The organism is Lederbergia lenta NBRC 16444 (genome assembly GCF_001591545.1).
Lineage (GTDB): Bacteria > Bacillota > Bacilli > Bacillales > Bacillaceae_C > Lederbergia > Lederbergia lenta.
Genome location: NZ_BCVC01000003.1, coordinates 346028 through 403698 on the forward strand (window position 1 = coordinate 346028; position 57671 = coordinate 403698).

Sequence of the window (57671 nt, forward strand, 5' to 3'; positions counted from 1 at the left end):
GATCTTCCCTAACATAAGCGGAGCCATTTGATAGGCTTCCTTTAATGGCTTAGTAGAAGTAAACCAAGCATTTGCCTTTATGAAAAGTGCACCGCTTGTAGCACGAGGGTTACATTCAATGAAATAAAATTTCCCCGTTTCCGCACACTCAATTAGATCGAATGCAATCTGCCCGGTCCACCCTAGAAGCTTGATCACTTGATTAACATAGTCTTGCAATACCTTATTACTCGTTTGTTTATAATAAATCGTTGTACCTTGCCCATAATGTATATCCGATGGATAAAGCACTGTCGTCAAACCATCTTTTAACGCGACACTATATGTACACCATTCTCGTCCTTCGATAAATTCTTGAACAACAATTGGAAACGTATCGTTTTGTAACACATCTTCTTTTTCCACTATTCGTACAGAATTAGAAAAACGCGTATATGGCTGTTTTAAAATGAAACATTGCTTCTTACTTTGTTCAATAAATGTTAAGATATCTGCTTTATTTTTTGCAAGCATGCTTTTCGGCGCATAAAAACCTTTTTCTAAGGCCCAATCGCAAAACTTAGCTTTGTGATGTACAAGTTGCATTTTAGAGAATTCCTCGACAAAGATATTTGCATTAAATTTATCTTTGTATCGGGAAATGAAAAACACTTCTTCACACAGTGGAATAACCAATTCAATATTCTCACATTCAATAATTTTCTGTAATTCCTCTATATACCGTTCTGGCATTTGATTCGGCGCAGACGTCTGATAAAATCGCTTTACTTCTTTACACCATTTTGCAATGACAAGCGGAGTAGAGTCTGTCAAAATCACCTTATGTCCTGCCTTAGTCAATGTACGTGAAATGTTAACCGCGATCGGCGCCCTCGCTCCAGTTAATAAAATACACTTAGTATTCAAATATAAGCCCTCCAATAGATAGGCCTGCGGAAGTCCCGATTAACATCACTTTATCACCACGCTTTATTCTATTTTCGCGGATCGCATAATAAAGTGCTGCTGGTATAGAAGCAGCAATCATATTGCCATGATTGCGAATGATGTTCATAAATTGGTCCACTGAAAACCCAAGTTTTTTGCGAACAATCTCCATCGATGAGCCGCTTGCCTGATGTGGAATTACCATCTGCAAATCTTGTTTAGCAATTCCAGCGTTGTTAAGTAGTTTAGTTAAAAAACCATCCATTTTTTTTAACGTCATTTTAAATACTGCGCGCCCATCCATATGGAACAAAAAATCTTCCAATGGATGCTCATTATAAGCTCGTGGCGGGATTAATGTCCCACCACCTTTGATTTCAGTAAAAGATGAACCATCACTGTATGTCTCCATATGCGAACCAAGCACACCTACTTGCTCTCCCTCTATTGCTGCCATTATAACTGCACTCGCCCCGTCTCCAAATAGCACAGCGCTTTCGATTACCTTTTCATTGATACCTGCCGATGCGATTTCAGTAGATACAATAGCGATCCGCTTATATTTTCCTGTTAAAATTGCCATGTTCGCCACATCAAATGCCGTTACAAAACTAAGACAAGTTGAATTAATATCAAAGCATGGAATGCCTGTGTCACTTCCATTCATCTGCTTTTGAATGAGACTTGCAGTTGAAGGAATCGCTTGTTGTGGCACACCACTTGCATTAATAATACAATCAAGATCCTGCAATTGAAGCTCAGCATCCTCTAGGGCCTCTTTCAATGCCTCTGCACCCATATACGAACTTGTTTCATTTGTAACAATATGTCTAGAGTCAATTCCCGAAGCACGAGTAATTCGGGCTGGATCAACATTCAGACGTTTCGCAATCTCTTCGGTTGTCACTATTCGAGAAGGCAAATAAAGACCGACACCTTTGATTGACGTTTTCTTCATTCTTCACAGCCCTTTCTTAGTTGAGTAAATAATTTTTTAACAAAGTTTTTATGAATTATTATATTTATTGTATCTTCTCTTACGTATCCGTAATCTTCCGTTTAATATTTTAATCACGCCAATTATACCAATAGAAATTGCCATTAAACAGTAACCAATAGACTAGGAGACCCCGATTTTTCCTAAACCGCCAGTTTCATAGGAATTTTCAGGAAAGATTAATTTGTGATTTCGGTGGTATGTATCACTATAAGAGATTGTTGAAAAAGAGATAGCAGGAGGAGAATGAGATGGAGTTTCTTGATACAGCACTAAAACTTGTACTGGGTTTATTGGCTCTTCTTGTTGTAACTAGACTTCTAGGAAAAAAGGAAATGGCTCAGATCACCCCATTTGATTTTGTATACGCGCTCGTTCTTGGCGGATTATTAGAAGAAAGCCTATACGATAAAAAAATAACTATTTGGAGTTTTCTATTCGCCGTCTTGATTTGGGCTATTCTTATCTACATCATTGAAGTAATAGCTGTTAAAAATGATAGAATTAAAAAAATCTTAAAAGGAGAGCCGTCTGTTATTGTAAAAAATGGACAGCTTGATACAAACGCAATGAAGAAAAATCATCTAGAAATGGAACAATTGCGTACAATGCTTAGACAGCAAGGTGTGTTTTCTTTACGTGAAGTTCGTGATTTATATTTAGAGCCGAGTGGAAATATAAGTATACAAAAATATTCAAGTTCAGAGCCACCGACCGCTGCCATGCTTCATATGGAAGTAAAAGATGAAGCTCCTTCCGTTTTATTAATCGATGAAGGCAAAATTAAAAAAGAAATCCTGCAATTTGCAGGAAAGACAACCAATTGGCTTCAAGATGAACTGAAGAAAGAAGGCTATGCTGCTATTGAAAATATTTTTTTCGCTGAATGGTCGGCAACAGATGGCTTCTACATAAAAACATATGATGATCCCAAAGAATGTATTCGAAATTAGACATTAGTAAATAACCTCACCTGCAAAAGATCATGTGAGTACTGTTGATTTCCGCTTCAGGATGGCGAGACTCCGAGGGCATGCAGTGATCCCTCGGAGTCGCCACCTTACGATTCAATCAACATAGTTGTGTTTTTCTTAAAGTTATTTTGTTTCTTTCATGTAAATGCAATTAGAACCTTCTAGGGAATCTGCTACAAGTTAACATTCATGCTTAATAAAGTCGACTTTTTATCATTGCCCTCTTCGAATTACGCTTGGATCAAAGGAAAATGTTATTCGTTTTGTTATTAAATATTTCCACCTTTGGATTATATATCTTTATTTATAATCGTTTTCTATACTTTTAGAGAAAAAGCTATTCATTTATGCTCTGAGCAGCCTGAAATTAGCTTATCTACAGAATTAGACTTTTTCAGTGCTCCTGAAAAATCTAGGTGGGGCTTGCCAATATACTAGCTGTAGTTTTAATTTATTTTTTCAATTGTTGAAGTAACCACGAATGGCTCTTTATCTTCCTCTTTCATCAAAAACTCCCTTTTTATTTCTCCATAGCCTTTAGCAAAGTATTTAGTATTAGTAGACCCATCTATATTTTCCTTTTTAATAACTATCACACTCTTAAATACTTGCAATGGAGTTTCCACTGTCATCGCATTATCAATTACAGTCCAACCATCAAATGTTATATCTTTATCTAGAGGTAGCTGTAAATAGGTGTATAGATCTTCTAATTCATTAAGCTCTTGATCTGTGGGATCAAATTTTACATTTGATTCGCCTTCCTCCCGTACGACAACAATTTTATCATTATCAATCCGAAATGTTCTTAACATAATCGTTCCACCATTATCTTCATATACATTTACAAAACGATCATTCAACCATTCTGTCTTTGCTGTATATGGGGCAAATTCATTTCCTTCACCGGCAAACTCCGCTTCCGTACCGTCTTTCATGAAAAAATCAGCAAGTGCTATTTCATCATTCACTGCTTCATCTTCCTGCTCCTTATCGGGACTGTTCCTATTTTCATCGGTTACTTCTTGGTTAGGTTCCTTCTTCTCTACTTCATTATTTGGTTCAGATTGCGTTTCCTGTTGACAAGCTGCTAACAGGAAAATAAACATCATCATAAATAAAATCTGTGATTTTTTCATACTAACACTCCTCTCTCATATAAATACTTGTTCATATAAAATACCCTTTGTAATGGATTTTAACCGCATGGTTCTTCCCATAATGTGGCTCATCTCTAATTACAAGTCTTTCCACCAAAAAAAAGGGCTGTCCATAAAGTCAGTAGTCGACTTTTGGATGCCCCTCCTAGCTCCAGATCATGTTAACAAAACATCGTGCATGTTTCGCATTTTCTTAACCCTACTATTAATTTCCCCTACCACCACGGTGTCCGTCAAAGAAAATAATATTCTCTTCTTTAAAAGGAAATAACTTTAGCTCTCTAGCCTTCTCACCATGATTCATCATGATTTCATGAAAGATCTCTTTAACTGTTTTTCCATCTGTTTCAACACCTAATTTTTCTGCAGCACGGTAGACCATCTTTTCATGAACCTCTTTTGCCAATTCTTGAAGATCTTTTCCTTCTATTGTAATTCCTAATTCTTGCGCATGATTTTTAATTTGCCTTTCTCGAACTTCACGGGCAAGTTCTTTCAAGTCTTTCCCATCAGTAGAAATGCCTAATTCCTGTGCAGCATTTTTAATCTTTGCTTTTTTTACCTCTTGCATTATCGTTTTATCATCTTTTCCCTTTGTATCTATTTTCCATTCTTTAGCGATATGTTCCACCCATTTATGATGAACTTCTTTCTCCAATGTACTAATATCTTTACCTTCTATTTTAATTCCCAATGCTTGAGCCTGCTTTTTAATAATTGCTTCCCGCACTTCTTTTCGAAGTGTAACTGCATCTTTTCCGTCAGTCGCAATCCCAAGTTCCTCAGCTTGCTTTTTAAGCATTTCAGAATCATGCTTATATTCTCCCCCGGGGTGACCATTTACATTAAAAAATGCTGCATGAGTCGAAGTTAGTCCGATCATTCCAAGCGCGAGTGCAACTATCACAAAGGTCGATAAAAGTTTGCCTTTCATACAGATCTACCTCCTAAAGTAAGTAAATTTCACTTACTAGCATGCCCTGTATATAAAAATAAACTATAAAGACCGAAAATTACTACTTACGCTTTTTCTAATGAATTTTTCACTTTATATTCCTTTGTTTTCTCCTCTAACCATGTAGGATATTCTGTTTGCATTTTTTCTTCAAATAAAGTTTCTTTTATTTCATCTTTATGATCAGCATACACCGCTTCTTTTGCCTCTTTTTTATTTGTTACCTTAATAATATGATAACCATGTTCTGTTTTCACAGGGTCACTAATATCGCCCTTTTTCATTGAAAAGGCAACTTTTTCAAATTCCTCAACCATCTTACCTTTTGCAAAGTATCCCAAACTCCCACCATTTTCTGCATTTGCAGCATCTGTTGAGTATTCCGCCGCTAATTCAGCAAAGTCTTCTCCAACAGCAAGTTTTTGAGCTACTTTCTTTGCCGTATCTTCATCTTCCACCAAAATATGGCTTGCTTCTACCTGAGCATCCTGGTTAAATTCAGCCTTGTTTTCTTCAAAGTGGGCCTTCATTTCTTTATCAGTCACTTTAATTTTCGGCTCAAGAAGCTTTTTAATTAACGCATATTGTTTCATATCATCCTTAATCATATCTTTCGTTATTCCACTTTGTTCCAATGCTGCATCAAATGAATCTTCTCCCCCATATGTTTCGATATATGTAGCGAGTTCATCATCAATTTCTTTTTTTGATACTGAGACTTTTTCTTTTTCAGCTTCTAATTCAATTACTTTCGTATTAATAAGTGCAGCCAACGCATCTGCGCCACTCGTTTCTACCAACATATCGTACAAATCATCTTTCGTTATTGATTCATTTCCAACAGTTGCAACCGTCTCTTTTTTTGAAAAGGCAGTTGTAAATATTACAGCAGCTCCAATCATTACTATTGCAATTACTGCTAATATAATTTTCTTGTTCATTTATTTCCCTCCATCTAAATCCTACATACCTTAACCATAATCAAAAATTATGAACAAACTATTAACAAACTAAGAAAAAAACACTACGATTTTTCAAGAGCACTGAAAGGATCTATTTCTATAGAAAAGAAAATTTTAAAAAGATGCAGCTAGAATATTCTTCGCTTTCCGGGGGCCACTTGAGCCTCTTGGAGCGTACGGGATAAATAAGAGAACGTCGATAAAAAAGACGACTCTACATTCAACAGCTGAATGAGAGTCGACTTTTTTGAGCTTGAATGTTAAGTTGCAGCAGATTTCTTAGAATATATAGAGCATCTTACTGCGTTTGCATGAATGGAACAAAACCACTGTAAGAAAAGTAAAACCAAGTTGATTGAAGCATCCGCCTGAAGCGGAGATCAGCGGTATTAAAAGATCCTTGCATAAGGGAGTACTCTCTCAATATCCGCGTTTTACACACTAGTTTTTTTAACAGGAAATCTTATGATAAATTTTGTTCCTTTTCCTTTTTCACTAGTTACTTCGATATTTCCTTGATGCATCATAACTAACTGTTTCACAATAGATAAACCGAGACCGAATTCTCCATATGGATTTGTCGTCCTTGATAGCATCGCTTTATAAAAACGTCCCCAAATCTTTTCAATCTCTGCAGGATCAATCCCAATCCCAGTATCTTCTATTTCAATAATTGTTTCATCCGTACCAGCTTTTCCACGCAATGTTATTTTTCCATTCTCCGTAAATTGAATACTGTTTTTCGTAATATTAATTAAAATCTGTGTAAGTCTATCATAATCAGCATAAATATAAACATTATCATCCACATCAACAATAATCTCATTATTCTTCTCTTGAGCCTGCATCTCCAATTGATCTTTAATTATTTCTAACACTTCAAAAAGCTGCGTCTCTTCTTTGAAAAGCTTCACTTGATTTGAGCGGATTTTCTCATAATCGAGGTTTTCATTAACAAGCCTAATAAGCCGTTTAGATTCCTTGCTTGCCAAAAGCATCCCTTTTTCCTTCTCCGATTCAGGGATCATATCATTTCTTATCCCTTCTATCACGCCACTAATTGTCGTGAGGGGGGTTCTTAACTCGTGTGATACATCTACCATAAACTGGCGTCTTCGATTTTCAAGACTTTCGATTTCTTCCATTGAGACATGCAGTTTTCCAACCATTTTATTAAAATCTCTCGCAAGATCTCCAATTTCATCAAAATTGGATGATGGAATCTGCACAGAGTAATCACCAGCTGCAACGAGTGCCGTTGCTTCTCGAATTCGTTTGATTCTTTTTACATGAAATGCCGATATGATCCAACTCACCAATAGTGCTACTGCTAAAGAAATAATGACTGTATAAAATAAATATCGATTAATTTGATCAATGACATCACGGGAACCTTTTATCGGAGATACTAGTAAAATCCCCCCCATAAATTGATCATTATGCACGTATGGAAGTAAAACAAAAGTAACCCCTTGTTCAAAACGTCTAAACTCTTTCTTAATAATAACCGTCTTACCATTTTTTATATCGCGCCATTCATTGTTCGTAAGCTCTACTTCAGGATGTAAACTTCCTTTTGAATAAATAATTGCAGCACTTGTATCAAACAAGCTATACTGGATTTCTCGGCCTGCTAATACATTTCCATATTGCTGGAGAACTTGTTGCGTTCTTGCCTGATTATTTTCTAGATCAAGTAAAATATTATACCCATACGAAGTAAGTTCTTCGATCTTATTTTCATATACTAATTTTTCTACGAACTGTGTAAACAGTAAGCTCAAAATTAAGAAAGCAATAAGTAATACACCTATATGGCTACCAAGCTGTTGATAAAGATATTTAACTTTCATTCTTCTTTACCTTGCGATAAGGGTTCAGTGATTTCTTCAAATTTATAACCCACTCCCCAAACTGTTTGGAAAAATGGCTGCTCTGTTGTACCAATTTTATTTCGCAGTCTCTTAATATGAACATCAACTGTACGATCATCACCATAAAATTGGTAACCCCATACGCTTTCTAGCAATTGTTCACGAGAAAAAACCTGTTTCGGATGTTGAATAAAATGATAGAGAAGATCAAATTCCTTTGGCGTTAAGTTTGTAATTTTATACCCATCCAGCATTACTTCTCGTGTATTTTTGTTAATTTTAAAATGAGTCGTCTCAATGGTATCTGAATTCTCTTTCTGTGGATTGTATCTACGTGTCACCGCTTTAATACGCGCCATTAATGCAAGCGGGCTAAATGGCTTTGTCACATAATCATCCGCCCCCATTTCAAGGCCAAGCACTTGATCAGATTCCGTATCCTTTGCTGTCAGCATAATGATGGGAACAGATTTATTTTCCTGCCTGATTTTGCGACAAATGGTTACACCATCCATTCCCGGCAACATCCAATCAATAATTAAACAATCCCACTTATCCTCTTGTGCACGTGCATAACCCTCAAGTCCATCCATGATAAAATGTCCTTCAATACCTTCTTTCACAAAAAACATTTCAAGCATAGAAGCAACACTTTCATTGTCTTCAATGACTAAAATTTTCATCGATCTGCCTCCTTTCTACATTTCTCTGTCATTTAAAGGTAAACAGAATAGGTGAAATTAGCAACTACAAACACCTCTTATCTAGTTTGATAAGAGGTGTAGCATTAACCTAAGGTAATTTGAATGACTTTCAATTCGCTGCCCCGATATACTTTCAAAGAAACTTTATCGCCAGTTTTGAATTCGGAATATAATAGTTTCCTAAGCTCACTTGAACTTTTTACTTCCTTATCATTCATGCCAACAATAACATCCTGTACCTCTAATCCTGCTTTTGCTGCAGCAGACTCCGGATCGACTTGTGTTACCATCACGCCTCCCTCGACTTCCAACGGTAATTGCTGTACATATTGCTGTGGTACTTGCGCAAGCTCGGCTAAACTTACACCCATATATGGACGTTCAACTTTCCCATTTTTAATCATTTCTTCGATTAATGGTATTGCATCGTTACTTGGAATCGCAAATCCAAGACCTTCCACACCATTTTCAGCTATTTTCAAGCTGTTAATCCCAATTAGTTCGCCAGCCGAATTGATAAGACCACCACCACTGTTTCCCGGATTAATCGCCGCATCTGTTTGGATCACATTTAAATCCCATTCGCCAGCCGATGTCTTGACATTGATAGAACGTTTGACAGCACTAATGATTCCTTGTGTTACAGTTCGGGAGAAGTCGCTTCCGAGCGGATTACCAATTGCTACGACTTGTTCTCCCGCCCTTAATTTATCTGAATCACCAAACTCGAGAATTGTATCAGCATATTTGGCATCCATTTTTAAAACAGCCAAATCACTTAATGCATCCGCTCCAACGAGTTCCGCTGTTGTTTTCTCGCCACTTTCTAGTGATATCTCAATTTTCTCAGCACCTTCAATGACATGATTATTCGTCACAATATAGGCGCTCTTCCCATCTTTTCTAATAATAACGCCTGAGCCAGAACCAGCCGCTTGGATTTCCGAATCCTGAGAGAAACGGTTATTTGTATGTTGAAACTTTTCTACACCGACTATCGCTTTCGAAGCATTCTCTACCATATCGGCTAACGATTCAGTATTTGCAGATGTTTGTTGAACATCATAAGTATTTTTATCCTCTTTTTGCGTAATCGGCGTATTATTACTTATCGGAGCTTCTTCCCTTTCTAACAAGCCCGTATTCGTCACAACAGCCAATGTTAGAACAGAGCCGATCACTCCAGCACCAATGGCCGATAAGAATTTACCCCCTCTTGGTTTCTTTGGCTTCTGGCGGTTTTCATCTATTGTATGCATTCCATTATTTTCATTCATATCGTTCATGTTTCCTTTCCTCCTCGTTAATGATTTCTTATTATTATCATAGCCAGAATATATGAACAAATTATTAACGAACCTTTAAAAAATACGAAAATTACTGAAGACAGCCATATTTGACAGATGAAGTTCATATATCTATAATTAACAACGTTAATCTTAAATAATTTCTTCCGTATAAGGGGAGTAGCTATACAATAAAGTCGTCAATACAGGATGTTAGATCCTCGGCTTTATTGGCAACGTATGTTGTTTGCGAGACCTTACCGATTTTTTTGGTAAGGTCTTTTTATTTTCTTAAAAGGCGTTATTACCAAAATCGGTAATAACGCCTTTTTTTATTTAAATGAAGGATGAAGGAGGGCCACATTATGAGCCTTTTCGAAAAATTAGCGCAGAGCATAGTCATTGGCAATAAATGTAATAGACCACTAATCATAGGGTATGATGACAGTTTAACCCTTGCAGGAGTTGGAAGGAGTGCTTTTGTATTTAAGATTCAGCATACAAACAAGGTGATAAAAGTTTTTTTCCCTGAACACCAGCATCTCGCAAAAGAAGAAGCTGAGGTGTATAAAGACATCCAACATATCGATTATTACCCTGTTCTCTATGAGGTTGGTATGAATTATATCGTCATAGATTATATTGATGGCTACACATTTTTTGAATGTCTAACTAAGGGGATTGAAATTACGGAGGAAGAGATCAAAAAAGTGGATCTTGCCTTAACATTGGCAAGAAAGCAAGGGTTAAATCCTTCGGATATTCATTTGCGCAATATATTAATCACTTCCACTAAGGAAATAATATTGATTGATGTAGCCCGCTTTCGACAATTAAAAACGTGTAATCAATGGTTAGATTTAAAGATTGCTTTCTATCGCTTTTATACAAAGCGCTTTTTCCCTAAAAAAATTCCCGCATTTATTCTCAATTGTATCGCCGCTTTATATAAATTTTTTCACAGAAAAAATATAATTACTGGAGGAATCTCATGAAAAAAATCATTGCTGTTTTCGGACTATTATCTATGATAATCCTTAGCGGTTGCTCACTAATTGAAGATGTAAATCATTCACTTGATTACGTAAATAAAGGAACGGATTATATTCATACTACACAAAGTTTTGCTAATGAATTACCCACTCTTGCTCAAGATGCTATTGCAAATAAGGAAGCAAGGGAAGATTTAGAAAGCAAGCTCCAAGCAATGAAGGAAGAAATACAAGCATTTAACGAAATTGAGGCTCCTTCCATCGCATCCGATATCCATAACAGCATAGTAAGCTCTAATAAGAAATTGGAAGAAGGAATTGACTTATATTTAAGCCACATTGAAAACGGAACATTTGATACAGATTTGCTAGAAAACTCGGAGATAATGACTACAATTACTGAACTTAACGAGTTAAAAAATCAAATAGAAGAATTAGGTTTATAAAACCCTACTTTTTATTAAAGTTAAAAAGTAGAGTATGATAAAAATGACATCATTTTTTAAAATGCATTTTTAATGGAGGGATTGATTTGAAAGCAATTGTACATGCAGAGAACGCTGGAGTTGCAGGACTTTCTTATCGTGAAATGGAAGAAATGCTTCCTAATGTTGGAGAGGTAAGAATCAAATTAAAAACGGCTGGGCTTAATCACCGCGATTTATTTGTATTGAACCGCCATCTACCGACTGATCCACCATTAATTATTGGCTCTGACGGGGCTGGAATAGTTGATGCAGTCGGGGAAGGAGTTACAAATGTTCAAATCGGGGACGAGGTGATTATAAATCCAGGCCTCGGTTGGAAAGAAAATAGCGAAGCACCCCCGAAAGAATTCGATATAGTTGGTTTACCTGGGCACGGAACATTTTCTGAAAAAATCATACTTCCAGCCGAAAATGCAGTTCCGAAACCTACACACTTAACATGGGAAGAAGCAGGGGTATTAGCTCTTCCCGCACTAACAGCTTATAGGGCCTTATTTACGAGAGGAAAACTTAGCGCTGGAAAGACATTATTGATCCCAGGTATCGGTAGTGGAGTAGCTACATTTATTTTACAGTTTGCAAAAGCAGCAGGTGCGACCGTATATGTCACTTCACGATCGCAAGAAAAATGCCAATTAGCACTCGAACTAGGTGCAGATAAAGCAATTGATAGTAATGGAGATTGGGATCAAGCTCTATCAGGAGAAAAAGCTGACCTTGTCATTGAATCCGTTGGGGCTGCTACTTTTCATAAATCACTTAATCAACTACGTCCTGGGGGAACGATCGTTGCCTTTGGAGCATCAGCAGGAGATGAAATTCAGCTAAATTTACGTGACTTTTTCTATGGCCAGTTCAATTTACTTGGCTCAACGATGGGCAGTGCAGAGGAACTGAGTGAGATGATTGATTTTATAGAATCACATAAAATAAAACCTGTCATCGATCAATTTTTCACACTCAATCAATTTGAACAAGCTTTTGAGCGTCTAAATAAAGCAGAACAATTTGGAAAAATCGGCTTCTCTATTAAAGATTGATAGCATACGAATAAAAAGGACAAAGCCTAATGCTTTGTCCTTTTTACTCTAAGCCCTTATTCCTATAGATTTTTCCCCTTCTTCAAGATATGATTCTATTGAAAATGTTGTATGAGGAGGAGCCGTTTGAAAAAGCTACCTATCGTTTTTTTATGTATATTCTTTATTGTTTTCACTTTTACATCACAAACATCCGCACGTTCTCTCTCTATCGACGATGTGCATATACGAGCATTAATTACACCTGACGGTAATCTACTTATTAATGAAATGTTTACCTATACATTTGATGGTTCCTATAAAAATGTGAGGCGCTCTGTTCATAAAGCACATCATAATGGTGTGAAGGAATTTGAAGCATATGAGTTGATGAATCCAAATGCCTCACTTGAAGCCATTGATAAAAATGATATGCGCCAACTGGATGTTCATCCAAACGACAATCATTATACAGCTAATTTAGCTGTTAAAAATGAAAGTAAAAAAGTCGTGTATGTATATATTCTTGAGAACGCAGTGAGGTCTTATGAAACATATAGCGATGTGACAGTTCCCTTTTTTGGAACAGACAGTAATCATGATACAGATATACAAAATGTCACAATTGATTTTGTATTTCCAGATAAATTAAATTCTAATACATACCATGCTTTTCTTCATGATGAAGAAGGATATGTCGTTCAAAAGACAGAAGAAGTCGTTCGGTTTTTCACACCAATTTCCAAGATGCGTAGGTTGACAGAACCACGCATTTTATTTCCTTCATCTATTATGACAGGACAACAAAAAGGAAAGGAACCGATATCATTAGAAAAAGCATTACAACAGGAAGAAAAAGCAGGAATATCTGTTAATGCAATAAGTGACACACAAGAAATATTTACTCACTTTCTTTTCCTGTTATCTGGATTATTTATAATAGCTGCTGGCTGTTTACTTCTGCTACCTCAGCGTAGATTAAGAAGCCATGCTCGTCCTGAAGATTTACTGAAATATGACCCATTTTATTTGTACATCATTGATCGGGTTGCTGTAAAAGATCCATACGCATTATTAGCAGGTGTTTATTCTCTTGTAGAAAAAGGTTGTGTGACAGTCCGTAAAGCTTCTACCCTCACTCGATTTCAAAGGGATCCTGGTGCACCTAAAAATACACTCGCATTTACCTTTCATCCTTCAACTACTCCTTTATCCGAAAGCGAAAAAGGTTTACTTGACTGGCTATTTACGAGAAAACAGAAGTTAGGGCAAAGGTTTTTTTCCCTTAATAATATATACGGTGCAACGAAAAAGGAAAAGGAAGCAAAAGAGATAAACGGATATTTCCGAAAGCGAATCAAACATTTACATCAGGAAGATAATTGGTTCCGCCAGGTTCTTCTTGAGTTAAAAGAGAGACAATTGATTAGTGGCTGGTTATATCCTATTTCTACCCGTATCTTAATAGCTTTGGTGCTTATTTTAACAACTTACACCTATTTTATTAAGGCATCATCCGGTTTTGGAATTATTCTTTATCTCATTGTTTCTGTTTTTTTGCTCAGAAATGCATGGACTTCTTTAATAAGAAAACAAGTCTTGGCTTTTTTCTTTGTCACTATGATCACAGGTTGGATTTTCGTAGAGATAGAATTTATTCTCCCATTCACACTATTCATTTGCGCAATGATCATCTTTTATTTGACTGTACCTCGTTTTATATTATCGAGAGAAGCTGCTGAAGTAAGAGCGGAAATTCGTCATTTCAGAAAGATGATTCGCAAAGAGGGTATTCCTTCTAGTATAGATGAATCCAAATTGGATAAATGGATGATTCGAGCTGTACTTTTGAACGTAAAAAGGTTTGAGCTAGATATGAATCAATTCAAAAAGCCGATGGATGAATTTATACTAATAGCACCGATGAGCGCTCTTGTTTTTAATGGTGAGGACCCATCCTCTTACTTATTAAAAACTTGGAAATGGAGCATGCCTTTCGTTATGCGGCCTTCGGTAAACAAAAGCTCTGGAAAAAGGAATAATAGCGATAGTGGCGGTGATGGATTTTCCAGTGGTGGGGATAGTGGCGGTGATGGAGGAGGGGCAGGAGCGGATTAACTTCCTTAACTATTGTCGAATGATCCTTATATATAAATAATTAGAAAAGCATACTAACATTAGTATGTTTTTTCTTAATGATAATCGCGATTTTCACCAAATTACTGTTTTAAGTCATTCTCCCTATGGAAATTACCTCCAAGTCAAGCTATGCTTTAGTGGAAACATTCGAGGAGGTATCATTTGAAAAAGCTATATGTATGTTTTTTGCTTATATTTTCTTTTTCTATTATTTTTGTCACACAAGTTTCTGCACGTTCACTTTCTATTGATAAGGTGGATATTAAATCAACCATTTTACCCAATGGTGATTTGCTAATGAAGGAAGCTTTTACATACACTTTTAAAGGTAATTATCATGTCGTTAGACGATCCGTGCATAGTGGACATCATAATGGTATTTTTCAATTTCAAGCCTATGAGCTCCTTAATTCGGATGCTACTCTTGAAACAATGACTCAGGAAGACCTTAGTCAGCTAGAAGTCTCTTTAGAAAACAATCGATATTTTGCTACTCTTCCTGTTAAAGATGAAAAGAAAACGATCGTTTATTCCTATACACTTAAAAATGCGATAAAGTCATATAATTCATATAGTGATTTAATCATTCCTTTTTTCGCGGAAAATAAAAATCATGACATCGATTTACATAACGTAACGATCGATATTATTTTCCCTGAAAAGTTAGACCCGAATACATATCATGCATTTTTCCATGATGAGAAAGGTGAAGTAATTCGGAAAGGCGAAGATTTCGTCAGGTTTTCCACTCCGGTTTCTAGGATGTACCGATTGACGGAAATACGTCTCCTATTCCCTTCTTCCATCATGTATGAGCAGCAGAAACTTCCTGATCCAGCACCTCTAAAGGAGACCTTAGATTTAGAAGAAGCATCGGTTCCAAAGGAGATAATTTCTGAAGAAGAGGATATAGCTAAAGCTTATACTACTCAGAGAAAAATGCGAAATTCATTCGAAAGAATGCTACCTATTTTTTCAGTTGCGCTCGGAGTACTAGCTATTCTATTGCTTTTACTTCCACAGCGACTTGTAAGAAGCAAGACTACTTCAGAAAAATTACTAAACTATGATCCACTCTACTTATATATGATCGATAGAGAAGGTACCAAAGATTCCTATGCCTTCTTTGCTGGTTTGTATTCCCTTGTTGAAAAAGGCTATGTATCAGTGAAAAAGATCCCAACGTCTAGACGTATACAAAATGACCCTGAGGCACCAAAAAATACACTCTCTTTTATCTTTCATCCATACAAAGTGAAATTAGCAGAAGGTGAAAAACACCTAGTAGATTGGTTATTCATAGGTAAGCTTAAACAAGGAAATCGCCTTTTTTCATTAAATAATATCTATGGCAGAACAAAAAGGGAAAAGAAAAACAATGATTTCTCATATAGAGAAGAGTTAAATATTTTTCATAAAGATGAGAGTATTTGGTTCAACAATTTGATAGATAAAATGACACAAACAAAAATGCTAGGTGGTAAATTATATTTGATCATTGGCCGCATGTTTATGATTATTGCCACGTTATCCGTTATAGCCGGATATTATACCCATTCAGGTTCTGGGTTTTGGCTTATCATGTATCTTATCTTTGCACCCTTTTTAATACATGAAGCATGGGTTAGAAAAAGTAGAAAACGAATTTTAACTTATTTCTTCCTTTCTATATTCGCTGGATGGTTAGTAGTTGATTCAGTGGTTTTTCCTGAAATCTCCCTATTTATTATCACCTTGGCTATCGTATTTTTCTTCACACCACGCTATATTCTATCGAAGGAAGCGAGAGAAGTTAAAGCAGAAATTCGACATTTCAAGGCAGTTCTTAGTAGTGAGGGTGTTCCTAGCGATGTATCGGGAGCGGAGCTGGAGAAGTGGGTTACAAGAGCTATCCTGTTAGATGCGAGGAAGTTAAGCCAACATGCGACTCACTTATCTATAGTAGAAATGGATAATTCTCTTCACCAGCCCCTAACTGATTTGTTTATATCTGGTGAAGAACCCACAAGCTACTTAATAAAAACGTGGAAGTCGAGTGAGCCTTCATTAACTTCGCAATTTTTCGATGCATTAAACACTAGAACTAATTGATCAGAAACATAATACCTCGAAACGGATAAGTCCGTTCGAGGTATTATTTGCTTACTTTCCTAGTAATGTTGCACCAGAAATACCCGGCTCCGTCATTTCAAATGGATTTAATATTTGATCTAGCTCCACTTCTGTTAAGGCTCCTTTTTCAAGGCAAAGGTCTTTTACAGATTTACCGGAAACAATTGCTTCCCGTGCAATTTTAGCTGCTGTTTCATAGCCAATATGTGGATTAACAGCAGTTAAAATACCAATGCTTGAGTCAACATAATGTTTCATTTGTTCTTCATTTGCTGTAATGCCTGTTACACAGTAATCAGTAAAGACTTTAAAACCATTATTCATGACAGAAATAGATTGTAATAAGTTAAAAACTAGTACTGGTCCCATCACATTTAATTCAAATTGACCTGCTTCTGAAGCAAGGCTAATCGTATGATCATTACCATTCACTTGGAATGCAATTTGATTAATCAATTCCGCCATCACAGGATTAACTTTACCAGGCATGATCGAAGAACCCGGTTGTCTTAATGGCAGGTTAATCTCAGCCATACCCGTTTTTGGTCCAGATGCCATCAGCCGAAGGTCATTGGCAATCTTTGACATATTCAACATACAAATTTTCAATGCGGATGATACTTCTGTATATTTATCTGTATTTTGTGTCGCGTCAACTAAATGTTCCGCTGGTCTGATTGGAAAACCGCTAATTTCAGCAAGATGGGTAACAGCGGAAATAATGTAATGTGGATCCGCATTTAAACCAGTTCCAACAGCTGTCGCTCCTAAATTTACCTCATATAAATTTTCACGCGTTTGCTTAATTCTTTTAATATCGCGAGTAATCACACGGCTATACGCTGCAAATTCCTGGCCAAGCCTAATCGGCACAGCATCTTGTAAATGAGTCCGTCCCATTTTAATAACCGTGTCAAATTCTTTTTGTTTTTCAGTAAATACTAAGCGCATGTCTTCCATTGTCACTAGTAATTCTTCTAGTTGACGAAGCACTGCGAGGTGAATGGCAGTTGGAACGGCATCATTCGTAGACTGTGACATATTCACATGGCTATTAGGACTAATATAAGCATAATCCCCTTTTTCTTTTCCAAGCAGCTCTAGCGCACGATTCGCAATTACTTCATTTGCGTTCATATTAATGGATGTGCCAGCACCACCTTGAATCGGATCAACAATAAAATGATCATGCATTTGACCTGCGATAACCTCATCAGCAGCTTGTGTAATTCCTTCCCCTAAATGATGTGCTAGCATACCTACTTCTACATTTGCCAGAGTAGTTGCCTTTTTCACCATTGCAACAGCCTTAATTAAATCTGGATGTATTCTGTATCCAGTAATCGGAAAATTCTCGGCAGCTCTCAGTGTTTGAATTCCATAATAAGCATAAGAAGGTACCTCTTTCGAGCCTAAAAAGTCTGATTCTAGCCTTACACCTGTTGTCAATGTTGTCATCTGTCTTTCCCCCATTTAAAAGTGCATAGCTGATTGTTGTTCTCTATAGTGAAATACTGAGCATAAGAAAGCTACGCACATATTAATTTAGCATATTTTCGCACAATTCCAGAATTTACAAACGGACCCGGATCACTTTTGTAGCGATCCGGGCTCAGATGTATATCTTATATTATAACCTAACAGCCTATTTTGAAAATAGCAAGTCCTCAAAATTCTTTTTCCTTTAAGTTTAATTGTCTGATATTTGTCGAAATCTTCATTCGTATATTACTTGTTTACTCTATCAAACTGAAAGTATTCATTTGCGTTGTCATAGCAAATACCTTTTACGATTTTTTCAAGCATAACCATATCTTTTGGATATTCGCCATCTTCTACCCATCCACCGATTAAATCACAGGTAATCCGTCGGAAGTATTCATGTCTCGTGAAGGATAGAAAACTTCTTGAATCGGTCAACATTCCGATAAAACGGCTGAATAACCCTAGATTAGCAAGAGCCTTCATTTGATCAAGCATTCCGTCTTTTTGATCATTGAACCACCAAGCTGTACCAAACTGGATTTTCCCAGCAACTCCACCACCTTGGAAATTACCAATCATCGTACCAAGCACATAATTATCTTGTGGATTCAAAGAATAAAGAATCGTTTTTGGAAGGGCATCTTCTCTTTCTAGTGAATTCAATAATTGTGATAATGGTTTTGCTAGTGAACTATCATTAATGCTATCATATCCTGCGTCAGCACCAATTTCATTAAACATTTTCTCATTATTATTACGTAAAGCATTCATATGATACTGCATGACCCACCCAAGTCGTGCATATTCTTTTCCGATATAGGTAAACGTGAAAGACTTATATTTTTTCTCTTCTTCAAGGGTAACCTTTTCACCACTAAGCCCTTTTGCGAAAATAGTAGCTGCTTCCTGAACTGTGCAATCTTCATACATCACAGTGTTTAGTGCGTGGTCGGAAACTCTACCACCCATGGAATGAAAATACTCCATTCGAGCACTTAATGCATTTAAAAAGTCTTCGTAATGTTCAATTGGTTGTCCAGAAGCTTCTGCAAGCTTTTGTACCCAATCAGCATAACCATCAAGATTAATTTCAAGCCCTTTGTCAGGACGGAAGCTTGGAAGCACTTTAACATCAAAATCTGTCTCTGATTTTAAATTAGAATGATATTCCAATGAATCTATTGGATCATCTGTCGTACAAACTACTTTTACATTTGACTTTAGAATCAAATCCCTCGCGCCAAAGCCTTCTCCATTTAGCTGTGCATTTACTTGTTCCCAAATTTTTGGTGCACTTTCTTCATTTAAAAGCTCGTAAATGCCAAAGAAGCGTTGAAGTTCCAAATGTGTCCAATGATGAAGTGGATTGCCAATTAACATGGGAACGGTTCTTGCCCAAGCAAGAAACTTATCATAATCAGCCGCATCACCTGTAATATATTGTTCTTCAATTCCGTTTGCGCGCATTACTCTCCATTTATAATGATCTCCATAAAGCCAAGCTTCCGTAATATTTTTAAAGGTTTTATTTTCGTAAATTTCCTGCGGACTTAAGTGGCAATGATAATCAATAATAGGCATATCTTTTGCGAAATTATTATACAGTTCGATTGCCGTATCATTATTCAATAAAAAATTCTCATCCATAAATTTTTTCATATTATTCACCCGTATCCTTTTATTTTTCAACGCATAAATAACAACGTTGTTATTTATATTCAATTTTAAGATATTTATGACAGGAATACAAGCGCTTTCTTAAATTATATCGGTGAATGAATGCCACCCTCTTACCCATTTCCCTATTTTTATCTCCACCAGTTTAACAACGTTGTAAATTATGCTATGATATGTACAAATTAACTTAAATGAGTGATTATTCATGACGATAACAATAAAAGATATTGCAACAGCCGTGGGAGTGAGCTATTCTACTGTTTCAAAAGCATTAAATGATAGCCCTCTAGTTAAACAGGAAACGAAAGCTAAAATTATAAAAATTGCTAAAGATTTAGGATATGAACCTAATTTTGCAGCTCAGCGTCTCGTAAAAAAGGAATCGAAGTTGATTGGTCTTGCTTGGCCAACCTTAGATAGGATGGCTCATTCAGTATTAGCTACAAAAATAAATGAGGAATTCACTAAAAATGGATATTCTATGATTCTATCTATTAATTCCATTCAAACTTCTTTAGATATTTTCAAAAGATATCAAGCAGATGGTGTCATTATTTTTGACGAGGAAAGCACCAAAACGGTTCATGCCTTAACTACAATACCGATCGTTTCATATGGTGTTGGAAAAGGAAAAGACTTCCCTATTGTCGATGTAAACTATCAAAAAGCGATGTATGCAGCGGTAGAATATTTAGCCAAGCTAGGTCATGAAAAGATCGCCTTCATCGGTGACTTTTCGCCTATTGATGATAGGCAAATCGAAAAATACCGTGGGTTTCAAAATGCCATGCAGCATTTTGAGCTTTCATTTTCTGGCGATAACTTGATTAACACAGCGGGTTTGAGTTGGTATGATGGCTATATTGCAGCGAAGCGCCTTTTACAATCAGCATTTATTCCGACTGCAATTATTGGTACAAGCTATGATATTAGCGCGGGTATTGTTCGGGCCATTCGTGAAGCAAATTTTATTATCCCAAAAGACATTTCCGTGGTCAGTTATGATAATATCCCGCAAATGGGAAACATGGAAATTCCCTTAACAAGTGTTGGTGTTCCTGTAGATGTCATGGCTAAACAAATTGTTCAAACGATTCTACGTGCTATTCAAAATCGTCAAGATGTTCCGCTCATTCAAACACTAGATCCACAGTTAACTGAACGAAACTCTTGTGCACATGTCCGAAATATATAAGTGGGGTTTCCCCCACTTATATCATTAAGAAGATTTTTCAAATAATTCTTTCCTTCTCCATTTACCGTATTTATAGTAAACGAAAGCAAAAACACTCCCAATCATGAAGCTAATTGCCATACCCATACCAACTCCCTTTTCACCGAAAAAACGCACAAATAAATAGGTTAAAGGGTAGCGTAAAATCCAGAATGAGATAAAGTTTAGTACCAATACTTGAACCATTGCTCCTGAAGCCCGCACGATTCCATTCCAAATGAAATTAAGACCTAAAAATGGATAGAAAAAAGCAATAATTTTAACATATTCCGTACCAAATGCTACAGCTCCATCTTCCGAAATAAACATACGGATTCCTTTATCCGCAAATAGAAAGATAAAAACAGCTGCACAAAGCATAGCGGCTAAGTTTAATAGAATGGCATAGAAGGAGATTTGATTAACCCGCTTCCACTTGCCTACAGCAATGTTTTGTCCAGCCATACTATTTACTGCTGTACCCAATGCATGTGCTGGTAACATAAGAATACTATCCAGTCGCTGTGCTGCCCCAAATCCCGCAACTGCGTTGTCACCTAGTGAAGTAACTACACTCATAATTGCAGCCATACCTGCTGAAATAACCATCATTTGCAAACCCGCAGGAAGTCCCTGTTTTAAAATCAGAGCAACCTCAGCTTTATTAGGGATTTTCGGCACCGAAAATGGAATAAGTTTATAATGTATACTAACAAAAAGTCCATATAAGAAAGCTAATCCTTGCGCAACAACCGTCGCATAGGCAGCACCTTCGATCCCCCAATCGAATATATGGATAAACAATGGGTCAAGGACCGCATTTAAAATTACAGCCACCGTTACAAAACGAAGAGGTGTTTTACTATTTCCCATTGCCCTAAAGACAGTCCCAATAAAGTTGTATCCAAATAGAAAAAGAATCCCTATAAAGTTAATTTGTAAGTAGCTAACAGCATCTACAATCATCGATTCTGGGGTGCCTAGTAATAATAGTATAGATTCAGCAAATATAAAACCTACTACACCAAGAAGGATCGACATGCTAGCCAAAACTACTGTAAAAGCATTCACATAACGTTTTAATTGCTGCGAATCTGACTTTCCTTTCAATTGAGATAGGATCGTCAATGTAGCATTATTGACGCCAATAATAAAAGATAAGACAGTAAATATCACCGTACTAGATACAGCTACAGAACCAAGTGCATCGGCACCAATTAGATTCCCTACCCATAAACTATCAATAAATTGATAAGAGACTTGAAGCAGATTCGTTAATAAAATCGGCGTCGAAAAAACAAGCAGTTGCTTCCATATGCTTCCACTCGTAAAATCTTGTTGCCTCATATAATTTAACTTCCTTTCCTTCCATAAACATCATAAATAAGAGCAATTATATTACGTTACAAATAAACCCTTCATCTAATATCTTTCACACAACGGAATCCTAGATTCCCAGTTGAACTATCTGGTGTATTCGAAGTCCTGGCAGCTACTCTATATCTATTGCAATACGAATCGTGGCAAAGATAAGACCCGCCTCTCATCGATCTAGTCTCACCTTGAGGTGGTCCCTGTGGGTTTTCTTTCGTATCGAAGATATGGAAATTAGGGCTGAAATAATTTTGGCACCATTCCCATACATTACCCGACATATTATAAAGCCCATAACCATTTGGCTCAAATACTGATACAGGAGCAGTACCTAAATAGCCATCTGCTTCCGTATTTTCTTTTGGAAATTGACCTTGCCAAATATTACAAACATGTTTTTCCTCAGGCATTAAATCATCGCCCCAAGGATATCTTTTTTGTGTTAATCCACCACGTGCTGCATATTCCCATTCCGCCTCAGTCGGTAGTCTTTTCCCAGCCCACTGGCAATATGCTTGTGCATCATTCCATGAGATATGTACAACAGGGTGGTCTAAACGATTTTGAATATGAGAGCCTACCCCTTCTGGCTGATACCAATAAGCACCTTCCACCACACTCCACCAAGGCGTCCCGGACACAACCTGTTTCACCGACTTTGCTATTTCCTCAGAAAGGAGTTTATAAAAAACAAAGGACCACCCATATGTTTCCGCATCCGTTTTGTACCCCGTATCTTCAACAAACTCTTTGAATTTCAAATTGGTTACAGCATATTGATCCATTAAAAAGTCTAGAATTTTCACATTTCGAATCGGCCCTTCCCCATCAGCCTGATTACTATCAGCATCATCTGTACCCATTAAGTATTCTCCACCAGTTATAAGTACCATGTCTTCAGAGCATTTCTCATATTCTGTCGTGCGTTCTATAGGGATATCCGAATGACGATAAGAAGAAGCTTTGACAACTGAACGATCTACGGAACAGCAAGACTGTTTATCAATAGATTCCATACATTTCACCTTCCATCTTAAAATATCAATATGCTTGTTATTTATATAAATGAATTTATAGCAAACTCTCAATGAAATTATATATATTCAATACTAAAATCCCCATCAGGGTAAGATTGAATATCTTTTCAACTTGTACATTATTAAACTTCACAGATAACACGGCACCAATTAAACCACCAATCACACCACCAGCTACCATCAATCCTAAAATCGATAAATCAATAGTCGAAAAACCACCTGTAATTCCTGTAATGGCTAGGGAAGAAAGCTGGGAAAAAAATATAATAAATATCGAGTTAATCGCTGACTCCTTTGCAGTCATGGAAAAAGCCAATGCTAGAACTGCAACATTCAATGGACCACCACCGATTCCTAAGAAGGAAGCAAGTGTACCTAATCCAAATCCAATAATAAAAATAAGTGCGATATTCTTTAATTGATATGTTCTTATTCTCTCTATATTTTTCACAGACAAATAAATAATGAACATTAAGCAAGCTAACATTCCAGATTGAATAGTCGTAATTAATTCATGGTTCACTATGGAGCTAACAAGATAGTTAAATATAATCTTACCAATAAAGCCCCCAACGATAGAGCCTGCTGCTAAAATAATACTAACTTTCCCTTTTATCTTTATGCCAGAGTGAGCAGCATTTAATAATGAAACACAGGCCATTGCAAACACCGTCGCAGCAGATAATACACCAATCGCTGCAACATCATAATCGCCAAGAAAATCGAGTGCCGGCTTAATAATAACTCCTCCACCTAATCCCGCAATTGATCCGACAATCGATGCTAATAATCCAACAAAAAAATAGATAATACTAATATCGGCCGACCCCCATCCTGTAAAAATAACTTGTTGGCTAAACCTATAGGTCGGTTCATTATAAGTTAAACTTATTGAAACAAGAAAATGCCCAAATAAAATAAACTTTACTGCCATCCTTAGCTAAACTTTCTATCAATAAATTTATCATTAACAGACTAAATGAAAGCCCTATCTATCTCTTTTATTGTATCATGAATTGTAATAGAACCTTAACATTACCACACATAGATTACCTAAACTTTCCGCTTAGCATAAAGATGCAATAACGCAGAAATAAATAAAACCGTAGAGAATATTGTCTCTCTACGGTTTTTCCTATCTATGTGATATTCCGAGCTAGAAAACCTTGTTTATTCGTTGATGTTATCATTCTGTTCGCCCGCCGCCACTATATTATTCTGTTATTCCAACCGGACAGCTTCCTTTTGAGCAATCAGACAAAGTTCCGCTGCTTTAAAGGCATGTGCTTGTGTCATTGCATTTTCCGTGCGATTAATACAGTCTAGGATAAGCTCTCCAAAGAAAGGAAAACCTATTTTCCCTTTCACAGAATGGTGATATGTGCCTTCTTTATTAGATACATACACTTGATCACCTTCATCATCACGTGCAATATCAATGTATTTTCTAATCTCAATATACCCTTCTGTTCCCAAAATAAATGTACGTCCATCACCCCAAACCCCTAAGCCGTCTGGAGTAAGCCAGTCTACTCGGAAATATTGTGTTGCTCCATTTTCGCCAACGATCATACAGTCTCCAAAGTCTTCCATCTCGGGGAACTCTTTCACAGTATAATTCGCCACTTGGCTTCTCACGACTTCTGCGTCTGTATTCCCACTGAAGTACAAAAACTGTTCAATTTGATGGCTTCCAATGTCGCATAATATTCCACCATACTTTTCCTTTTGAAAAAACCATTCAGGCCTTGATGGTGCGTTAAGCAAATGTGGTGCAAAGTTAGAAACTTGAAGCACGCGACCAATCGTGCCTTGCTTAATCAAATCTCCTGCATATATTGCACTTTCCACGTGCAGGCGCTCTGAAAAATAAACCATATATTTTTTCCCTGTCCTTTTTACAGCCTCTTTAGCTGCTTCCAATTGCTCTAATGTTGTAAAAGGTGTCTTATCTGTAAAATAATCTTTTCCACTTTCCATTACTCTAATGCCAAGTGGACCGCGATCAGACGGAATTGCCGCTGCAGCAATAAGTTTTACTTCATCATCTTGTAAAACTTGCTCCGCACTATCCGCTACCTGCGCTTGCGGAAAGGATTCAATGAACTTTCTCACCCTTTCTGGATCTGGGTCATACACCCATTTTAAAGTTGCACCTGCTTCTACTAATCCATTACACATCCCGTAAATATGACCATGGTCTAAAGACATCGCAGCAATAACGAACTCCCCTTCAGCAACAACATGGTTCACTTCACCTTTTGGCGCATAATTCATTCCATCCTTCTTCATCTTCATTAACTTTCCACTCCTTTTTTATTTTAAGTTTGCAAAGTTCTTTCAGATAGCGCAAAATGACTGCACTTATTTATACAGTCATTGCGCTTATATAATGTAGATTGTTTCTCACTTAAAACCAGTCTGCATACCCTAATTTTCTTAAGTTTTCTGCAGAAGTTTCTAAACAGTCAAATGGGTCGCGGCCATACACATCATCTTGTTCAACTAGGAAGTATTTTGACCCACTTGCTAGGCCCGCATCGATAATCGCTTTCATGTCAAGGGAACCTTCCCCAACTTCCGCAAATTCAACCACATTGGTGAATACCTGCATGAATTTACTTCTATCTCCATCCGCCAAAGCAGCCATATCTATTTGTCCAATTCGGTAATCCTTCAAGTGTAATAAAGAGATACGTCCTTCAAATCTATTAATAACATCAACAGGATTTACGCCACCTCTATGAATCCAGTGAACATCCAACTCAAATCCGAGTTTAGACGTTTCTTCTTTCATCATATCTAGTAAATACTTTCCATCATATTCTTGGAATTCAATATGGTGGTTATGGTAGTACAACTCTATTCCATGCTCAGCCAATCTCTCTGCCATAGCTTCTGCTTTTTGAATGAAACCCATGATTTTATCTTTATCACCAAGTACATTAAACGGCAACATTCCAATCCGAATAAAGTTACAATTCAATGTTTTACAGTCGTTAACAATTTTGTCAAAATCATTTACCAATGTCTCACCAGCCATACTTGCCATGACAGGCTCAAGTGCAGCAGAAGTTGCTGCAATCTCAATATCAAAATCTTCACTTGCTCTTTTTAACTCAGATACATTTTCTTCTGTCATTGGTATTTGCGATACCTCTACTGCACGATAACCAAGCTCTTTCACTTTTCTCATTGTTTCATAGACACCAAGTTCTTCAACTTTACCTTTTAGCATCATCATTTGAACACCAATTTTACCTTTTGTCATACCCGTATCCCTCCACCTGTATTTCTCTTTTTTCTGCTGAAGACTGGCGAATCGCATCAATCATTTGTATGGAAGTGAATCCTTCCTTCGCATGTATATAGTCGTCTGTGTTATTTTTAATAGAGTCATAAAATCTATTAATTAGTTTATTATGGCTAGCACCGTAGTAAAACTTCGTACCTGGTAGCTTTGCGTCCTCAATCAACTCTTCCTTCCTACCTTGGTCATTCACTTTTGTTAAAATACTATCTTTTATAGTAAACTTACCTTGTTCAAAAATGACCTGAAGTTCGACACTGGAATTGCCCACATTCGTATTCGTCGCAAAAAACAATCCTTTTGCCCCGCTTTTAAATGTAATATTTGCTGTTGCTGTATCTTCTACTTCGATGCCATAATCTAAAAGTTGATCAATGGAGCCTCTGATCTTATCCATACGGCCGCCAAGTAGCTGCATTAAATCCAATGTATGAAGCGCTTGATTAATCATCACTCCACCGCCTGCAAGCTCCAATTTCCCTCGCCATGGCTTCGCGTCATAATAAGACTTCGGTCTAGCCCACGCGACGATCCCTTTTAAACCAAGCATTTCTCCATACTCTCCACTTTCAACAAGCTCTTGCAGCGTTTCAACTGTCTCATTTAAGCGATTTTGCAGGCAGACGCACATTTTCACGTCCTTATGTTTCTCCTCCAATTTCACTAGGGCTAGTCCCTCTTCTACATTTAACCCCATCGGTTTTTCCAGAAATACATGAACACCCTTCTCCACACAAGCTTGTGTCGCTGGATAGTGAAGATAATGTGGCAAACAAATATGCACACAATCTAAATTTTCATTATCAAGTAAATCATGATAATCGGTGTAAAAGTTTATGTTTGGTACAGTATTTTTTAATCCTATATCTATATCACATACCGCCACCAGTTCAACATATGGGTTTGCTTGTATAGCCGGTATATGAATATGGGAAATATCCCCCAGACCAATCACCGCTATTTTTAGCATCAGCCCAACCTCCCCTGAAAAACTAATCCATAACCATATGGCTATGAATTAGTTTGATTTTCATTCATTTGCTGGATTTATTTTTTAATGGGATTCTTTTTCTCTTCTTCTATCTTTCTATTTAATTCAGCTAGATACACTTCTTCATCCACTGGAATTTCTACTTCTTTGCCTAACCAACTTGATAAGTGAATGGCGTTTGCCAATGCTACTCCATTAATACCATCGCTTCCAGGAGCAAGTAATGGTGCGCCTTCTACAATATTTGCAGCAAAATTTTCCAACACTGCAATGTGTTGCCCTCCCCATACACTTTCAAACTCTAATACCTCTTCTGTATAAATATCTGATAGACTTCCGCCAGAAAACACTTTCATTGCATCTGCCCAACTCATGTTTGCACTCAATTCAGACTCAGGTTTAGTAAGGCGTTTAATCGTAATCTTTTTACTATCATCGACAACAATTTTCCCTTTATCCCCTAGGATCTCAAAACGGTCTGTTCCAACGATGTCATGTGTAGCAGTAATAAATACTCCAGTTGCGCCGTTTCCATAGTCGAGCATTGCAGTTACTTCATCTTCTACACTGATGTTCCGTTGGTAGCCGTATTTTACATTCGAATAAACCTTTTTAGGCATACCACAAATCCATTGAAGCAAATCAAGCTGATGTGGTGCCTGATTCACTAGTACACCACCGCCTTCGCCTTCCCATGTAGCTCTCCATGAGCCTTGATCATAATAGCCTTGTGGTCTCCACCATGTGGTAATAATCCAATTCGTCCGGCGAATTTCACCAATTTCACCATTATCAATAATTTCTTTTACTTTTTGATATAATGGATTTGTCCTTTGGTTGAAGAAAATACCAAACGTGAGTTCAGGTTTAGATGCTGCAAATTCATTTAGTTCTTTCACTTGTTTCGTGTACACACCAGCTGGCTTTTCTACTAATGCGTGGATATTTCTCTCTAAAGCATTGATACCAATTTCAGGGTGTAGATAATGAGGTACCGTTGTAACAACAGCGTCAATATCTCCACTCTCAAGCATCTCAATATAATCGTTATAGAAAGGCACATCTGGGTATTTTTCTGCAGCAAGTTCCTTTTTTGCAGGGTCAATATCACAAATAGCTCCGATCACCATGTTTTTAACTTTTCCTTCTCCGATAAAACCAGCATAAGTTCCACCTTGAGCTCCTAATCCGATAATACCTAATCTTACGTTTTTCAAAACCATCACTCCTCATCATATATTTATTATTTCCATTTCTTAATAAGTTACATTTGCTTCTTTTTCCGAAATTCAGAAGGGGTCATACCTATTTTCTGCTTAAAAAAGCGACTGAAATGAGCTGGACTTTCAAACCCTGATTCGACGGCGACTTCTGAAAGTGTTTTCTCAAAGTTCATTTCCAACTCATATCTTGCTTGATTCAATCGACAGGACATGACATAATCCATCACTGTTATTCCAGTTACTTCTTTAAAAAGTCGGGATAAATAAAACTTGCTTATATTCAACTCAACGGACAGTTCATCTAGAGTGATCTTTTCCTTAAAGTGCAGATTGATGTATTCCGCTATTCTTTCAACATGCACATCTTTTTCACTCTTTTTCATTGTGAGTGCTTGATTCTCTTTTTTACTCAATTTAAAGATTTGGACAAGTAAGGTCACTAAGAACATTTTTATTTCAGCTTCAACTTCACGCAAAAGTTTCCGCTCATGATTTTCATTTATATACGATCTATCATCATTTGTAAGACGATCCATTTCTCGCATACACGTTAATATAGATTGGCGCTCTCTCTCTTCTTGTCCACGAAGTAAGGTATTATTCATCTTTTTAAATGGTGTAAACAACTCTGGCATTTGTAACGAATTAATTACTGGTTTAATCCAATCTGGTGAAAAGTGAACAACACTTCGTTCATACGTTTCAAACGGCGAAGGATTTGCCCTATGCGAAGTTAGCCCATTCATGATTATGATATCTCCTGGTTGTAGATCATAAATTTTATTATGAATTAAGTATTTACAGTCTCCACCATGAAAATAATAAATTTCAAATTCTGAATGAGAATGGAAATCTAACGTTTGCCCACCAAGGGATTTCATTCTGTAATTGGAAATCATCCTTTCATCCATTCAATCACCCCGCTTTATATGTATCAAACCTAGTTGTAAGGGCTTACCATATAGTTATATAATATCGAAAACTTATATGTAAGACACTATCTCACCATGCCCTTTTACGGGAGATACTTGACTAATATTGCTCTCTATACAACAATATATAACACAAATACATTATTTATAATAACTAATTCCATCTCATAGTGATCAAAGTTATAACTAGTATTGATAAAAGAAGATAGTCCTTTAACTATCTTCTTTTATGGTATAAATTATTTAAATTTTTCTTTTTTCCGCTAAGTCAGCAGCCAATTGATTTGTACGTTTTTTATTCAATGGATATAAGAATACTAAAATTAAGAAAATTACTAGAAAGATGATTGCTGGCACCAAGGTTGCTAGCTTATGAATACCCTCTAAAGCATCTTGTGTTTGCATTTCACGGGTTGCATCATATCCAACTGCCGCAATCGCTAAACCACCGACGCCACCGGCAATTGCTTGTCCCACTTTACGAGCAAATGAATAAACAGAATATACAGTTCCATCTTCTCGTAAACCTGTTAAGTATTCATGATAATCGATCACATCTGTTACGAATGCCCAAACTACTAGATTAAAGAATCCATATCCAAACATAGCGATGGATAAAATTGCGATAAATGGAGTAGCAGTTAAGTTTGGCAAGAGGTATAAAAGCGCATACACCGCGGCTGAAAGTAATAAACCAGCTGCCGCTACTTCCTTTTTACCATATTTAGTAACCAATGGTTTTACCATTGGAATAGCAATCAATACAGTGGCTGTTTGGAGAAACCCTACAATACTTAACGCTTTTGCATTGCTGAAAAAGTCTTTAAACAAGTATACGTTAACTGCACCGATTAGCATAAAGCAAACCATGAAAATAAGAGAAGCGATCAGGATCCAAATTAATGGTTTGTTTTTCACCAAGCCTTTTAATGTCTTTCCTAAATTTCCTTTTTCTTTTCCCCCTTCTGGCGCAACAATTCGTTCAGTTGATAATTTATAACATGCCATGTAACAAGAGATAGAAAGAATACCGAAAATGATTGCTCCAAGAAGAAAACGGTTTGCATCAGCCTTATTATCTACAAATAAAATAAGCGGTCCTGCTACATTAATAATTAAGCCTGCCAAATTGGCACCTAAAGTTCTATATGTGGACAATGTTGTCCGTTCAACTGGATCACTTGTAATGACAGATGCCATGGAGCCATATGGGATATTAACTGTACTGTATAATGTTCCCCATAAAATATATGTGACAAAAGCATATGCTAGATAAAAACCATTAGACATACCCGGAATATGCACAAACATTAAGATACCAGAAATCACAAGTGGGAAGGACATTCTGAAGATCCACGGTTTAAATTTACCGTGTTTTCCTGTTTTTCTTGTATCAATGAAACGTCCCCATGTAACATCCGCTATCGCATCCCATAATCGCGCAATCATAAAAAGTACTCCGACAGTGGCTGCACTAATATGGAAAACATCCGTATAGTAAACCATTAAAAATGAGGCTACTAGGATAAAAAAGAAATCGTTTCCAAAATCACCAAATAAATAACCAAGTTTATCTCTCATACCAAACTTTCTAATTTCCGGTGTTGTATTTACTTCCATTTCATCTAGTCTCACAGGTTGTCCCATCTTTTATTCCCCCATTATCTTATAAGTGAATTGATTCATCTAGCTTCATCTGATAGGCATCTTAATTGGTCATTCTATAGATACTTTTTCTGATGATATATCCATTTTTTTAGCAGCATTGAAAACTTTGTTCATTTCTTAGTTCGAGTGGTAATGACTTTCATACTAATTTTCTCTGTTTTAGAATACGTAGCTAAACTATTAATCTCTTTTACCTTGGAGAAATCTTCGCTTTCATTAGTTTGTTGTTGATACAAACTAATTTCTTGTCAAATATTCTCTCAGTAATTCTAGCGTTTTAACTAATGTTCGCTTAATGTAAGCGCATTCTCACCTCGCTTGTTTTTATATTAACTAAATTCCTCTCATTACGCATTATCTGTAGATGCCTTTTTTCGACATAAATTTGATTCATATTGCTAACTTATACACGAATCCTCTAATCTTTAAATATAAATCTTCTGATAAAGAAAAAGCTCTCCCAATGGTTAATTTTTAATAGGAAGGAAGAAAGAAAAAAGGTAGTTGGAATGAGTCATTCCAACTACCTTTCATCTTCAATCTCAAATACCTACTATTATGTCAGTTATTCCTTATTATCAAGCTAAAATAGCTTCAATTTTCTCTATGGACTCTTTCGTTAATTCCAGTTCACTTCCCTTGATATTCGCCTCTATCTGATCTGGTCGGCTAGCTCCGACTAGGGCACTTGCCACATTTGGTTGGCGCAAGATCCAGGCAATTGCGAGTGCTGGCAGTGTAGCATCTAGGTCCAAAGCCAACTTTTCTAAGTTTCCAAGCTTCGCAATATTTTCTTCTGTAAGGAAGTTTTTCACTGAAGAATTGATCGTATCATTTGCTGCACGACTGCCCTCTGGAATCTTACCATCTTTGTACTTTCCAGTAAGTATTCCTTGAGCTAATGGTGAAAATACAACTTGAGAAATGCCGTGTTTACTTGATACTGGAATAACTTCCTCTTCAATATAGCGATTTAACATATTATATTGTGGTTGATTTACAACAATTCGATCGAGTAAATACTTATCTGCTGTTCCAATTGCTTCTTCAATTTGAGCAGCGCTCCACTCACTAACACCTGCATATAGAATTTTCCCTTGACGAATTAAATCATCAATGACTCTCAATGTTTCTTCCACTGGTGTTTCTGGATCATAACGATGACAATAGAAAATATCGACATAATCCAAGTTCATTCTTTTCAAACTATTATGCAGTTGCTCGTATACATGTTTTCTAGATAGACCACGATCGTTTGGCCCCTCACCCATTGGCCAAAATGCCTTTGTAGTAATGATATATGATTCACGCGGGAATTCTTTTAAAGCTTTTGCCATGACCTTCTCACCTTCACCACGTTCATATACATTGGCAGAGTCAAAGAAGTTAATTCCTAATTCATATGCTTTATGTATTGTTTTCTCCGCTGTATTATCTTCCACTGATTTTCCATAAGTTAACCAGCTACCCAGACTTATTTCACTTACTTTTAATCCTGATCGACCTAATCTACGGTATTTCATTTTCATCTCTCCCTTTTAATGAAGAATGAGAATTCTCTCTATTTCATCATCTTAAAATTTGATAACGCTGTCAAGCCAGGGGTATGCTAAATATTGTAAAGTTTCATACTTCTAAAGTGGAAAACGCTTGTTTTCCAATGCATTTTAATTATAATATGATAAACTTCAAGTAATATGATATAGAAGGAGAAATAAATGACTGACTATCAAGTATTATTCCTAGATATTGACGGAACGATATTAAAACCTGATCATACATATGAAGCTTCTACCAGAGATGCCATTTTACAAGCAAAGGATATAGGAATAGAAGTATTTTTAGCTACCGGCAGACCACTTCATGAAATTTCAGACTTAGCTGAAGAACTCAATATTCATTCCTTTATTGGTTATAATGGTGCACTTGCCATCTATAAGGAACAAACAATTGTAAATGAACCGATGCAAGCTGAGGTTATTATGCAATTTGTAGAAATCGCTAAAAAGCATGGACATGAAATTGTTTTATATTCAAATGAAAAAAATTACTTTACTAATCTGGATGTTCCATGTGCACAAAATTTTATTCATATGTTTCAAATGGAGAAAAATGATGTGTATAGTGATCAAGTCGCAGATCAAATTCTTGGTCTTACTTTAATCAAGTTAAAAGAAGAAGACATTGCCCTTTATGAATTACATGCAAGCTATCATTTTTCGCAAGTAAATGTGGATGGGCTACGCAATTGTTACGATGTAATAAGGGATACAGTGAATAAAGGACGTGCAATTGAGAAACTACTAGAACGAATGAATATTTCAAGCGACAAAGCCATTGCTTTCGGTGATGGGATGAATGACAAAGAAATGTTAGCTACTGTTGGAGAAGGCTTTGTCATGGGAAATGCCAATTCCAATTTGTTTGAGTATGGAAACCGGAAAACAACTGCTGTTACTGAATCAGGAATTTTTAACGGACTTAAAACAATTGGCGTGGTTAAATAAGCATAAAGTTTGTCGTTTTTGATAAAAACTTCATCTTTTTTCACAACAATTGGCTTTTTGGATAGGTTTTTTGTTATAATCAAGTTATATGTTTTGCAATACACTTAAAGTGAGGTAATTTCTTATGAGTCAATTTGTTAAATCCGGTGAAGCAGCACCAACTGCAGGCACTTATGTAGAAGTAGGACACGGTGGCGGTAAAGTAAAAGACGGCCAACGCGTAGAAGTACAACAAGGCGATAAATTGCCTGAGCTAAAAGCTTACACAGTTACAATCACACATAAAGGCGAAGAAAAGAAAAAAGATCGTCAACATGTATGGATGTTAGATAAGTAAGATTTGATGGTGTGCAGAAATTGCACACTTTTTTTATTTTACCTCCCCATTAACCTAATATAAAAGAATCCCCCAAAACCTATGTAAATCTTGTTTTTGGGGGATTTGTTTGTTCGGCAATGATGTTTCATGGATGAGTCCACCATATTTTAAAACATGATCAGAAGATACAAATGGAAGTGTTTTCCCTTCTATATCTCCCAAAGGGCTTTTCTTTATGCAAGGTTCGGGTGTATCTTTTGTACTACGGATCGCTACGCTCAAAAAATCTCCACCCTTTCCCCCTTGCATTCCGAAATTTTGGCGGTGCAGGGCTATCGCCAAGCTGAACCATACCGAAACAAGGAAAAAAACCTATAAAGATTTCACCTCTTTAATTTCGAAATGCCCCTAAGAGAGCTCCGTATTTTCTTTTTAAGGGTTTGTTTTGTTTTCTCCTAAGTCTTGATAACTTTGGCGCAACCTTTAAAAACGCTCAGAAGGCGATTTAAATCGTTTGTCAACCCTATCGGATTGAAGGGAGGATAGATTAAAGTTATGTTGAATGAAGACTAAGAGGAAAAATAATAAAGTATATGGGTGTGGTTGTGAAAATATTAGTGAAGAAATTAATTATTTTAACTGTGGTCTTTTCTATGTTTAGTTTTGTTTTACATGACTCTGCTGAAGCTTATGCATCTGAAAGTTCATTCCTGAAAGCGTTACTTACAATATAAGTGAAGATGATTTAATACCTGAGGAATTTTTTGATCCAAATCATCCGTTGACTATTAAAAGCCTCTATTCTAATATTAGCGGCTGGTCCTGTATTGATAGGTGGAGTTTTATATGTTGCCGGTTCTTGGGTATATAATGCTGTTAAATCTTTTTTGAAAGCTGAAACAGCCGATCAAATTATATCCAAAAAGAAAAAAGCATCTATCAGAAAAGAATTTCCAAGCGAATACCTAAATAAAACCCTTAATGAAATTGAAAAAGATGCAAAAGCAGGTAAAGCAAGGGCGAAAAAAGCAAAAAAACTTTTGACTGATAAAAGATTTAATAAATAAAGATCATGGGGGGAGTCCTTTGTATGATATTTACTCTGTGAAACTATTATTTGAATCTATAGTTTCACCTAATCCAAGTCCTGAAAAAACTTTTGAAGAAAGGATTATTTTAATTAAATCGGATAATATTGAGGATATTAATCAAATGGTATATGACCATTTCAAACCAGAAACCTATCCAAATAGTGAAGGAGGATTAACCACTTTAAAGCTAGTTAATGATGTTTTTGAATTAGTAGATGATCTGAATGACTCTGTAAACTTTAAAGAAGTTTATAGTCGACATCTTTTATTTGATCAAGAAATCACTTTCGAAAAAGTAGTTAATTTATTTTCTTTAGATAAATAAAGCTAGATTATCATAAAAGCCGACGATTCTTTTTCCTAGATAAAGGAATCGTCGGCTTTTATGATTTCTACTTATTTGAGATTAGAGAGCTATTTATAGCGTCTGTCAACGGTACCGGACCATAGGGAGGAGTTGATAGACTCACTTTCCAAGATCCTCTTGGCTTGGAACAAACAACCGTTTGTTCCTGCCTACCGGCGAGGGAGCCCCACAAGGATTGAGGGTTTGGGGGGAATATGATTTTGATAAAAGCTAAAAAAGTTTGGGGATGTTGTCCCCTTCCGCAATTATTTTTTCCGCTTATCCTTCGCCTACATACATCTATTTGTATTCTTAATATCCAATTCAAATTTCCCTATTTTCTCTAGATCCCAAAGTTGCAATTCTGAACCCAATTATTACCTTTAGACAAAACCATTGATACGGGGTAAAAAAGCCTTTCGTAAAAAATCTCCTACCACCCTCTCATATACAAGCAGCTTAACAAAACTCCGATTAGTCAGGTAAGTGAGTTTTTTTAATATTTATGATTATTCCTATATTCAGAGGGTATAGAGTATTCATGACTTATTTTGAGCATTTATAAAGAAACCACCCACCATATTATCCACTCCCCCATATATACGGTATTATCCCGAATTATGGAAATTTATGAATATTGTGTCTAATTTAATACTCATGGATAATTATGAACGGAGACAAAAAACAGAGGAGGTTCTTACATTTTGAGGAAAAGGATATTCTTTTTATTGGCAGCTTTATCTCTTTTATTAGTACTTACAGCTTGTGGCAATTCAAGTGCGGATGGGAAAGGAAAAACGTATACAGTTGCTACCGATTCAAATTTTAAACCATTCGAATATAAGAATCCTAAGACTGGTGAGTTAGAAGGATTTGACATCGAAATAATTGAGGAAATTGCTGACAGAGCAGGCTTTAAAGTAAAGTTTGAAACGATGGACTTTGATGGTGTTCTTGCGGGTCTCCAATCAGGTCGCTTTCCTATTGGGATTGCAGGTATGTCTATTACAGAAGAACGTAAGGAGTCGATCGACTTCTCTATCCCTTATTATGACTCTGGTTTAGTAATGATGGTTCCTAATGATAGTGATATCCAGTCAATTGATGATGTTGATGGCAAAAAAATTGGTTCCCGCCAAGGATCAACGAGCCAAGCATACTTACAGGAAAATACCGGAGCAAAAGTGGAGGCGTTCCCAGAAATTGTTACCGCTTATATGGATGTGAAAGAAGGACGATTGGATGGCGCATTGTATGATTTACCAAACGTTCTTTATTACATGAATCAAGAAGGCGACGATAAGTTAAAAACAGTTGGTGATGTACTCGAAGGCCAATCCTATGGAATTGCCTTAAAGAAGGATTCAGAAATAGTCGATGATGTCAATCAGGCATTAGAAAGCATGATCGCTGACGGAACCTATGCCAAAATATATGAAAAGTTTTTTGGCGAAGCACCTGGAGATAAGTGGTTAGGTGAATAAAAAGCTGCGTGAGCAAATTGCTAAAGCGCAACAAGCATTATCTTGTTGCGCTTTTTAAAACAACTTGTTTTAAATATTGATTATCAACATACACTGGTCATACATATTATTTTTAAATATAAATATAGAGGAGAGAAATGTTAGATGATAGAAGCTTTTCTAGACAGTCATTATATTCAAAGTCTACCCTTTCTCTTACAAGGGTTAGTATGGACGCTTATCATTACATTTATCGGTCTTACTTTGGGCTTTGCCCTAGGTGCATTGACCGGACTAGGACGTTTATCAAACAATAAATTTATACGAACAATTTGTGCCGTTTATGTAGAGGTTGTTCGCGGTACCCCTATTCTAGTTCAAGTGCTGTTTATTTATAATGGGTTAACAGAGGATATCATTGGTATGAATATCGATAAATTAACAGCTTCGATTATTGCCATCACTATTAATGCTGGAGCCTATATTGCTGAGATTGTTCGTGGTGCAGTGGAGTCTGTTGATAAAGGACAAAATGAAGCCGGCCGTTCAATTGGTTTAACAAGGAAACAAACGATGCGCTATATTATTTGGCCACAAGCTTTTAAACGGATGATTCCCCCTTTAGGTAACCAATTCATTATTAGTTTAAAAGATACTTCACTATTCTCCGTTATCGCTGTAGGAGAACTCTTATATATGGGTAAACAATACTACAATGTTACTTATACACCATTCCAAACATTGATCATGGTTTGCCTTTTATACTTACTGATAACAATTCCATCATCAATTTATTTACGAAAATTAGAGAGGAAGCTGGATGTCTAATATGATTAGCGTAAAAGGTTTGCATAAGTCTTTCGGTAGCAATGAAGTTTTAAAGGGAATCGATTGTGAAATAGAGGAGAAAGAGGTAGTATGTGTCATTGGTCGATCAGGATCAGGTAAAAGTACGTTCCTGCGCTGCCTGAATTTATTGGAGGAAATCACTTCAGGCGATGTCATTATTGATGGAGACAATCTAGTCGATTCGAATATTGATATTAATAAGGTTCGTTCAAAGGTAGGTATGGTTTTCCAACATTTTAATCTTTTCCCTCATAAGACGGTATTAGAAAATGTAATCCTCGGCCCGTTAAAGGTAAAAGGGCAATCAAAAACGGAGGCAGAGAATAATGCATTGCCTTTATTAGAAAAAGTGGGTCTTTTTGATAAGGCTGATGCATATCCTGATAGTCTTTCTGGTGGACAAAAGCAGCGGGTAGCCATTGCAAGATCACTTGCAATGGATCCTAAAGTTATGCTGTTCGATGAGCCAACTTCAGCACTTGATCCAGAACTTGTTGGGGATGTCCTCCAAGTAATGAAAGACCTTGCTAAAGACGGAATGACAATGGTTGTCGTGACCCATGAAATGGGATTTGCCAAAGAAGTCGGTGATAGAGTCCTGTTCATCGATGAAGGTGTAATTGCCGAAGAAGGAGATCCGGAACAGATTTTTGATCATCCACAAAACATAAGAACGCAAGAATTTTTAAGTAAGATTCTATAATCAAAATCCGCCATATATAATTGACGCTTGTCGATCATTTATGGCGGATTTTATTCGTATTATGGTCTTACTATTGATAATAGATAAGAGAGTAATATATCCTGTTGGAAACTTTACTCATATGTGTCGGAGGAGTGTTCCATTCGCTACCTTGCAATCCCACAATTGGTCATCCATTTCATTTCAAATTATTTTTGAATCCTTTTCGTTTCTTTATCCGTACATGTATTTAAAGGACGGTGGATAACGATGAATAACCATGAAATAGATTATGAAATCTTTGGCGATGATATGCAATTTGTACAAGTAGAGCTTGATCCTCAAGAAACGGTAGTCGCAGAAGCTGGTAGCTTGATGATGATGGATGATGGTATCCATATGGAGACAGTTTTCGGAGATGGTTCTAATCAGGGTAGCGGCCTCATGGGGAAACTTATGGGCGCAGGTAAAAGAATGCTTACCGGTGAAAGTTTGTTTATGACAACATTTACAAACGAAGGGTCAGGAAAAAAACATGTATCATTTGCATCACCTTATCCCGGAAAAATCATTCCAATGGATTTAAGTGAATTGGGCGGAAAATTAATTTGCCAAAAAGATGCCTTTTTAGCTGCTGCAAAAGGTGTTTCTGTTGGAATTGCTTTTCAACGTAAGCTTGGCGCGGGTTTTTTTGGTGGAGAAGGTTTTATTATGCAAAAACTTGAAGGCGATGGTATGACGTTTGTACACGCCGGAGGTACAATACACAAAAAAACATTAGCTCCTGGTGAGGTTGTAAGAATCGATACAGGCTGTCTCGTTGCGATGACAAGTGATATAAATTACGATATAGAGATGGTTAAAGGTGTGAAAACAGCCTTATTTGGTGGAGAGGGATTGTTTTTCGCAACACTTCGCGGACCAGGTACTGTGTGGATTCAATCACTTCCATTTTCAAGACTCGCTAGTCGTGTATTTGCAGCAATGCCTGCATCAGGAGGATCAAAAGATGAAGGTGGCATCGGCGGTCTTTTTAATATATTGGGTGGGGATCGATAACCACAACTTAAATATTCATCATGGATAGCAAGATATAATATACTTGAAGAGAATTAGCCCCTAAAGCACAATCTGACTTTAGTGGGCTATTCAAATCATTTAATAATAATTTTCTCGAAACTAAATTGCTAGCACTCTATCGCACATTTGCTTAATACTTTAAAAGTAGCAGTAATTTCCCCATAGACCATTTTGTCTATTAGCTGGTGCTGACTATTTTAAGCACCCCCAATTCAAAACATTCTGAACCATCTAGAATATATTGTTTTAGTGTTTTTATATTTCTTTACTTTTCTACAACTGGGACATCATGGTTCTTGCTTGAAAAATAAACCTTCATTCTGATAGTAATACTTTATGTTATTTTTTATTACCTCATCCTTCTCTCATTACGCAAGAAGGATTTCAACTTTCCTTATAATTCACTATCTTCCCCCTAATTTGCAAAATACTTTATATCAGTAAAAAGTTGTTTGAAGCACTTCTTCGAACAGGGAACATAAAAAGTATATTTCTAAGAGTCACCATGCAATCGAATATTCCTTTTAATCATTATTACTACCACATGAATCTCTAACAATTAATTCAGATTCTATAAATACTGGATCCATCTTTTCTCCACTGATCAAGCTATCTAATATACACGCAGCCGTTTTTCCTAACATCTCTTTATCTTGTTTGACAGTTGTCAGTTTTGGATTGCTATAACGACAAGCAACGATATCATCACATCCGATAAGTCTTATATCATCGGGAACTTTTATGCCAATTTCCTCTATTGCTTTTAAGGCCCCAAATGCCATTAAATCAGATGCCGCAAAGATAGCTTGTGGATATGGTCGTTTTTCAAGAATTTTCTTCATCGCATCATATCCACTTTTCTCATAGAAATCTCCATATTGAATCCATTCTTCCCTTACTTCCAGTCCCAATTGATTCATAGCTTGTAAGAATCCCTTTTTCCTCAACATAGCAATAGCTGAATCTTGCTTTCCTCCTATAAAAGCTATATCCTTCACAGAATACGTGTGTAAATGCTGGACTACTTTGTTAGCTAATTCAACATTATCTGTCATAACGTAGGAAGAATGTGTCCCTTTTAATTCCAGATCAATCCCCATACAAGGAATATCATTTTCCACTAATTCATAGATAGCTTTTTCGATTTCTTCCCCAGCAATAATTAAACAACCATCGACTTGAAAATGTCTGCATCTTGCTAAATAGCTACCCTTATCTTGATAAAAGTGTTCATTCGAAAACATGATTATATCGTATCCTAAAAGTCCAATTGTATTTTTAAATGAAGTCACAACTTCATTAAAAAATGGGTGTGTAAAGTCAACATTTATTTTCCCAGCGTAAATTAAACCAATTAAATTTGATTTCTTCGTGGCTAACGATTTAGCTGAAAAAGTAGGTTGATAACCGGTATCCTCGATAACTTTATTAACCTTCTTCTTAGTTTTCTCACTAATTCCACCATAATTATTAATTATTTTCGAGACAGTAGATGGAGCAACTCCGGCCATTTTAGCAATATCTTTTATTGTATAGTTCATCGAGACACCTTCCGCATATATAATTAAACAAGCCCAAGCGCTATTCAATAAATCTATCAGTTGGGTTAGTTTTTCCCAGCTGATAGAAGTTGACAAAACGCATATATGTTGAATTATATCTCTCTAGATTTTTATGTCCACCAGATTCGAGTAAAACAGTTTAAGTTATTTTACCGATCCCTCTGTAATACTCGAGATAAAGAGACGATTGAAGAAAAGGAAAATAATAATTAATGGTACAGTCGCCCAGAAAACACCTGATAAAATCATTCCAAAGTCAATATTGTGAGTGTTACTTAGTGATGCTAATGCTACTTGAATCGTATATTTTGCTGGGTCTCTTAACACAGTAAATTGCCACAAGAACTCTCCCCAAACAGCGGTAAAGACAATAATCCCCAGTGTCGCAAAAGCTGGTAATATAATAGGCAGAACAATGCTTCGGTATATTCTAAAATTAGAACAGCCGTCTAATTTAGCTGCTTCAATCAACTCGTCGGGTATAGCGTCACTAACATATTGTCTCATTAGAAATATCCCTAATGGATTTAAGAAAAATAAAATCGAAACACCCGTTAAAGTATCTAATAGACCCGCATTAGCAATAAGGTAGTATTGGGGAATAAGCCCCAATTGTGGTGGGATAACCATCGTTAACAAAATTGCTAAAAAAAGTATGTTTTTTCCCGGAAATTTAAACTTTGCAAAGGCAAAACCTGCTAATGAACTAATTAGCAACACTACTAAAGTTACCACAGTACAAATAATAAATGTATTCCACATTGCTTGAAAAAAATCAATTTGATTTAATACTTTCTGGAAATTATCTACTATTAATCTTCCAGGAGTAAGCGTTGGTGGAATAGAATTATAAGCAGCGCTCGGACGACTGGCCATAACAAACATCCAATAGAATGGAAATAAAGAGAGTAAAGATGCGATACCCAAAAACGAGTAAATAAATATTTTTCCAAGACCTTTTTTCTTATCAGCTATTTTACTCATCTTTTTACACCTCGTTTCTTTCTACCAATACCTGAAGTCAAAAATGTATTAATAGATGCAAAGATTATAATAATGAACAATAAGATGATAGCTGTTGCAGAAGCAGTACCAAATGATTGTAATTTAAACGCATCACGATATAAATACATTACAACAGTCATTGCTTCATCTCTCGTAAAAGCTCCCGCCCCCAAGAATATAGTTGGTTCTGCGAATAACTGTAACGCTCCAACTGTAGAGAAAAATACTGTCAAAATAATAAAAGGCTTTAAAAGTGGCATAGTAATATGAAGAAGTTGTTGGAATTTATTTGCCCCGTCTATCGTAGCCGCTTCATATAGATCATTAGAAATACTTTGAATTCCAGCAAGATAAATGATCGTATTATATCCTACCCATCGCCAAAACACCATGATGGAAATAGCAATTTTCGTTCCCCATTCAGAGGTAGCCCAATTCACTGGATCAAATCCAAATATACTTAATACGTAATTGGCTAGTGATGTTTCATGATTACTAAATAACACACTAAAAATGAGGGCTACTGCAACCATTGACGTAATATATGGCATGAAGATAGTTACTCTGAAGAAGTTTCTAAAACGAAGAAACGATTGATTTAATAAAAAAGCCAGAATAATTCCAATAACTAATTGAGGTGCAGTCCCCATCAGACCAATAACAATCGTATTATAAACTGATTTCCAAAAAAGTGGGTCATTGACGACGATCTTAAAATTATCTAAGCCGACAAATACCATTGTATTTAGACCATTCCACTTTTGAAATGCTAAGTACATACTAAAGATAGCGGGATATAGGCCGACAATTCCAAAAATAATAAAAAAAGGTGCAATATATAAATAACCGGAAATCATATCTTTCTTTTCTTCAGAAACAAATTTCTTTGTCTTTACTCGTTTCCTAGTTTCATTTAAAGAAACCATTATTAAAACCCCGTTTCCTTATTAATTTTGATATGGCGTCCCAAAAGGACACCATATCAAAAAGCTTTAATTACCGACTAATTAGGTCTTTTGCCCGTTTAACCGCTGCTTTCCACTCTTTCTCTGGGTCTCCACCATCTCTTACATTGTGAAGTGCATTCAGGACCTCCTGATGTACAGGAAAGTATTTTTCTCCTTTATAAACAGTGCCACTAATGTCTTGAGCAGCTTTAGCAAAAACAGTTGAAGACACTTGCCCTCCGAAGAACTCGTCTGCATATGTAGTAAATTCATCCATTTCATAAACAGCTTGTGCAGATGGGAATAATCCCTTGTCTTCAAATGACTTTAATTGATTTTCAGGAGAAACCAACCACTCTACAAAATCATAAGCAACTTGAGCATGTTTTGTTTCACTTGGAATTGCGATGTAAGATCCACCCCAGTTTGCTGCAAATTCTGTAGGTAAATTAGCTACCTTCCATTTACCAACTGCATCTGGTGCATTTCCTTCCATCCATCCTTTTAACCAACCAGCACCTAATTCTGCTGCGAATTCACCAGTATTTACAGCATTAGCCCATTCCGGAGTCCACATTTCAAATTTACCGACAATGCCTTCGTTATATAAATCAACTGCATAATCGTATGCTTGTTTAACTGAACTTCCCTCTTTTTCAATTAAAAGTTCCCCTTCAGGATTTAAATACGTGTCAACTGAAGCATCCAAGTATGCTCTGTAGGCCATTTCAATGCTATCTACAAATGGCTTTCCTGTTTTTTCTTTTACTTTTAGACCAGCATCTTTAAATGCTTCTGGCGAATCGATTAACGCTGCTACCTCTTCAGGTTCAGTTGGCAAGCCTGCTTCTTCAAAAACATCTGTACGATAATACAATGCTTTCGGACCAATGTCTGTTGGCATCCCGAATAAGAAATTACCTTCTAAATTTTCGCCACCAGCCCATTTCCAATCTAAGTATTCATTTTGAACATCCTTTGCCCCTAAATCATATAGATTTTCAAAACGGTCCTGAGCTGCTTTAAAACGATCAAATTGATCAAGCTCCAACATGGCAATATCAGGTGCCCCACTTCCAGCAGATAATGCAGTGAATATAGCATCATGATGCTCTGCTGTTTCAGATGCTTTTACTTTAATTGTTACATTAGGATTTACTTTTTCGTATTCTTTAGCTAAATCCTCATAATTGGTAGCACCGAATGTCCAAAAATTTAATGTAACTTTTTCCCCATTTTCATCTTTACCTGAACTTCCTTCTTCTTTATCTTTTCCACAAGCGGATAATGCAATTGAAAGTACTAAAGCTAGTCCAAAAACAAGCACTTTTTTCATGTTTTTCATTCTATTTCCCCCTATTTTTCAAATATTTATTGATAAGTAATAATGTTACTTTAAGTGGAAAATCCACCTCCTAGGTCAAATTTAGAAATCGGTTTCATTTATTTGGAAACCGGTTTCTTTTAAAGTCATTATAGTCTTGATATTTTAAAAAATCAACACTATATTTAGGAATTTTAGTAATTATTAGATAACTGCACTCCTTATTTACCAAAAATATTTGAATTTAGATAAAGCCTTCTGAGGATAATTAAGCTTATATAGAATTAAAAACAACCTCGAAGATTTCGAGGTTGTTAGAAAAATTTATTTACCAATCGTACCACATGCAATACGATCGCCTGCATTTCCAGCGGGATCCGTTTTATAATCGTCCGCCTTTTCATGGATTACAAGTGCACTACCATCTTCATCAAGCAGAGATTTTTCTCCTTGCTGTAACGTTACATTAGGCGCAACGATGGATACATTGACAGTCCCTTTATCGGAAATCTCAATATTGGGTAGATCACCTGCGTGAAACCCTTTTGGGTTTTCAAAACCATGTTCTCGATGCCCTGGATTAAAGTGAGCGCCAGCAGACTTGAAATCAGGTGGATCACATTTTGCTGTTTCATGGATATGGATCGCTTTTATTCCCGGTTCCATCTCTTCCGCTTTTAAATCAATCTTCACCCCCTCTTTCGTTTCAGAAAGAGAAGCCTTGCCTATCTTTGCACCTTCTGTATTTAAAACATTTACACTTACTGGAGTGTGACCACTTACTGGAACTGCTTCCTCGTCACCCTGTGGTGTAGAATCTTTATTTGCATTGCATGCGCTAATAATGAAAGCAAAAACAGCAAAAGTTAAGAATAGCCCAATTTTCTTCAATATTAAAACCTCCTACGTTTATAATCCTTAGCAATGATTGCCGAAACCTCCTAATTTTAAACACGAGGATTACCCATAATTAAAGCTTTGATAATTAATCCCTATTTTTTCTATTTATTTACGTTTCCATGCTTACAAGCCGCTATAGATTACTTACCGGTTGCTTACTGGCTGCCACGAACGAGTTAGTGGCGATAGAAAAGGCCGGTGTAGCTCTAATACTGGCCTCCGTTACTTCTTAGTTTTTTTCTTAAATTTGGCTTATTAGTTACTATTCATTTTTACAGATCGAGATGATGATTTTGCTTGGCATCAGACCGATCCGGCTTATTTATGTACTCAATTTGTTGGTTAATCCCCGGAAAATCTTATTATTATCGATCTTACGTATAATACAAATATCACCTAAATATTGACATCAATAGATTGGATTTCAATTTAAATATTATGGTACGATAGCAGTAATACTGCATCAAGAAAGGAATTCAGTCATGGAAAAACAACATGCACTTGACCTTAATTACTTAAAAGAATTTAAAGTTGAATTGACTCGCTTTATGATGGCTTACAAATTTGCCTGTGATGAAATGAATACGAAAATAAATATTTTGTCAGATGAGTTCAATTTCATTCACGACTACAATCCGATTGAGCATGTAAAATCACGTGTAAAATCTCCAGAAAGCATTATAAAAAAAATTCAGAGAAAAGGGTTTGATTTTTCTCTATCTTCCATTAAAGAAAATATTAGGGATATAGCTGGCATTCGAATTACTTGTTCTTTTATTGCCGATATTTATCAGTTAAGTGAAATGCTTAAAAATCAACAAGACATAAAAGTGATTGAGTTTAAGGATTATATTAAGAATCCGAAGCCTAATGGTTATCAAAGCCTTCATATGATTATAGAAATTCCCGTTTTTATGTCTGACCGAGTAGAATATACATATGTAGAAGTACAGATTCGGACAATTGCTATGGATTTCTGGGCTAGCTTGGAACATAAAATTTATTATAAATATAATAAAGATATCCCTGAGCATTTATCACAAGAATTACAAGAAACGGCAATTATTGCAGCACAACTTGATCGTAAAATGGAAAGACTGCATAAGGAAGTGTCCATTCTTAAAGAAGAAAATGGTAAGGATGACGATCTAATTATGCTTGCAAATCAAACAATTCCTACAAAAATGCTTGAAACATTAGCTCATTATAAAAAATTAAATGAACAAAATAATTCCTAACCGCCACATCATGATGTTTTATATTTAGCCCGTGTAAAGAAATCCGATTTCTTTACACGGAGTTTCTCTTTCGTTAACATAGGAATTGTTGATTGGAAATTTATACATACACTAGGGGAGCTACGATAGTGGCTGAGAAGACATTCCGTTCTGACTCTTTGTACTCGAAACTAGGTAATACTAGCGTGAGGAAGTGTGGTCGTATGTTTGTTACTTTTTGCATACCAATAGACCACATTCCTCGGAATGTGGTTTTTCTATTTTTATCGGGGAGTTGAAAAATACATGAATGACACATGGGGACTGCTACATAGTGGGTATCATGAGGCTGCTATTAATATGGCATTAGATGAAGCTTTATTAAATTGGCATAGTGAAGGTAAAATCCCGCCTGTGCTACGATTTTACGGATGGACAAAGCCAACCCTTTCTGTTGGCCGTTTTCAAAAGGTTGAAAAAACGATTGATTTCTCTGCAGTAGAACGTTATGAATGTATGTTTGTTCGCCGCTTAACTGGGGGAAGCGCCGTATTGCATGATGATGAACTCACATACAGTATTGCCGTTTCTGAAGAAAAGTCATATATTTCTGATTCTATTCGTGCAGCCTACTACACATTATCTAAGGGGATTATGGCTGGATTTAAAGAACTGGGTATCAATGCAGACTACTCCATGCCAAAAGAGCATTTTGAAAGGAATAGTACAGCTGTATGTTTTGAAAGACCATCTGATTACGAAATGCTTGTTAACGGGAAAAAGATTTCTGGACATGCACAAACGAGACAAAAAGGCGTGTTACTGCAACATGGTTCTTTACCATTCAGTATCGATAAACAAATGTTATTTGACCTATTCAATTTTTCATCAGATAAAATGAGAGAGAGACAGCGGACAGCCTTTTCTGATAAAGCCATCACAATGAATGAAGCGGCAAAAGATAAAATTACATATGAGGTTGCTGCAAAGGCTTTCCAATATGGCTTTGAAAAAGAGTTAAACCTCGAATTTTTACCGCTAGAGCTCACAAATGCACAATGGAATGAAGTATATGACTTAGCAGAGTCGAAATATAAATCGGACGAATGGAACTTCAAAAAAAGAAAGCAGGTGCTGAAATAATGGCATTCAAAAAAGAAGAATATATTAGAAAACCTGAGTGGCTGAAAACAAAGATCAATACGAATGAAGCATATACAGATTTAAAGAAATTAATGCGTGAAAAAGGCTTGAATACAGTATGTGAAGAAGCTCGTTGTCCGAATATTCACGAATGTTGGAGTGAACGGAAAACGGCTACTTTTATGATTCTTGGTTCTATTTGTACACGCGCATGTCGTTTTTGTGCAGTCAATACGGGATTGCCAAACGAACTGGACTTGAATGAGCCTATGAGAGTTGCTGAATCTGTGAAAATAATGGGACTCAAGCATGTGGTAGTCACCGCTGTGGCACGCGATGATCTAAATGATGCCGGAGCAGGTGTTTTTGCTGAAACTGTTAGGGCCATCCGTAGGGAAGTTCCAGGCTGTACTATTGAAATTTTACCTTCCGATATGAAAGGCGATTATGAAAACCTACGAAATTTAATGTCTAGTGGTCCTGATATTTTCAACCATAATATCGAAACAGTCAGACGGTTAACACCACGGGTTCGCGCTAAAGCAACATACGATCGTTCCCTAGAACTTTTAAGACGAGTAAAAGAAATTGCTCCGGATACACCAACGAAGTCAAGTATTATGGTTGGTCTAGGTGAAACAAAAGAAGAAATCATTCAGGCTATGGATGATCTGCGTGCACATAACGTTGATATTATGACAATTGGCCAATACTTACAGCCTACAAAAAAACATTTGATGGTTGAACGTTATTACCATCCTGACGAATTCGCCGAATTGAAGGAAATTGCGATGACCAAAGGGTTTAGCCATTGTGAAGCAGGACCACTTGTACGCTCTTCTTACCATGCAGATGAACAAGTGAGTAATGCTTCCGCCCAACGCAGAATTAAGTATATGCAAGGAGTAGAAAAACAAGATAATAAAGAAGTCGATTTTTCTTTTTAATAAAAACTAGTTAATGCCTTAGAACCTGAAAAAGCAAACATAATGCAGGGTATAGATATAACAAACTTTAGAGACGGACTCAATGCTTGGGACCGTCTTTTTGTAGTTAATTAGAGTAAACCATACGCGCTGTATGAAGCTGTTGTTTTCCGTATATTCTTCCGCTTTAATAAACCTTTTTTCTTTGTAAAATCTCATGCAGAGCTGATTTTCTTTTTCCACAACTACATATAATCGTCTAGCATCTGATAATTCCTGCAACCCCTTCTCTAATAACATAGAACCAATCTTTCTGTTTTGAAAATTAGGCAAAATATAAATCGCCGTTAACTCCACATCATGGGTCTCTTCTATTCTTTGAAGTATCCTTTCATCCGAATAGGCCATCTTCAAAAAATCTAACTGCGTTTTTCAGAAATTATATCTTTATACATTACTTTCCACGTTATATAAGCGATGTTTTGAATAGCAGAAATATCACTTATTATCGCTTTTCAAATCTGAATCATGCCCTATTCCTCTTTTCATTATGTAATTAGAATACTATAACTTATATGTTTGGTAGTAAATTTGTATAGTGTTTCTAATTTCATGGGAGATACTATCCTTAAGGAGGGATTAAATGGCTAGAAAAAACAAACTATTAGTTCCCGAAGCACGAGAAGGCCTAGATCAATTAAAGGGGCGCGTCATGAAAGCAAAAGGATATAATGCCGCTCCTGATGACATAAAATATGAAGTAGCTAAAGAACAAGGAATTCCACTAAATAAGGGGAAGAATGGTCAACTCACTTCAGAACAAGCGGGTAAAATCGGTGGACCAATTGGTGGTAATATGGTCAAGGAAATGATTAAAATGGCTCAAGAACAAATGATACGCAAATAATAAATCCGCTAATCCCTCTAGATACAGGGGTTAGCGGATTTCCATCAAACGTTTGATTAGTACATAATTATTTAATCACATTGCCCTCTGCGGGAATGGGATGCTCCTTAAGCATTTTTGCAAAATGCATTAAATTATAAGCCATGATTTTAGCATGTTGCATTGTAAAATCATTTTTATATCCTTTTGCTTCTATAAAAGATGGTCCCGGACCTGCTTCTCCCACCCAATATGTATCCACATTTGGAGGGATAGTAAAGCCGATATGGGAAAGTGAATAGAGTAGAGACCTTGCCGCATGCTTGGCTCCATCTTCATTTCCGGTTATTACCACTCCACCTACTTTATTATAGTAAAGATACTGCCCTTTCTCATTTGTTAAACTACTTCCGCCATATAATCTTTCAATTGTTTTAACAGCTACACTGCTTTGTTCGCCAAGCCAAATAGGAGTGCCAATGATCAGAATGTCAGCCTGTTTTACTTTTTCAAATATCATTGGCCATTCGTCTTGGTCATTAACCGCTTCGTTCGTAATTCCTAATTCAATATTATAATCTGCCATCGTTAAGATTTCCGATTCGATTTTGTGCTCATCAAAAATATTTGTAACCACGTCTATGAGCGCGCGCGTGTTTGATTGCTCACTACTTTTCTTCAACGTACAATTAAGTATTAAAGCTTTTATTTCCATACTTATTTTCCTCCTTATATATTGTCAATACTCTTCCATTCCCTTTCTCGTTGAAGAAAAACTTAGCTTTATTGATTGATTAATTCTTAAAATCAAAAGAAAAAAGCTGCGAATTTTATATTCGTAGCTTTTCTTACTTATTGGATTTACTTTTTTATTTCTGTTTCAATAATATTGATATTCCGCTTTGCCATTTCTTTTATATATTCATTTCCTGGTACAATTTGTTCTGGAGGATATACACCTTTTCTTGTTATCATACCTTTACCGATCATTTGCGCGACAACTGAAATCGTGTTAGCAGTGGCCCGCGCCATAGCCGTGACATTCGTAGATCGGTCTTTATACGTCGTCATTTCATATGAATGAGTGATTTTCACTCCATTTTTCTCACCTGAAACCATTACACGAAGTAAGACGACATCATCTTTATCTTTTAAATCAACGATTGGATCAAGGACTTTTAATAATATTTCTCTCGGTTTCACTTTTTGCCCTTTCATTTCCACTTCATAATCTTTACGGGTTAGATTTAAGTCTACAAGTAACTTCGCTTTTTCAGCATGACCTGGATATCGAATTGTTTTATATTCCAATCCTTTTAAATCAGGATAGGTATAAGACAATGTTGAGGTACCACCTGATGTGTGAAAGGCTTCTAACGGACCGAATTTCTCAAAGTATATTCTTTCTATTTCAGATAAAGACGGCACTTCTTGTTTTACTCCATTGCGGATAATGAAAGAAGGGTCTGTATAATGGTCAAGCACGCCTTCCATCGAAAATACATGATTATATTCAAGTGGCGGTTCAGGCTTAACAGGAATCCCACCTACATACATTTTGATGGATTCCGTTTTATCTAACTTACTTGCACCATATCCTGACAATATGTTAATCATCCCTGGAGCAACTCCTAAATCAGGGATAATCGTAGTTTGAGCGCTTTTTGCTGCGTCTTTAAGCTCTAATATTTTATCGGTTATATGGCCAATATGACCACCAAGATCTACATTATTCACCCCAACAGCAATTGCTGTTTTTGCTACGATTTCATTAAAAGAATAAAAAAGCGCATTAATCACAACATCATATTGGCTTATAAATTGTGACAATTCCGCTTGATTGCTTGCATCCACACGAAACGCTTCCAGCTTATCTGACTTCAAATTATCACACACTTGCTTTGCACGCACTAAATCAATATCAGCAAGTCCTATCGTTTTTACTTCTGTGCTCCGCACTAAATCTCGCACCGCTTCTTTTCCCATCAATCCAGATCCTAAGACAGCTATTTTCATCTATCATTTCCCTCCTTACGAATGGGATCACTCCCCAAAACGGAGAGCGCGTACCCCCTTCCTTAAAATGGAGATCGCTTGATAGTATATGATTAATCTACATCAATTTGTGCCCTTTGCAGTCTGCCACTATAGTCAATATAAATACTTTTCCATTCTGTAAAGACATCGAGCGCAGCAACACCTGAGTCACGATGTCCATTTCCAGTTCCTTTCGTACCCCCGAATGGCAAATGAATTTCCGCTCCAGTCGTCCCCGCGTTTACATACACAATGCCAGTATCAAGGTCACGTTGTGCAGCAAACACTTTATTTATATCTTTCGTAAAAATGGAACTGGATAAACCATACGCAACATTATTATTTACCTCTATGGCTTCTACAAAACTTTTCACTGGAATTAACGAGACAACTGGTCCGAATATTTCTTCTTGCGCAATCCGCATATTGGGGCTTACATCTGTAAATATTGTTGGTGCATAATAAAACCCATTCTTGTGTTCTCCCTCATCTAAAACATAACCACCCGTCAATAAATTGGCACCTTCCTCTTTGCCAATTTTAATATAGCTGTTGATTTTCTTTAAGGAAACTTTATTAATAATCGGACCAATTCTCACCTTTTCATCGAGGCCATTACCGATCTTCAGCCGTTTTATTTCTTTTAACAATCTTTCCTGCAAATGCTCCTTCACATTTTCATGAACGATCACCCTACTACATGCCGTACACCTTTGCCCACTAGTTCCAAAGGCACTCCAAATAATTCCTTCTACTGCTAAGTCTAAATCAGCATCATCCATTACAATAACCGCGTTTTTTCCACCCATTTCAAGAGAGACTTTTTTTAACAGCTGACCACATTTGCTAGCAATGTTTCTGCCAACTTCATTTGAACCAGTAAAAGAAATCACCCGAATATCCTTATGCTCTACCATGGCATTACCGACAGTATTTCCGGAACCAAAAACGACATTTAATACACCTTTTGGTAATCCCGCCTCTGCAAAAATAGCAGCAAGCTCATGAGCCATCAATGGTGTTTCTGAAGCCGGCTTCCAAATGACTGCATTTCCAGCAACAATGGCCGGAAATGACTTCCATGTAGCAATGGCAATTGGAAAGTTCCAAGGAGTAATAATCCCAACAACCCCTACTGGTGCACGTACACTCATGGCAAATTTATCTTTCAACTCAGATGGAGTCGTTTGACCGAATAAACGTCTTCCTTCACCGGCCATATAAAAAGCCATATCAATACCTTCTTGTACTTCACCACGAGCTTCTTCGATTACTTTTCCATTCTCGGTGGTCAATAGTTGAGATAAATTCTCTTTTCGTTCCTTCATCAAAGAACCTACTCGGTATAACACCTCTGCACGTTGCGGAGCCGGTACAATCGCCCATCCCCTTTGCGCTTGTTTTGCAAATTCAACAGCTGCATCCACCTCCACTTTTGTCGACATAGGAACCTCAGCAACACTTTCACCTGTAGCAGGATTAACAACATCCACATACCTCACATCTTTCGGCGCAATCCATCCACCATCTATATAATTTTTAAGTCTTTTTTCCTTTACTAAATTCATATTAATGCCTCCCCCCTCATTGTCCCTGTTGTTTCGGTGCCGGGAATTGTTTGGGTGCCTGGCACCCAAACAATTCCCAGGCAGCTAATAATCCCAACCGTGTATCCAATTTATATGCTATAACTGTTACTAATATTGGTAAATCCATGGTTATCTTCTTAATAAAAAGGACTTACAGATAATGAGAAATGCTATTTGTAGAATTTAATATGTTTGGAGGGGAGTTTTAATTTATATAATGATATAAAACAGGTATTCAAATTAATGTTGAACAAGATAAAAAGAGCCCTCTTTTGGAAGGCTCTTTTCGTTTAGACTTTATATTAAGATTCGTGGTCAATCAGGGTAGTTACTGAAATACAATCGTTTTATTATCATGAACAATTACTCTGTCTTCTAAATGCCACTTCACTGCACGCGTTAAAACACGACGTTCAATTTGTCGACCGATTTTCTTTAAATCACCAACATGATCACGATGGTCCACACGCTCAATATCTTGTTCAATAATTGGACCCTCATCTAAATCATTCGTCACATAATGTGACGTTGCACCAATTAACTTTACTCCACGATTATAAGCCCGTTCGTACGGACGAGCCCCGATAAATGCTGGTAAAAAGGAATGATGTATGTTAATAATTTGATTTGGAAAATGGTCAACAAACTCCGGTGTTAAAATTTGCATATAACGTGCAAGTATCAATAGATCAACGTTATATTCTTTCATTAAACGTATCTGCTCTTCTTCCACCTGTTTGCGAATATCTTTATTCGCCGGAATGTAGTGAAATGGAATCCCAAGCGACTCCACAATCTCGCGTGAATCTTCATGATTACTAATCACAACAGCGATATCTGTTTCAAGATCGCCATTTTGCCATTCCCAAAGAAGTTCCATTAAACAATGTGGTTCTTGAGAAACGAAAATAGCCGTGCGCTTTCGTTCATTTCCATATGTAAAATCATAGTCCATCGAAAATTTAGATGCGAGCATGTCAAAGTCTTTTTCCATTTGTTCACGCTTATTCACAAGATCTTCACAGTGAAATTCAATTCTTATGAAAAAGGCTCCGCCTTCTGGATCACTTGTATATTGACTTGATTCAATAATATTTGAGTCATGATCATATAAAAACTTCGACACCGTTGCTACAATACCAGGTCTATCTGGACATTTAACTAATAAACGGCCTCGATTTTCAAATTGTTTGTTTAATTGTTGTGCTTTTTTCTCTATATTAATTTTAACAGACACTATATCCACATCTCCTGTTGTTATCATTAATATTTCATTATATATGAAGTCATCGCGTTTGAAAATAAAAAAACAAAAGTTATGTGTGAGTTGTGTGGGTGCCAGGCACCCACACAACTCACACGACTTAAAAAATGTAAACTGCTGCGATTGTTGTGATGATTAGGCCGACAATAACTGGAAGAAAGTTTTTACGCACAAGTTCCATGACGGAAACACCACAAAAGCCAGCGATGGCGATAAGTGAAGACCAAGCAATAATTGTACCTCCACCAGTCCATACCGATCCCATTTGTCCAATTGCGGCTAAGGTCGAGGCATCAATCGAACTATTTTGTAGGGAGGCTGCAAGTGCACCGGTCAATGGCAAACCAGAAAATCCAGAACCATCTAATCCAGTAATAATTCCAATGATTAACACACTAAACGCTGCGAATAATCCGCTTTGTGGCAACATAGTTTGTGCTGATTGTACAATATCAAACAATAATGCGGGAGATTCACTTTCTAGCCCTAATATATTACCAGCGAAATCGGAACTTCCTAAGAAGAAAAATCCAGCAATTGGAATTACAGGCCCCATCGCTTTAAAAGCAAAGACGAATCCGTCTGTTATATGATTGGTTATATAATCAAGCGCATGTTGCCTTCCGTAGGCTACGGTTGATAACAACAATAAAATAACCGCTACTCCACCAATAAAAGCAGCCCCGTCTCCACCTTCAAGCCCACTTGTTCTTCCTGCCATAATTTTTGTGTAAATCATATAAAGAACAACACCTAACAGCGTGAAAGGAACTAAAACCGAAAACAGTTTGCTCCACATCGTTACATGTTGTGAATAAGCTTTGTTTTTTGTTTCTGTTGTTGATTGCATGGTTTGTAACTCTAATTCATTTAATGGATCATTTTTAGGGCGAATTGTTTTTCGATATAGAATATAAGCGAGAACAATCGCTACTCCTCCAGCAATTAAGGATAAAATTAATGCTTTATCCGCGACTAATTCCGTTTCAATTCCTGCAGATTTTGCTGATAAACCCGGTGCTACTTGGATAATATAATCCGAGGAAAGCGCCATACCTTGCCCTGCGAGCGCTACTGCAATAGCAGCAAACATTGCTGGAAGTCCTGCTCGAACTGCTGCGGGAACTAATAACGCACAAATAAGCGGCACTGCCGGCGTTGGCCAAAAGAATAGTGAAATAACATAAGTAATCACAACAAGGACAAAATAGGAAACATGACCATTGATCATGAGCTTTTGAATCGGTAGAATCATACGACGGTCTGCTCCTAAATCACGTAAAGAATGAAGTAATGCCAGCATAAATGTAATAATCAAAAATATGTTAAAAAGCTCTTTAGCCGCTACTAAATTTGCATTAAAAATGGCGGTAAATCCTTTAATTATATTTGCATGGTATATCGAAGCAATGACAAATGTACCTAATAAAGATGGGAGAACGACTCCCTTACGGAAAATCATCGTTAAAATAATTAATAGCGTAAACAACCCATATAACCAATGAACCAACGTGAGTTCCACAACACTCACTTCCTTTCCTTATAGGCGTGTGTAATAGCCTATGAGAAAAGACAAAAAATTGTGTGGGTGCCAGGCACCCACACAATTTAGCTTATGCCCACATCCATTTCCAGATTTCTTTTGGTGTGGCATTTTTTCCGTACATTAGAATACCGATTTTGAAGATCTTTCCCGCTAGTTTCATAAATAACCATATACTCGCTAATAATATAATTAGAGAAATAATAACTTCTGTCCATGGCCATTCTTCAAGCATCGACAAGCGCACTAATAGGATGGCTGGAGATGTGATCGGGATAAATGATCCAATCTTCGCAATCAACCCGCTCGGATCACTCATAATTGGAGCAATAAATAAAAATGGTAGGAAAGGAAGCATCATAATCATCCCTTGGAAATTACTTGTTGCTGTTAATTCTTCTACAGTTGCTCCAATGCCAACAAATATAGCCGCAAATAGGAAGTAACCCGCAAAAGCAATGAACAAGAACAACAATAATTCAGGGACTAACAAGTATTCCAAGAGCGGAATGTCCATTTTCCAAATGACTAGTGGAATAAGGAATACGAGCCAAACAATTACTTGTGTAATACCAAGCACGAAATAGCCAATAATTTTTCCTTGCATTAGCTCTGACGGAGTTAATGAGGATAAAATGATTTCCGCTACTTTTTCTTTCTTTTCTTGGGAAGCTGATTGGAAAATCATCATTCCTGTCATGACAATGGAAAATAAAATAATCCCTGCAAAAATACCTGGTACCGCTCGTTTCAGTGGATCAGCTACTGCTTCTTCATCTGCCGGAATCGTTTCCTCACCATTACTTAGCTCCTCAACATTTACCGGTTCAATTACAATCCGACTTGCGATTATTTCTTTTTGTTCAGCAGTTAAACCAAGTCGCTCGATTTGCATTTGACGCAATGGCTCCTCTAATGCGATAGCTTCATATTGAAAGCTTTCATCTACATCAGCACTCATATACATATGGATCTGCCCTTGTTCAAGACCATCTTCTGTTAAAGCTATAAAAACAGTCTGCTCAGAATCTGTCGCTGCTGTTTGCATAGCAGCCTCTTTCATATCAGTCTTTTCTAAATCCCAGTTGAAAAGCCCATGCTGGATAACGGTATCTTCGACTTCGTTCCAAACATTCAGTTCATCGAGCATATACACTTTCACCATTTCCTCTGAATCATTGCCTCCAAATAAACTTGGTACAAAAAAGAAAATCATAAAAAGCACAGGCGTTAATAATAAAGAGATGATAAAAGATTTATTGGACATGTTTCTTTTGATTTCCCATTTGGCAACCTTTAGACTATTACGCATAATTATCACCACTTTCTTGCAGTAAATGATTATCTGTTGCGACATCAATAAAGATTTCATGTAAAGAAATTCTATCGATCGAGAGCTCCTGAATATGTAAACTTTCCGGAAGCTGCCTCAACCAAGTTGGTATATTAACATCTTGGGTTAAATAAAGAATCGATACATCTTCACTTTGCT

At 36.6% G+C, this 57671-nt stretch carries 53 protein-coding genes and 1 riboswitch (2 of these 54 running past the window's edge); of the genes, 19 read left to right on the forward strand and 34 right to left on the reverse strand.

Translation table 11 applies throughout. The annotated features are described in order from the left end of the window. Both BLE01S_RS13775 and BLE01S_RS13780 read right to left on the reverse strand, forming a co-directional pair. A protein-coding gene (locus BLE01S_RS13775; RefSeq protein WP_066143198.1) for an ATP-grasp domain-containing protein crosses the window boundary here: on the reverse strand, positions 1–906 show its 5' portion. It extends 198 nt beyond the left edge of the window; 906 of the gene's 1104 nt are visible here — the first part of the coding sequence; the start codon lies at positions 904–906; its stop codon lies beyond the left edge, outside the window. Then, a complete protein-coding gene (locus BLE01S_RS13780) occupies positions 896–1885 on the reverse strand; it encodes a beta-ketoacyl-ACP synthase III (protein WP_066143201.1) in 990 nt (329 codons plus the stop codon). Before BLE01S_RS13780 ends, BLE01S_RS13775 begins: the two co-directional genes overlap by 11 nt. Positions 1886–2175: 290 nt before the next feature. Between BLE01S_RS13780 and BLE01S_RS13785 the strand changes: the two genes are divergently transcribed. Next, complete coding sequence (locus BLE01S_RS13785; RefSeq protein ID WP_066143204.1) at positions 2176–2877, forward strand: DUF421 domain-containing protein; 702 nt, start codon at positions 2176–2178, stop codon at positions 2875–2877. 467 nt (positions 2878–3344) lie between these two features. On the opposite strand, the gene BLE01S_RS13790 is transcribed toward BLE01S_RS13785, so the two are convergent. The 6 genes from BLE01S_RS13790 to BLE01S_RS13815 form a co-directional block, all read right to left on the reverse strand. Then, a complete protein-coding gene (locus tag BLE01S_RS13790; protein WP_066143207.1) occupies positions 3345–4037 on the reverse strand; it encodes a hypothetical protein in 693 nt (230 codons plus the stop codon). A 226-nt stretch (positions 4038–4263) separates the two neighbouring features. Continuing rightward, entirely contained in the window at positions 4264–4992 is a 729-nt protein-coding gene (locus tag BLE01S_RS13795; protein ID WP_066143210.1) for a hypothetical protein, read from the reverse strand. Between the two features lie 86 nt (positions 4993–5078). Continuing rightward, a complete protein-coding gene (locus tag BLE01S_RS13800) occupies positions 5079–5954 on the reverse strand; it encodes a peptidylprolyl isomerase (RefSeq protein WP_066143213.1) in 876 nt (291 codons plus the stop codon). 455 nt (positions 5955–6409) lie between these two features. Beyond that, positions 6410–7828, reverse strand: a complete 1419-nt coding sequence (locus BLE01S_RS13805) for a sensor histidine kinase (protein ID WP_066143216.1) — start codon at positions 7826–7828, stop codon at positions 6410–6412. Beyond that, positions 7825–8532: a response regulator transcription factor gene (locus BLE01S_RS13810; RefSeq protein ID WP_066143219.1), complete on the reverse strand. Its 708-nt coding sequence runs from the start codon at positions 8530–8532 to the stop codon at positions 7825–7827. Before BLE01S_RS13810 ends, BLE01S_RS13805 begins: the two co-directional genes overlap by 4 nt. 104 nt (positions 8533–8636) lie before the next feature. Then, a complete protein-coding gene (locus BLE01S_RS13815; protein WP_066143222.1) occupies positions 8637–9839 on the reverse strand; it encodes a S1C family serine protease in 1203 nt (400 codons plus the stop codon). Between the two features lie 365 nt (positions 9840–10204). Here BLE01S_RS13815 and BLE01S_RS13820 point away from each other — a divergent pair, with 365 nt between their 5' ends. The 5 genes from BLE01S_RS13820 (at position 10205) to BLE01S_RS13840 (ending at position 16568) form a co-directional block, all read left to right on the forward strand. Then, positions 10205–10834, forward strand: a complete 630-nt coding sequence (locus BLE01S_RS13820; RefSeq protein WP_066143225.1) for a protein kinase family protein — start codon at positions 10205–10207, stop codon at positions 10832–10834. After that, on the forward strand, positions 10831–11277 hold the full coding sequence (locus BLE01S_RS13825; protein ID WP_066143228.1) for a DUF6376 family protein: 447 nt from the start codon (positions 10831–10833) through the stop codon (positions 11275–11277). Before BLE01S_RS13820 ends, BLE01S_RS13825 begins: the two co-directional genes overlap by 4 nt. Before the next feature lie 86 nt (positions 11278–11363). Then, positions 11364–12359 carry a zinc-binding dehydrogenase gene (locus BLE01S_RS13830; RefSeq protein WP_066143231.1) on the forward strand — a complete coding sequence of 332 codons (996 nt, stop codon included), beginning with the start codon at positions 11364–11366 and terminating at the stop codon, positions 12357–12359. 126 nt (positions 12360–12485) lie between these two features. After that, the gene (locus BLE01S_RS13835) at positions 12486–14456 is read left to right on the forward strand and encodes a DUF2207 domain-containing protein (protein ID WP_066143236.1); all 1971 of its coding nucleotides are present in this window, start codon (positions 12486–12488) and stop codon (positions 14454–14456) included. Positions 14457–14639: 183 nt separating this feature from the next. After that, entirely contained in the window at positions 14640–16568 is a 1929-nt protein-coding gene (locus BLE01S_RS13840) for a DUF2207 domain-containing protein (protein WP_066143238.1), read from the forward strand. A 51-nt stretch (positions 16569–16619) separates the two neighbouring features. Here BLE01S_RS13840 and aspA read toward each other — a convergent pair whose 3' ends face one another. Continuing rightward, positions 16620–18047: an aspartate ammonia-lyase gene (gene aspA, locus BLE01S_RS13845; RefSeq protein WP_066143240.1), complete on the reverse strand. Its 1428-nt coding sequence runs from the start codon at positions 18045–18047 to the stop codon at positions 16620–16622. Between the two features lie 270 nt (positions 18048–18317). Next, the gene (gene uxaC / locus BLE01S_RS13850) at positions 18318–19733 is read right to left on the reverse strand and encodes a glucuronate isomerase (RefSeq protein WP_066143242.1); all 1416 of its coding nucleotides are present in this window, start codon (positions 19731–19733) and stop codon (positions 18318–18320) included. Between the two features lie 223 nt (positions 19734–19956). On the opposite strand from uxaC, the gene BLE01S_RS13855 reads away from it, so the two are divergent. Then, positions 19957–20946: a LacI family DNA-binding transcriptional regulator gene (locus BLE01S_RS13855; protein ID WP_066143245.1), complete on the forward strand. Its 990-nt coding sequence runs from the start codon at positions 19957–19959 to the stop codon at positions 20944–20946. A 24-nt stretch (positions 20947–20970) separates the two neighbouring features. Here BLE01S_RS13855 and BLE01S_RS13860 read toward each other — a convergent pair whose 3' ends face one another. The 10 genes from BLE01S_RS13860 to BLE01S_RS13905 form a co-directional block, all read right to left on the reverse strand. After that, the gene (locus tag BLE01S_RS13860; RefSeq protein ID WP_066143250.1) at positions 20971–22311 is read right to left on the reverse strand and encodes an MATE family efflux transporter; all 1341 of its coding nucleotides are present in this window, start codon (positions 22309–22311) and stop codon (positions 20971–20973) included. A 71-nt stretch (positions 22312–22382) separates the two neighbouring features. After that, positions 22383–23354 carry a formylglycine-generating enzyme family protein gene (locus tag BLE01S_RS13865; protein ID WP_066143253.1) on the reverse strand — a complete coding sequence of 324 codons (972 nt, stop codon included), beginning with the start codon at positions 23352–23354 and terminating at the stop codon, positions 22383–22385. Between the two features lie 55 nt (positions 23355–23409). Continuing rightward, a complete protein-coding gene (locus BLE01S_RS13870; RefSeq protein WP_082788735.1) occupies positions 23410–24309 on the reverse strand; it encodes a sulfite exporter TauE/SafE family protein in 900 nt (299 codons plus the stop codon). Between the two features lie 287 nt (positions 24310–24596). After that, positions 24597–25667 carry a Gfo/Idh/MocA family protein gene (locus BLE01S_RS13875; protein ID WP_066143448.1) on the reverse strand — a complete coding sequence of 357 codons (1071 nt, stop codon included), beginning with the start codon at positions 25665–25667 and terminating at the stop codon, positions 24597–24599. A gap of 118 nt (positions 25668–25785) precedes the next feature. Beyond that, a complete protein-coding gene (locus BLE01S_RS13880; RefSeq protein WP_066143256.1) occupies positions 25786–26646 on the reverse strand; it encodes a sugar phosphate isomerase/epimerase family protein in 861 nt (286 codons plus the stop codon). Then, complete coding sequence (locus BLE01S_RS13885; RefSeq protein ID WP_066143259.1) at positions 26633–27655, reverse strand: Gfo/Idh/MocA family protein; 1023 nt, start codon at positions 27653–27655, stop codon at positions 26633–26635. Before BLE01S_RS13885 ends, BLE01S_RS13880 begins: the two co-directional genes overlap by 14 nt. A 77-nt stretch (positions 27656–27732) precedes the next feature. Next, positions 27733–28893 carry a Gfo/Idh/MocA family protein gene (locus tag BLE01S_RS13890; RefSeq protein ID WP_174521728.1) on the reverse strand — a complete coding sequence of 387 codons (1161 nt, stop codon included), beginning with the start codon at positions 28891–28893 and terminating at the stop codon, positions 27733–27735. A gap of 47 nt (positions 28894–28940) precedes the next feature. Continuing rightward, complete coding sequence (locus BLE01S_RS13895; protein ID WP_066143267.1) at positions 28941–29810, reverse strand: AraC family transcriptional regulator; 870 nt, start codon at positions 29808–29810, stop codon at positions 28941–28943. A gap of 264 nt (positions 29811–30074) precedes the next feature. Beyond that, complete coding sequence (locus BLE01S_RS13900) at positions 30075–31478, reverse strand: MFS transporter (protein WP_066143270.1); 1404 nt, start codon at positions 31476–31478, stop codon at positions 30075–30077. A gap of 599 nt (positions 31479–32077) precedes the next feature. Continuing rightward, on the reverse strand, positions 32078–33022 hold the full coding sequence (locus tag BLE01S_RS13905; protein ID WP_066143273.1) for an aldo/keto reductase family protein: 945 nt from the start codon (positions 33020–33022) through the stop codon (positions 32078–32080). Between the two features lie 195 nt (positions 33023–33217). Between BLE01S_RS13905 and BLE01S_RS13910 the strand changes: the two genes are divergently transcribed. After that, positions 33218–34006 (forward strand): Cof-type HAD-IIB family hydrolase, encoded by a 789-nt coding sequence (locus BLE01S_RS13910; RefSeq protein WP_066143276.1) that lies wholly within the window; start codon positions 33218–33220, stop codon positions 34004–34006. 124 nt (positions 34007–34130) lie between these two features. Continuing rightward, the gene (locus tag BLE01S_RS13915) at positions 34131–34343 is read left to right on the forward strand and encodes a YjzC family protein (protein ID WP_066143280.1); all 213 of its coding nucleotides are present in this window, start codon (positions 34131–34133) and stop codon (positions 34341–34343) included. 54 nt (positions 34344–34397) lie between these two features. On the opposite strand, the gene BLE01S_RS13920 is transcribed toward BLE01S_RS13915, so the two are convergent. Then, positions 34398–34607 carry a hypothetical protein gene (locus BLE01S_RS13920; RefSeq protein ID WP_066143285.1) on the reverse strand — a complete coding sequence of 70 codons (210 nt, stop codon included), beginning with the start codon at positions 34605–34607 and terminating at the stop codon, positions 34398–34400. Positions 34608–35152: 545 nt separating this feature from the next. Between BLE01S_RS13920 and BLE01S_RS13925 the strand changes: the two genes are divergently transcribed. The 6 genes from BLE01S_RS13925 (at position 35153) to BLE01S_RS13950 (ending at position 39815) form a co-directional block, all read left to right on the forward strand. Next, a complete protein-coding gene (locus tag BLE01S_RS13925; RefSeq protein WP_066143287.1) occupies positions 35153–35392 on the forward strand; it encodes a hypothetical protein in 240 nt (79 codons plus the stop codon). Positions 35393–35411: 19 nt separating this feature from the next. Further along, positions 35412–35741, forward strand: coding sequence for a DUF4288 domain-containing protein (locus BLE01S_RS13930; protein WP_066143289.1), 330 nt, complete (start codon positions 35412–35414; stop codon positions 35739–35741). Positions 35742–36466: 725 nt separating this feature from the next. Next, on the forward strand, positions 36467–37246 hold the full coding sequence (locus tag BLE01S_RS13935; protein WP_066143292.1) for a transporter substrate-binding domain-containing protein: 780 nt from the start codon (positions 36467–36469) through the stop codon (positions 37244–37246). 144 nt (positions 37247–37390) lie between these two features. Continuing rightward, positions 37391–38053 (forward strand): amino acid ABC transporter permease, encoded by a 663-nt coding sequence (locus tag BLE01S_RS13940; RefSeq protein WP_066143295.1) that lies wholly within the window; start codon positions 37391–37393, stop codon positions 38051–38053. Between the two features lies 1 nt (position 38054). Then, the gene (locus BLE01S_RS13945; protein WP_066143453.1) at positions 38055–38777 is read left to right on the forward strand and encodes an amino acid ABC transporter ATP-binding protein; all 723 of its coding nucleotides are present in this window, start codon (positions 38055–38057) and stop codon (positions 38775–38777) included. Between the two features lie 249 nt (positions 38778–39026). Then, the gene (locus tag BLE01S_RS13950) at positions 39027–39815 is read left to right on the forward strand and encodes a TIGR00266 family protein (protein ID WP_066143300.1); all 789 of its coding nucleotides are present in this window, start codon (positions 39027–39029) and stop codon (positions 39813–39815) included. A gap of 545 nt (positions 39816–40360) precedes the next feature. Here the strand turns inward: BLE01S_RS13950 and BLE01S_RS13955 are convergent. The 5 genes from BLE01S_RS13955 to BLE01S_RS13975 form a co-directional block, all read right to left on the reverse strand. Further along, positions 40361–41377 (reverse strand): LacI family DNA-binding transcriptional regulator, encoded by a 1017-nt coding sequence (locus BLE01S_RS13955; RefSeq protein WP_066143303.1) that lies wholly within the window; start codon positions 41375–41377, stop codon positions 40361–40363. A gap of 165 nt (positions 41378–41542) precedes the next feature. Continuing rightward, positions 41543–42382 (reverse strand): carbohydrate ABC transporter permease, encoded by an 840-nt coding sequence (locus BLE01S_RS13960; protein WP_066143306.1) that lies wholly within the window; start codon positions 42380–42382, stop codon positions 41543–41545. Then, entirely contained in the window at positions 42379–43329 is a 951-nt protein-coding gene (locus BLE01S_RS13965) for a carbohydrate ABC transporter permease (RefSeq protein WP_066143309.1), read from the reverse strand. The genes BLE01S_RS13960 and BLE01S_RS13965 overlap by 4 nt, the downstream gene beginning before the upstream one ends. Positions 43330–43399: 70 nt before the next feature. After that, on the reverse strand, positions 43400–44695 hold the full coding sequence (locus tag BLE01S_RS13970) for an ABC transporter substrate-binding protein (protein WP_066143310.1): 1296 nt from the start codon (positions 44693–44695) through the stop codon (positions 43400–43402). A 303-nt stretch (positions 44696–44998) separates the two neighbouring features. Beyond that, entirely contained in the window at positions 44999–45568 is a 570-nt protein-coding gene (locus BLE01S_RS13975; RefSeq protein ID WP_111703372.1) for a superoxide dismutase family protein, read from the reverse strand. Between the two features lie 488 nt (positions 45569–46056). Here BLE01S_RS13975 and BLE01S_RS13980 point away from each other — a divergent pair, with 488 nt between their 5' ends. The 3 genes from BLE01S_RS13980 to lipA all read left to right on the forward strand — a co-directional run bounded on the left by BLE01S_RS13980 (position 46057) and on the right by lipA (position 48881). Next, positions 46057–46812 (forward strand): GTP pyrophosphokinase, encoded by a 756-nt coding sequence (locus tag BLE01S_RS13980; protein WP_066143312.1) that lies wholly within the window; start codon positions 46057–46059, stop codon positions 46810–46812. 103 nt (positions 46813–46915) lie between these two features. Further along, positions 46916–47021: riboswitch (TPP riboswitch) on the forward strand. 76 nt (positions 47022–47097) lie between these two features. After that, positions 47098–47934, forward strand: coding sequence for a lipoate--protein ligase family protein (lipM, locus tag BLE01S_RS13985; protein ID WP_066143317.1), 837 nt, complete (start codon positions 47098–47100; stop codon positions 47932–47934). Continuing rightward, positions 47934–48881, forward strand: a complete 948-nt coding sequence (gene lipA, locus BLE01S_RS13990) for a lipoyl synthase (RefSeq protein ID WP_066143320.1) — start codon at positions 47934–47936, stop codon at positions 48879–48881. Before lipM ends, lipA begins: the two co-directional genes overlap by 1 nt. 18 nt (positions 48882–48899) lie before the next feature. On the opposite strand, the gene BLE01S_RS21425 is transcribed toward lipA, so the two are convergent. Further along, on the reverse strand, positions 48900–49268 hold the full coding sequence (locus BLE01S_RS21425; protein WP_082788737.1) for a GNAT family N-acetyltransferase: 369 nt from the start codon (positions 49266–49268) through the stop codon (positions 48900–48902). A gap of 235 nt (positions 49269–49503) precedes the next feature. On the opposite strand from BLE01S_RS21425, the gene BLE01S_RS14000 reads away from it, so the two are divergent. Then, positions 49504–49767, forward strand: a complete 264-nt coding sequence (locus BLE01S_RS14000; RefSeq protein WP_066143327.1) for an alpha/beta-type small acid-soluble spore protein — start codon at positions 49504–49506, stop codon at positions 49765–49767. Positions 49768–49834: 67 nt separating this feature from the next. Here the strand turns inward: BLE01S_RS14000 and BLE01S_RS14005 are convergent, their stop codons facing one another. The 7 genes from BLE01S_RS14005 to BLE01S_RS14035 form a co-directional block, all read right to left on the reverse strand. Beyond that, complete coding sequence (locus BLE01S_RS14005) at positions 49835–50461, reverse strand: flavodoxin family protein (protein ID WP_066143331.1); 627 nt, start codon at positions 50459–50461, stop codon at positions 49835–49837. Positions 50462–50607: 146 nt separating this feature from the next. Next, positions 50608–51762: a saccharopine dehydrogenase family protein gene (locus BLE01S_RS14010; protein WP_066143334.1), complete on the reverse strand. Its 1155-nt coding sequence runs from the start codon at positions 51760–51762 to the stop codon at positions 50608–50610. A gap of 92 nt (positions 51763–51854) precedes the next feature. Next, the gene (locus BLE01S_RS14015; RefSeq protein ID WP_066143336.1) at positions 51855–53351 is read right to left on the reverse strand and encodes an aldehyde dehydrogenase family protein; all 1497 of its coding nucleotides are present in this window, start codon (positions 53349–53351) and stop codon (positions 51855–51857) included. Between the two features lie 349 nt (positions 53352–53700). After that, a complete protein-coding gene (purU, locus tag BLE01S_RS14020; protein WP_231955877.1) occupies positions 53701–54609 on the reverse strand; it encodes a formyltetrahydrofolate deformylase in 909 nt (302 codons plus the stop codon). Between the two features lie 127 nt (positions 54610–54736). Continuing rightward, on the reverse strand, positions 54737–56158 hold the full coding sequence (locus BLE01S_RS14025; RefSeq protein ID WP_066143341.1) for a hypothetical protein: 1422 nt from the start codon (positions 56156–56158) through the stop codon (positions 54737–54739). 91 nt (positions 56159–56249) lie between these two features. Next, positions 56250–57491: an ABC transporter permease gene (locus tag BLE01S_RS14030; protein WP_066143343.1), complete on the reverse strand. Its 1242-nt coding sequence runs from the start codon at positions 57489–57491 to the stop codon at positions 56250–56252. Further along, positions 57484–57671, reverse strand: partial view of an ABC transporter ATP-binding protein gene (locus BLE01S_RS14035; RefSeq protein WP_066143347.1) — the 3' portion only. 745 nt of this gene lie beyond the right edge of the window; 188 of the gene's 933 nt are visible here — the last part of the coding sequence; its start codon lies off the right edge, out of view; it ends in the stop codon at positions 57484–57486. The genes BLE01S_RS14030 and BLE01S_RS14035 overlap by 8 nt, the downstream gene beginning before the upstream one ends.

Coding starts and splice junctions, on each gene's coding strand:
- BLE01S_RS13780 (WP_066143201.1), bottom strand. CDS start 1,885: ATGAAGAAAACGTCAATCAAAGGTGTCGGTCTTTATTTGCCTTCTCGA.
- BLE01S_RS13785 (WP_066143204.1), top strand. CDS start 2,176: ATGGAGTTTCTTGATACAGCACTAAAACTTGTACTGGGTTTATTGGCT.
- BLE01S_RS13790 (WP_066143207.1), bottom strand. CDS start 4,037: ATGAAAAAATCACAGATTTTATTTATGATGATGTTTATTTTCCTGTTA.
- BLE01S_RS13795 (WP_066143210.1), bottom strand. CDS start 4,992: ATGAAAGGCAAACTTTTATCGACCTTTGTGATAGTTGCACTCGCGCTT.
- BLE01S_RS13800 (WP_066143213.1), bottom strand. CDS start 5,954: ATGAACAAGAAAATTATATTAGCAGTAATTGCAATAGTAATGATTGGA.
- BLE01S_RS13805 (WP_066143216.1), bottom strand. CDS start 7,828: ATGAAAGTTAAATATCTTTATCAACAGCTTGGTAGCCATATAGGTGTA.
- BLE01S_RS13810 (WP_066143219.1), bottom strand. CDS start 8,532: ATGAAAATTTTAGTCATTGAAGACAATGAAAGTGTTGCTTCTATGCTT.
- BLE01S_RS13815 (WP_066143222.1), bottom strand. CDS start 9,839: ATGAACGATATGAATGAAAATAATGGAATGCATACAATAGATGAAAAC.
- BLE01S_RS13820 (WP_066143225.1), top strand. CDS start 10,205: ATGAGCCTTTTCGAAAAATTAGCGCAGAGCATAGTCATTGGCAATAAA.
- BLE01S_RS13825 (WP_066143228.1), top strand. CDS start 10,831: ATGAAAAAAATCATTGCTGTTTTCGGACTATTATCTATGATAATCCTT.
- aspA (WP_066143240.1), bottom strand. CDS start 18,047: ATGACAACATTGACAACAGGTGTAAGGCTAGAATCAGACTTTTTAGGC.
- uxaC (WP_066143242.1), bottom strand. CDS start 19,733: ATGAAAAAATTTATGGATGAGAATTTTTTATTGAATAATGATACGGCA.
- BLE01S_RS13855 (WP_066143245.1), top strand. CDS start 19,957: ATGACGATAACAATAAAAGATATTGCAACAGCCGTGGGAGTGAGCTAT.
- BLE01S_RS13860 (WP_066143250.1), bottom strand. CDS start 22,311: ATGAGGCAACAAGATTTTACGAGTGGAAGCATATGGAAGCAACTGCTT.
- BLE01S_RS13865 (WP_066143253.1), bottom strand. CDS start 23,354: ATGGAATCTATTGATAAACAGTCTTGCTGTTCCGTAGATCGTTCAGTT.
- BLE01S_RS13870 (WP_082788735.1), bottom strand. CDS start 24,309: ATGGCAGTAAAGTTTATTTTATTTGGGCATTTTCTTGTTTCAATAAGT.
- BLE01S_RS13875 (WP_066143448.1), bottom strand. CDS start 25,667: ATGAAGAAGGATGGAATGAATTATGCGCCAAAAGGTGAAGTGAACCAT.
- BLE01S_RS13880 (WP_066143256.1), bottom strand. CDS start 26,646: ATGACAAAAGGTAAAATTGGTGTTCAAATGATGATGCTAAAAGGTAAA.
- BLE01S_RS13885 (WP_066143259.1), bottom strand. CDS start 27,655: ATGCTAAAAATAGCGGTGATTGGTCTGGGGGATATTTCCCATATTCAT.
- BLE01S_RS13895 (WP_066143267.1), bottom strand. CDS start 29,810: ATGGATGAAAGGATGATTTCCAATTACAGAATGAAATCCCTTGGTGGG.
- BLE01S_RS13900 (WP_066143270.1), bottom strand. CDS start 31,478: ATGGGACAACCTGTGAGACTAGATGAAATGGAAGTAAATACAACACCG.
- BLE01S_RS13905 (WP_066143273.1), bottom strand. CDS start 33,022: ATGAAATACCGTAGATTAGGTCGATCAGGATTAAAAGTAAGTGAAATA.
- BLE01S_RS13910 (WP_066143276.1), top strand. CDS start 33,218: ATGACTGACTATCAAGTATTATTCCTAGATATTGACGGAACGATATTA.
- BLE01S_RS13915 (WP_066143280.1), top strand. CDS start 34,131: ATGAGTCAATTTGTTAAATCCGGTGAAGCAGCACCAACTGCAGGCACT.
- BLE01S_RS13940 (WP_066143295.1), top strand. CDS start 37,391: ATGATAGAAGCTTTTCTAGACAGTCATTATATTCAAAGTCTACCCTTT.
- BLE01S_RS13945 (WP_066143453.1), top strand. CDS start 38,055: ATGATTAGCGTAAAAGGTTTGCATAAGTCTTTCGGTAGCAATGAAGTT.
- BLE01S_RS13950 (WP_066143300.1), top strand. CDS start 39,027: ATGAATAACCATGAAATAGATTATGAAATCTTTGGCGATGATATGCAA.
- BLE01S_RS13955 (WP_066143303.1), bottom strand. CDS start 41,377: ATGAACTATACAATAAAAGATATTGCTAAAATGGCCGGAGTTGCTCCA.
- BLE01S_RS13960 (WP_066143306.1), bottom strand. CDS start 42,382: ATGAGTAAAATAGCTGATAAGAAAAAAGGTCTTGGAAAAATATTTATT.
- BLE01S_RS13965 (WP_066143309.1), bottom strand. CDS start 43,329: ATGGTTTCTTTAAATGAAACTAGGAAACGAGTAAAGACAAAGAAATTT.
- BLE01S_RS13970 (WP_066143310.1), bottom strand. CDS start 44,695: ATGAAAAACATGAAAAAAGTGCTTGTTTTTGGACTAGCTTTAGTACTT.
- BLE01S_RS13980 (WP_066143312.1), top strand. CDS start 46,057: ATGGAAAAACAACATGCACTTGACCTTAATTACTTAAAAGAATTTAAA.
- lipM (WP_066143317.1), top strand. CDS start 47,098: ATGAATGACACATGGGGACTGCTACATAGTGGGTATCATGAGGCTGCT.
- lipA (WP_066143320.1), top strand. CDS start 47,934: ATGGCATTCAAAAAAGAAGAATATATTAGAAAACCTGAGTGGCTGAAA.
- BLE01S_RS21425 (WP_082788737.1), bottom strand. CDS start 49,268: ATGGCCTATTCGGATGAAAGGATACTTCAAAGAATAGAAGAGACCCAT.
- BLE01S_RS14000 (WP_066143327.1), top strand. CDS start 49,504: ATGGCTAGAAAAAACAAACTATTAGTTCCCGAAGCACGAGAAGGCCTA.
- BLE01S_RS14005 (WP_066143331.1), bottom strand. CDS start 50,461: ATGGAAATAAAAGCTTTAATACTTAATTGTACGTTGAAGAAAAGTAGT.
- BLE01S_RS14010 (WP_066143334.1), bottom strand. CDS start 51,762: ATGAAAATAGCTGTCTTAGGATCTGGATTGATGGGAAAAGAAGCGGTG.
- BLE01S_RS14015 (WP_066143336.1), bottom strand. CDS start 53,351: ATGAATTTAGTAAAGGAAAAAAGACTTAAAAATTATATAGATGGTGGA.
- BLE01S_RS14030 (WP_066143343.1), bottom strand. CDS start 57,491: ATGCGTAATAGTCTAAAGGTTGCCAAATGGGAAATCAAAAGAAACATG.